Annotated in this window: 51 protein-coding genes (1 of these 51 cut by a window edge); 14 read left to right on the top strand and 37 right to left on the bottom strand. The window is 64.6% G+C overall.

Annotation, left to right across the window (positions count from 1 at the left end; all coding sequences use genetic code 11):
- From EVC45_RS28955 to oxlT, 3 genes are all read right to left on the bottom strand, one after another.
- Positions 1-1,062 carry the 5' portion of an aldehyde dehydrogenase family protein gene (locus tag EVC45_RS28955; protein WP_129961640.1) on the bottom strand. Its footprint begins 390 nt before the window's first position, so only the first 1,062 of its 1,452 coding nucleotides appear in the window; it begins with the start codon at positions 1,060-1,062; its stop codon lies off the left edge, out of view.
- A gap of 92 nt (positions 1,063-1,154) precedes the next feature.
- Entirely contained in the window at positions 1,155-2,138 is a 984-nt protein-coding gene (locus EVC45_RS28950; RefSeq protein WP_129961616.1) for a LysR family transcriptional regulator, read from the bottom strand.
- Positions 2,139-2,168: 30 nt separating this feature from the next.
- Positions 2,169-3,518 carry an oxalate/formate MFS antiporter gene (gene oxlT, locus EVC45_RS28945; RefSeq protein WP_129961615.1) on the bottom strand — a complete coding sequence of 450 codons (1,350 nt, stop codon included), beginning with the start codon at positions 3,516-3,518 and terminating at the stop codon, positions 2,169-2,171.
- Positions 3,519-3,895: 377 nt separating this feature from the next.
- On the opposite strand from oxlT, the gene EVC45_RS28940 reads away from it, so the two are divergent.
- Both EVC45_RS28940 and EVC45_RS28935 read left to right on the top strand, forming a co-directional pair.
- The gene (locus EVC45_RS28940; RefSeq protein WP_129961614.1) at positions 3,896-4,843 is read left to right on the top strand and encodes a LysR family transcriptional regulator; all 948 of its coding nucleotides are present in this window, start codon (positions 3,896-3,898) and stop codon (positions 4,841-4,843) included.
- A gap of 96 nt (positions 4,844-4,939) precedes the next feature.
- Positions 4,940-5,260, top strand: a complete 321-nt coding sequence (locus EVC45_RS28935) for a hypothetical protein (RefSeq protein WP_129961613.1) — start codon at positions 4,940-4,942, stop codon at positions 5,258-5,260.
- A gap of 90 nt (positions 5,261-5,350) precedes the next feature.
- Here EVC45_RS28935 and EVC45_RS28930 read toward each other — a convergent pair whose 3' ends face one another.
- From EVC45_RS28930 to EVC45_RS28905, 6 genes are all read right to left on the bottom strand, one after another.
- The gene (locus tag EVC45_RS28930) at positions 5,351-6,196 is read right to left on the bottom strand and encodes an NAD(P)(+) transhydrogenase (Re/Si-specific) subunit beta (protein WP_248295296.1); all 846 of its coding nucleotides are present in this window, start codon (positions 6,194-6,196) and stop codon (positions 5,351-5,353) included.
- 58 nt (positions 6,197-6,254) lie between these two features.
- Positions 6,255-7,070 (bottom strand): fumarylacetoacetate hydrolase family protein, encoded by an 816-nt coding sequence (locus EVC45_RS28925; RefSeq protein ID WP_129961612.1) that lies wholly within the window; start codon positions 7,068-7,070, stop codon positions 6,255-6,257.
- Between the two features lie 9 nt (positions 7,071-7,079).
- Complete coding sequence (frc, locus tag EVC45_RS28920) at positions 7,080-8,327, bottom strand: formyl-CoA transferase (protein WP_129961611.1); 1,248 nt, start codon at positions 8,325-8,327, stop codon at positions 7,080-7,082.
- Positions 8,328-8,351: 24 nt separating this feature from the next.
- On the bottom strand, positions 8,352-10,121 hold the full coding sequence (locus EVC45_RS28915) for a thiamine pyrophosphate-binding protein (protein WP_129961610.1): 1,770 nt from the start codon (positions 10,119-10,121) through the stop codon (positions 8,352-8,354).
- A gap of 462 nt (positions 10,122-10,583) precedes the next feature.
- Positions 10,584-11,303 (bottom strand): GntR family transcriptional regulator, encoded by a 720-nt coding sequence (locus tag EVC45_RS28910; RefSeq protein ID WP_129961609.1) that lies wholly within the window; start codon positions 11,301-11,303, stop codon positions 10,584-10,586.
- Positions 11,281-11,499, bottom strand: coding sequence for a hypothetical protein (locus tag EVC45_RS28905; protein WP_129961608.1), 219 nt, complete (start codon positions 11,497-11,499; stop codon positions 11,281-11,283). Before EVC45_RS28905 ends, EVC45_RS28910 begins: the two co-directional genes overlap by 23 nt.
- A gap of 374 nt (positions 11,500-11,873) precedes the next feature.
- On the opposite strand from EVC45_RS28905, the gene shiA reads away from it, so the two are divergent.
- The 3 genes from shiA (at position 11,874) to EVC45_RS28890 (ending at position 15,151) form a co-directional block, all read left to right on the top strand.
- Positions 11,874-13,193, top strand: coding sequence for a shikimate transporter (shiA, locus tag EVC45_RS28900; protein ID WP_129961607.1), 1,320 nt, complete (start codon positions 11,874-11,876; stop codon positions 13,191-13,193).
- A 415-nt stretch (positions 13,194-13,608) separates the two neighbouring features.
- A complete protein-coding gene (locus tag EVC45_RS28895) occupies positions 13,609-15,012 on the top strand; it encodes an OFA family MFS transporter (RefSeq protein WP_129961606.1) in 1,404 nt (467 codons plus the stop codon).
- A 10-nt stretch (positions 15,013-15,022) separates the two neighbouring features.
- A complete protein-coding gene (locus EVC45_RS28890; RefSeq protein ID WP_129961605.1) occupies positions 15,023-15,151 on the top strand; it encodes an oxalate:formate antiporter in 129 nt (42 codons plus the stop codon).
- Between the two features lie 74 nt (positions 15,152-15,225).
- On the opposite strand, the gene EVC45_RS28885 is transcribed toward EVC45_RS28890, so the two are convergent.
- The 3 genes from EVC45_RS28885 to EVC45_RS28875 all read right to left on the bottom strand — a co-directional run bounded on the left by EVC45_RS28885 (position 15,226) and on the right by EVC45_RS28875 (position 18,031).
- Entirely contained in the window at positions 15,226-16,260 is a 1,035-nt protein-coding gene (locus EVC45_RS28885; protein WP_129961604.1) for an SGNH/GDSL hydrolase family protein, read from the bottom strand.
- Positions 16,261-16,380: 120 nt separating this feature from the next.
- Positions 16,381-16,806 (bottom strand): DUF3830 family protein, encoded by a 426-nt coding sequence (locus tag EVC45_RS28880; RefSeq protein WP_129961603.1) that lies wholly within the window; start codon positions 16,804-16,806, stop codon positions 16,381-16,383.
- 313 nt (positions 16,807-17,119) lie between these two features.
- On the bottom strand, positions 17,120-18,031 hold the full coding sequence (locus EVC45_RS28875) for a helix-turn-helix domain-containing protein (RefSeq protein WP_129961602.1): 912 nt from the start codon (positions 18,029-18,031) through the stop codon (positions 17,120-17,122).
- Between the two features lie 182 nt (positions 18,032-18,213).
- Between EVC45_RS28875 and EVC45_RS28870 the strand changes: the two genes are divergently transcribed.
- Complete coding sequence (locus EVC45_RS28870; protein WP_129961601.1) at positions 18,214-19,215, top strand: LuxR family transcriptional regulator; 1,002 nt, start codon at positions 18,214-18,216, stop codon at positions 19,213-19,215.
- Between the two features lie 95 nt (positions 19,216-19,310).
- Here the strand turns inward: EVC45_RS28870 and EVC45_RS28865 are convergent, their stop codons facing one another.
- The 8 genes from EVC45_RS28865 to EVC45_RS28830 all read right to left on the bottom strand — a co-directional run bounded on the left by EVC45_RS28865 (position 19,311) and on the right by EVC45_RS28830 (position 27,590).
- Complete coding sequence (locus EVC45_RS28865) at positions 19,311-20,072, bottom strand: ABC transporter permease (protein ID WP_129961600.1); 762 nt, start codon at positions 20,070-20,072, stop codon at positions 19,311-19,313.
- Positions 20,069-20,995: an ABC transporter ATP-binding protein gene (locus EVC45_RS28860; protein ID WP_129961599.1), complete on the bottom strand. Its 927-nt coding sequence runs from the start codon at positions 20,993-20,995 to the stop codon at positions 20,069-20,071. The genes EVC45_RS28865 and EVC45_RS28860 overlap by 4 nt, the downstream gene beginning before the upstream one ends.
- Positions 20,996-21,227: 232 nt before the next feature.
- Entirely contained in the window at positions 21,228-23,159 is a 1,932-nt protein-coding gene (locus tag EVC45_RS28855; protein ID WP_129961598.1) for a response regulator, read from the bottom strand.
- 94 nt (positions 23,160-23,253) lie between these two features.
- The gene (locus EVC45_RS28850) at positions 23,254-24,717 is read right to left on the bottom strand and encodes a sensor histidine kinase (protein ID WP_248295295.1); all 1,464 of its coding nucleotides are present in this window, start codon (positions 24,715-24,717) and stop codon (positions 23,254-23,256) included.
- Entirely contained in the window at positions 24,714-25,808 is a 1,095-nt protein-coding gene (locus tag EVC45_RS28845) for an ATP-binding protein (protein ID WP_129961597.1), read from the bottom strand. Before EVC45_RS28845 ends, EVC45_RS28850 begins: the two co-directional genes overlap by 4 nt.
- Positions 25,793-26,233 (bottom strand): anti-sigma regulatory factor, encoded by a 441-nt coding sequence (locus EVC45_RS28840; protein ID WP_129961637.1) that lies wholly within the window; start codon positions 26,231-26,233, stop codon positions 25,793-25,795. The genes EVC45_RS28845 and EVC45_RS28840 overlap by 16 nt, the downstream gene beginning before the upstream one ends.
- 41 nt (positions 26,234-26,274) lie before the next feature.
- Positions 26,275-26,634, bottom strand: a complete 360-nt coding sequence (locus EVC45_RS28835) for an STAS domain-containing protein (RefSeq protein ID WP_129961596.1) — start codon at positions 26,632-26,634, stop codon at positions 26,275-26,277.
- 35 nt (positions 26,635-26,669) lie between these two features.
- Positions 26,670-27,590, bottom strand: a complete 921-nt coding sequence (locus EVC45_RS28830) for an STAS domain-containing protein (RefSeq protein WP_129961595.1) — start codon at positions 27,588-27,590, stop codon at positions 26,670-26,672.
- 462 nt (positions 27,591-28,052) lie between these two features.
- Between EVC45_RS28830 and EVC45_RS45790 the strand changes: the two genes are divergently transcribed.
- The gene (locus EVC45_RS45790; RefSeq protein ID WP_168991555.1) at positions 28,053-28,445 is read left to right on the top strand and encodes a hypothetical protein; all 393 of its coding nucleotides are present in this window, start codon (positions 28,053-28,055) and stop codon (positions 28,443-28,445) included.
- Between the two features lie 101 nt (positions 28,446-28,546).
- On the opposite strand, the gene EVC45_RS28820 is transcribed toward EVC45_RS45790, so the two are convergent.
- Both EVC45_RS28820 and EVC45_RS28815 read right to left on the bottom strand, forming a co-directional pair.
- A complete protein-coding gene (locus EVC45_RS28820) occupies positions 28,547-30,175 on the bottom strand; it encodes a tannase/feruloyl esterase family alpha/beta hydrolase (RefSeq protein ID WP_248295297.1) in 1,629 nt (542 codons plus the stop codon).
- A 101-nt stretch (positions 30,176-30,276) separates the two neighbouring features.
- Entirely contained in the window at positions 30,277-31,392 is a 1,116-nt protein-coding gene (locus EVC45_RS28815) for an OpgC domain-containing protein (RefSeq protein WP_129961593.1), read from the bottom strand.
- Positions 31,393-31,775: 383 nt separating this feature from the next.
- On the opposite strand from EVC45_RS28815, the gene EVC45_RS28810 reads away from it, so the two are divergent.
- The 3 genes from EVC45_RS28810 to EVC45_RS28800 all read left to right on the top strand — a co-directional run bounded on the left by EVC45_RS28810 (position 31,776) and on the right by EVC45_RS28800 (position 34,255).
- The gene (locus EVC45_RS28810) at positions 31,776-32,900 is read left to right on the top strand and encodes an acyltransferase (RefSeq protein WP_129961592.1); all 1,125 of its coding nucleotides are present in this window, start codon (positions 31,776-31,778) and stop codon (positions 32,898-32,900) included.
- Between the two features lie 183 nt (positions 32,901-33,083).
- Positions 33,084-33,905: a TSUP family transporter gene (locus EVC45_RS28805; protein ID WP_129961591.1), complete on the top strand. Its 822-nt coding sequence runs from the start codon at positions 33,084-33,086 to the stop codon at positions 33,903-33,905.
- Between the two features lie 89 nt (positions 33,906-33,994).
- Entirely contained in the window at positions 33,995-34,255 is a 261-nt protein-coding gene (locus tag EVC45_RS28800; RefSeq protein WP_129961590.1) for a hypothetical protein, read from the top strand.
- Positions 34,256-34,271: 16 nt separating this feature from the next.
- On the opposite strand, the gene EVC45_RS28795 is transcribed toward EVC45_RS28800, so the two are convergent.
- Together EVC45_RS28795 and EVC45_RS28790 are read right to left on the bottom strand one after the other, a co-directional pair.
- Positions 34,272-36,170: an ATP-dependent metallopeptidase FtsH/Yme1/Tma family protein gene (locus EVC45_RS28795; RefSeq protein ID WP_129961589.1), complete on the bottom strand. Its 1,899-nt coding sequence runs from the start codon at positions 36,168-36,170 to the stop codon at positions 34,272-34,274.
- 692 nt (positions 36,171-36,862) lie between these two features.
- A complete protein-coding gene (locus EVC45_RS28790; protein ID WP_129961588.1) occupies positions 36,863-37,144 on the bottom strand; it encodes a hypothetical protein in 282 nt (93 codons plus the stop codon).
- A gap of 217 nt (positions 37,145-37,361) precedes the next feature.
- Here EVC45_RS28790 and EVC45_RS28785 point away from each other — a divergent pair, with 217 nt between their 5' ends.
- On the top strand, positions 37,362-38,399 hold the full coding sequence (locus EVC45_RS28785; protein ID WP_129961587.1) for an AraC family transcriptional regulator: 1,038 nt from the start codon (positions 37,362-37,364) through the stop codon (positions 38,397-38,399).
- Positions 38,400-38,504: 105 nt separating this feature from the next.
- On the opposite strand, the gene EVC45_RS28780 is transcribed toward EVC45_RS28785, so the two are convergent.
- From EVC45_RS28780 to EVC45_RS28755, 6 genes are all read right to left on the bottom strand, one after another.
- Positions 38,505-39,359, bottom strand: a complete 855-nt coding sequence (locus EVC45_RS28780; RefSeq protein ID WP_129961586.1) for an IclR family transcriptional regulator — start codon at positions 39,357-39,359, stop codon at positions 38,505-38,507.
- 88 nt (positions 39,360-39,447) lie between these two features.
- Positions 39,448-40,845 carry an MFS transporter gene (locus EVC45_RS28775; protein WP_129961585.1) on the bottom strand — a complete coding sequence of 466 codons (1,398 nt, stop codon included), beginning with the start codon at positions 40,843-40,845 and terminating at the stop codon, positions 39,448-39,450.
- A gap of 116 nt (positions 40,846-40,961) precedes the next feature.
- On the bottom strand, positions 40,962-41,813 hold the full coding sequence (locus EVC45_RS28770; protein ID WP_129961584.1) for a sugar phosphate isomerase/epimerase: 852 nt from the start codon (positions 41,811-41,813) through the stop codon (positions 40,962-40,964).
- A gap of 27 nt (positions 41,814-41,840) precedes the next feature.
- Positions 41,841-42,452, bottom strand: a complete 612-nt coding sequence (locus EVC45_RS28765; protein WP_129961583.1) for an NIPSNAP family protein — start codon at positions 42,450-42,452, stop codon at positions 41,841-41,843.
- Complete coding sequence (locus EVC45_RS28760; protein WP_129961582.1) at positions 42,452-44,239, bottom strand: FAD-dependent oxidoreductase; 1,788 nt, start codon at positions 44,237-44,239, stop codon at positions 42,452-42,454. Before EVC45_RS28760 ends, EVC45_RS28765 begins: the two co-directional genes overlap by 1 nt.
- A 98-nt stretch (positions 44,240-44,337) precedes the next feature.
- Entirely contained in the window at positions 44,338-46,125 is a 1,788-nt protein-coding gene (locus EVC45_RS28755; RefSeq protein WP_129961581.1) for an FAD-dependent oxidoreductase, read from the bottom strand.
- A gap of 208 nt (positions 46,126-46,333) precedes the next feature.
- Between EVC45_RS28755 and EVC45_RS28750 the strand changes: the two genes are divergently transcribed.
- Positions 46,334-47,182: a shikimate dehydrogenase gene (locus EVC45_RS28750; protein ID WP_129961580.1), complete on the top strand. Its 849-nt coding sequence runs from the start codon at positions 46,334-46,336 to the stop codon at positions 47,180-47,182.
- A gap of 128 nt (positions 47,183-47,310) precedes the next feature.
- Positions 47,311-47,934 (top strand): ATP-binding cassette domain-containing protein, encoded by a 624-nt coding sequence (locus EVC45_RS28745; RefSeq protein WP_129961579.1) that lies wholly within the window; start codon positions 47,311-47,313, stop codon positions 47,932-47,934.
- An 84-nt stretch (positions 47,935-48,018) separates the two neighbouring features.
- Here the strand turns inward: EVC45_RS28745 and EVC45_RS28740 are convergent, their stop codons facing one another.
- Positions 48,019-49,026 carry an NAD(P)-dependent alcohol dehydrogenase gene (locus EVC45_RS28740; RefSeq protein WP_129961578.1) on the bottom strand — a complete coding sequence of 336 codons (1,008 nt, stop codon included), beginning with the start codon at positions 49,024-49,026 and terminating at the stop codon, positions 48,019-48,021.
- Between the two features lie 52 nt (positions 49,027-49,078).
- Complete coding sequence (locus tag EVC45_RS28735) at positions 49,079-49,393, bottom strand: antibiotic biosynthesis monooxygenase (protein WP_129961577.1); 315 nt, start codon at positions 49,391-49,393, stop codon at positions 49,079-49,081.
- Positions 49,394-49,583: 190 nt separating this feature from the next.
- Here EVC45_RS28735 and EVC45_RS28730 point away from each other — a divergent pair, with 190 nt between their 5' ends.
- On the top strand, positions 49,584-49,979 hold the full coding sequence (locus EVC45_RS28730) for a DUF305 domain-containing protein (RefSeq protein ID WP_129961576.1): 396 nt from the start codon (positions 49,584-49,586) through the stop codon (positions 49,977-49,979).
- Positions 49,980-49,992: 13 nt separating this feature from the next.
- Here EVC45_RS28730 and EVC45_RS28725 read toward each other — a convergent pair whose 3' ends face one another.
- The 5 genes from EVC45_RS28725 to EVC45_RS28705 all read right to left on the bottom strand — a co-directional run.
- Positions 49,993-51,234, bottom strand: a complete 1,242-nt coding sequence (locus EVC45_RS28725; RefSeq protein ID WP_129961575.1) for an MFS transporter — start codon at positions 51,232-51,234, stop codon at positions 49,993-49,995.
- Positions 51,235-51,371: 137 nt separating this feature from the next.
- Positions 51,372-51,980 carry a bifunctional 2-polyprenyl-6-hydroxyphenol methylase/3-demethylubiquinol 3-O-methyltransferase UbiG gene (locus EVC45_RS28720; RefSeq protein WP_129961574.1) on the bottom strand — a complete coding sequence of 203 codons (609 nt, stop codon included), beginning with the start codon at positions 51,978-51,980 and terminating at the stop codon, positions 51,372-51,374.
- Positions 51,981-51,990: 10 nt separating this feature from the next.
- The gene (gene prpF / locus EVC45_RS28715) at positions 51,991-53,175 is read right to left on the bottom strand and encodes a 2-methylaconitate cis-trans isomerase PrpF (protein ID WP_129961573.1); all 1,185 of its coding nucleotides are present in this window, start codon (positions 53,173-53,175) and stop codon (positions 51,991-51,993) included.
- 76 nt (positions 53,176-53,251) lie between these two features.
- On the bottom strand, positions 53,252-55,849 hold the full coding sequence (gene acnD, locus EVC45_RS28710) for a Fe/S-dependent 2-methylisocitrate dehydratase AcnD (RefSeq protein ID WP_129961572.1): 2,598 nt from the start codon (positions 55,847-55,849) through the stop codon (positions 53,252-53,254).
- 183 nt (positions 55,850-56,032) lie between these two features.
- The coding region (locus tag EVC45_RS28705) for a citrate/2-methylcitrate synthase (RefSeq protein WP_306770799.1) at positions 56,033-56,662 on the bottom strand (630 nt) is incomplete at its 5' end.

Below are 56,662 nucleotides of genomic sequence, written 5' to 3'. Positions count from 1 at the left end.
CACGAGCGATGCGCCTTCCGAGCGTCCTGTGTCGACATAACTCAGAACGGTCTTCATTTGCGCGGCCGAAATCAGCGGTCCCATCGACGTTTCGCGCAGCGACGGATCGCCGACCTTGATGGACTTCGCGCGCGTGGCCAGACGCTCGACCACTTCGTCGTACACGTCGCGATGCGCGAGGATCCGCGATCCGGCGGAACACACCTGGCCCGTATTGAAGAATATGCCGGACGCCGCGGCTCGCACCGCATTGTCGAGATTCGCGTCGGCAAAGATCACGTTGGCCGACTTGCCGCCGAGCTCCAGCGTCACGCGTTTGAAGTTGCCGGCAGCGCCCTGCAGAATGCCTCGTCCGACCGACGGCGAACCGGTGAACGTGACTTTGTCGATGCCGGGATGGGAGACCAGCGCGTCGCCCACCACACTGCCCTTTCCGGTGACGATATTGAGCACGCCAGGCGGCACGCCCGCTTCGAGCGCCAGCTCGCCGATTCGCAACGCCGTGAGCGGTGTGATCTCGGCAGGCTTGACGATCAGCGTGCACCCGCAGGCGAGCGCGGGCGCGATCTTCCACATGCCGATCATCAGCGGGAAATTCCACGGCACGATTGCGGCGACCACGCCGACCGGCTCGCGCAACGTATAAGTCAGTGCATCGGGACGTGTCGGCATCACCTGACCGTTGATCTTGTCGCACCAGCCTGCGTAGTATTCGACGGTATCGATCGCGGCGGGCACGTCCTGACGCATCACCGCGGCAATCGGCTTGCCGCCGTCGAGGCTTTCGAGCGCGGTGAGTTCTTCCATGTTCTCGCGCATCAGCGTTGCGAGCCGTTGAAGAATGCGGCCGCGTTCGGCGGCCCGAATCGAGTTCCACACTTTCAATGCGGCACGCGCGGCGCGCACCGCGGCATCGACGTCGGCGGCACTCCCTTGCGCGACCAGTGCAATCGGCTCCTCGGTCGCGGGGTTGATATCGACGGAATATTCGCCGGTGCCTGGCGGCACGCGCTTGCCGTCGATCAGCAGATCATGTTGCCTGAGGTCGGTCTGCATTTCCATCATGAAGCTCCTTGAGTAGGACGTTATGTGGCTGACTGGCGGCGCATCGATCGAATGCCGCGCATTGCGCGAACTGTTCGGTCACCCCCTATCTATTGCTCTGGCAACAGGCTTTGTCGCACGGACTGCCAGTCAAGGCTTTGCGTGGCCGCGGCGGCAGGCCCTGCGTCCGCGATACGCAAATGATCGGTCGTCGATGCGACGAACTGCGCCCACGCAGCAGCCGCATTGGGACGAAGCGAGCGATTCCTGCGGTGCACGAGTACGGTCGTCAATGTCGTTTCGGGCATCAGCGGACGACTCACCAACGAAGCGCCCGCCGAAGGCCAATGCGCATCGACAGGCAATACGCCGACACCAAGACCCAATTCGACCATGCGTGCTACCGCCCCGACGTGTCCCAGTTCCTGCAACGGCCGGCGTTTCAATTCGTTCGCGGTGAGCACCGGCTCGAGCGCGGCGCGCATGCCAGTATCGGCATTCAGCGTTATCAGCGGATACTCACGCAACGCGTGCCATCCGATGCTGTCGTGCCGCGCCAGCGGATGGGTGGACGGAAGTACCGCATGCAGCGGCGTGGTGAAAAGTACTTGAGCATGTAACAGAGGACTATCGACGGGTACGGTCACGCAGACCGCGCCGAAATCCGCCTCGCCCTGCTCGACACTGGCCAGCACGCTGCTTTGAGGCTGATCCTTGACCGACACGACCAGCTCGGGAAAGACCGACGCGCACTGCGCCAAAGCCCGCGGCACCCAGCCCGATGACAACACCGGATTACTCGCGAATAAGACGACTCCCGTGTGTCCGTCATAAGCGGCGCGCTCTTCGAGCAGTGTCAATTCGATTTCATCCAGCAGCCGGCCGATTCTTCTCTCGAGACTCGCACCCGCATTCGTCAGTTCGACCTGGCGTGTCGTGCGATCGAACAGTTTCAATTCGACCGCATCTTCCAGTTCACGAACACAACGGCTTATGGCCGACTGCGTCAGATCGAATTCGCGCGCCGCGCGCGTGAAACTGCGCTCGCGCGCGACCGCGACGAATACCTTGAGCTGCTGCAGCGAAACATTCATGACATCCGTTCCGGGCGCGCGATGCTCAGCTTATTCGCCGGACTGTTCGGGCCAGTGACTCATTCGCGACGCATTGCCGTTGCCATGACCCGCGACGGCCAGCGCGCCCTGAGGTTCATTGTGCGATTCGATCCAACGTGCGCGCATCGGCTCGAGAATGAACTTTGCGGAAATGCCGGCTGCAATCGTAATGACGGCGGACACGATGAAGACGAGGTTCCAGCCGCCCGTCGCCGCGAGTACGGATGCGATCGGCACCAGCAATGAAGCCGTCCCCTTCGCGGTGTACAACGTGCCTGCATTGGCGGCCGCGTACTTGCTGCCGAACGTATCCGCGCAAGTCGCCGGAAAGATCGAGAAGATCTCGCCCCAGAACAGGAAGATCAGCGCGGCAAAGACCATGAACGCATAAGGATTGCTGCCGAACTGCATCATGCCGAGCAACGCGAGCCCCTCGCCGATGAAGATCACGAACATCGTGTTTTCACGGCCGATCTTGTCGGAGATGAAGCCGCACAGCGGACGCGTCAAGCCGTTGAAGATATTGTCGATCGACAGCGTGAGGGTCAGCAGCGGCAGCGTCGCGCCGAAGACCGACATCGGAATGCGCGCTATACCCCAGTCTTTCGCGATCGGGCCGATCTGCGCGGTTGCCATCAAACCGCCTGCCGCGACCGCGACGAACGACAGATAGATCACCCAGAACACTGGCGTTCTGATCATCTGGCGCGAGGTGAAATCGACTTTCGACACCGCGAAGCGGCTCTTGCGTACTCCTTGCTGACGCAGGATCGGCCGCGTCAATAGCATCGCGAGCAGCAGAATGCTCACGCCTTGCACGATGCCGAAGAACAGGAACGTCTCTTCATAGCCGCGGCGCGTAATCATGTTGGCAATTGGAATCACCGTCAGCGCCGCGCCCGCGCCAAAGCCCGCGGCCGTCAAACCCGCGGCGAGACCGCGCCGGTCGGGAAACCATTTGAGCGCATTGCCCACACATGTTCCATACACACCGCCTGCGCCTATCCCGCCGATCACCGCGGCGAAATACAACATGCCGAGTGTCGTAGCGTACGAATTGAGAATCCACGACAAGCCCGCGCATACCGCACCGGCTGCCACCACAGGTCGTGGCCCGAATCGATCGACGAGCCAGCCCTCGAACGGCACGAGCCACGTCTCCGTGAGAATGAAGATCGAGAACGCGAGCTGGATCGACGCCTCGCTCCAGTGATGCCGCGCATGCATAGGGGCCACGAAAAGCGTCCACGCATATTGCAGATTCGCCACCAGCGCCATGCATACCATGCCGATGACGAGTTGCCACCATCGGTTACGCCAGGACATACGGGTAGTCGATTGCTGGGTGATATCGTCCATGAGCCTTGTCTCCACTATTTATTTAGTGCAGCCGGCTTACGCGCCGCGCTGGATGCGTCCCGCCTTATCGTTATGGCCCGAGAACTTCACTATTCGGGAAAAATCTCAATTGATACTTTTGATGTTTCCGCTGATCCCCCGAACCCGTCTTTTCTATAAAGTTCTTTCTTTATTTCGACCAGAGCCACACTTCGGGTCGGTAAGCATTACAGCTTATTCCTCTCTATTGCGTCCGCCACACCACATATCTATGCGTTAACCCGGAAATGGAGTAGCGGCTATTCGGCTTCTTATACGTTTCATGCTAGGGTCATTGCTGAATTACTCATAATTAAAGTTTGTTATTATGTGGATTCACGTTTCCTTATACATCGACCATGACGATGCGCAACGCAACTCTGCGGCAACTGAAGGTCTTTGAAACGGTGGCGCGCCACCTCAGTTTTTCGCGCGCCGCCGAGGAATTGCATCTGACTCAGCCGGCCGTCTCCACCCAGGTCCGGCAACTCGAGGAACATGCGGGGCTGCCTCTGTTCGAGCAGCTCGGCAAGAAGATCTATCTGACGCCGGCGGGCACCGAAATGCTCCACTACAGCCGCGCGATCATGCAGCAGTTCCATGAAGTCGACGAAGCGATGAGTCAGTTGAAGGGTGTCTCCGGTGGCAAGCTGAATGTCGCCGTGATCAGCGCCGGCGACTATTTCTTTCCGCGCCTTCTCGCCGAATTCACACGTCGCTATTCGGGTGTCGATCTGAATCTCGCGGTGCACAACCGCGAAGAACTGCTGCATCAACTGGCGACCAATCAGACCGACCTCGCGGTCATGGTGCGTCCGCCGCACGAAACCGATGCGACCAATGAACCGTTCGCGCCGCATCCGTACGTGATCGTCGCGGCGCCCACTCATCCGCTTGCACACAAGCGTAATATCCGCTTCAGTCAACTCGCGAACGAAGCGTTCATCGTGCGCGAACGCGGCTCGGATACGTGGAATTCGATGGAAGAGGGTTTTGCCGGCCGTCTGTCCAATCTGAAGATTGCAATGGAGATCAAGAGCACCGAAACGATCAAGCAGGCGGTCATTGCCGGAATGGGCATTGCGTTTCTGTCCGCCCATACGATCAGCCTCGAATTGCAACTCGGTCATCTGGTCGTGCTCGACGTCGAGAGCTTTCCGGTCATGCTCAACTGGTACGTCGTGCACCGCAAGAACAAGCGTCTGCCGCCGGTTGCCGTCGCCTTCAAACGCTTCCTGATGGAGGAAGGCGCCGATCTGATCGAAAAGATCACGCGCGTGAAGGAACTGAGCGTGCATAAGCCGTAGGCTATGGAAAGCCAATAAAACTTTAACTATTGCAAATCGATCGCGACTTCGATGCTGCAAGCGAGTTCTTTCACTTGCGAGCCGAGGAGGCCGATCATGAACCACGCTCCGGTTGAATCCCGTATCAGTACACGCAACGCTCGCACGGCGGCGGTGGAACACGAACACCATCCCGACGATGCGCATCTGAGCGCCTACAATGCCGCGTTCAGCGATCTGGGGCTGCGGTTTCGCTGGGACCGTGCGACGCTCGACATGCTCAAAGAGTTCAATGGCGAGTTGGCGCGAATCACCGCTTTTATCGAGCGTTATCACAGCCATTTGCATCGCGCGTACGATGCCGACTTTCTCGCGCAACTGATTCTGCATAGGAAGACGCAGTACTACAGCGAATTCGCCGCGGCGGTTGGCGAATAGAAGCATTGAAAAAGACTCGGGCGGCGGGATCATCGTCCCGCCGTCTTCGCTATTGGCGATCAGGTCTATTAGCGGCGCTTGCGTCATCGATTAGCGGCGCGTAGTGAAATGAAGCGGCCGCTGGGGCGTGCCTTTGCGTGAGCAGTCGCGGTAGCGGCCATTGCCACGCCTAGCGTCACGCCCATCGCGACGATCCGCATAAGCGCTCACGCGCATCATCGCCGGCGCGACATCGCGAAGCGCCCACCTCTGCTCTTCTCCGCCATGCCACTCGATGTTCGCGAGCAGGCCCGGCTTGCCGATCGCCACGCCATCGCAACGCGCGGCGAAGGAATGAATGCGTGGTGCGCAACTGTCGCGATTCGCCGCTCGAGCGAAATCGTCCGAGTACTCGCGACTCAGCATCAGATGCACGCCCATTGCCAACGCCAGCGCGCCCGTCGCGAGCAATGCCGCGAGTCCGAATGGCTGTGCCTGTTCAGTGACGAAGTTATAACCGAGCCATCCGCATAACAGCAGCGCAAACAGATTGACGACGCGATGACCCGGCCACGCGACCGCCTCGGATTGCAATGCGCCGCGCAGCTTGAAGAACGCAATCGCAGAGATCGCGAAGAGCAGCGTGCCGATCAACACGGCTGCAAATAGTTCGATGCGTTCAGTGTTCTCGCGCGCCGCTGCCGACAGGTAGCGCGCGAAGCCTATCGACGCGACCGTCAAACCAACGCCGCTGCCAAGCAATGCAAGCAGCCGGGGCCTGCGTGTCGGATCGGGTTCGCGCACACACGCGCGTCGATGCGCCGAACGCCAGCCGAGCCGTCGTCGCGAGAGCGCGGCCAATGCCACCGCCAGCACCGCAATCGACGCCGCGGTGACGGTCACGACGAGCAGCAACACCAGGTCCATCCACACGGCACTCCCACAGGCTTGCAGCATGCGTGATCCTCCGTGATGCGATGAAAAGGCACGAGCGGCGACGCCTGCCCTCGTCAACCTACGTTACGTTCGCGGCATCGCCCAATCGCTGTGGCTCGTCGCGCTGCGCCGCGCTCAAGCTATTGGTCAGCGTGCCGATTCCATCGATCGTGATCGACACCGTTGCGCCGTCCTTGATCGACCCCACGCCCAACGAGGTGCCGCATGAGATCACGTCGCCAGGTTCGAGCGTCAGATCCTGCGAAATCAGACTCACCTGCTCGGCCGGAGAAAAAACCATATCGGCGAGCGGATAGTTCTGGCGCTCGACGCCGTCGAGCGTCGTCGACAGACGCGCCGCCCGCCAGTCGAAACCGGAGACGATGGCCGGACCCAGACAACAGAAGGTATCGAAGCTCTTCGCGCGACACCACTGCGGAAAATGCGGATTCTCGTTGAGCAGATCGGCGGCGGTGACGTCGTTGACGAGCGTGTAGCCGAAGATCGCCGCCTCCGCCTGCTGCACATCCACATCGCGGCATCGCTGGCCGATCACGATGCCGAGTTCGCCTTCGTAGACGATCTTGCCCGCGTAATGACGCGGCCGGCGGATCGGCTCGCCCGCGCCGATCACCGACTCCGCGGGCTTCATCAGAAACAGCGGATGCGTGGGCACGGGTTTGTCGAGCTTCGCCGCGAGCGCGTGATAGTTATTCCACAGCGCGACGATCTTGCCCGGCGCGCATGGCGCCAACGGCGTCAATGCGCGCAGCGACAGGACCGCGCCGGTCGGCACCGGCTGCGCGAGACTTTCGTACTCGTGCAGATAGGTGCCTTCGACACGGCCGAACACGATGCCGCCGTCGCCCGACATGAACCGCATCCACGTTTGCATGCGTCGCTCCTAGATCGCGCCAGCCGTGCGCAGCGCGGTGATCTGCTCGGCCGAATAACCGAGCTCGGCCATCACTTCGTCGGTATGTTCGCCAAGCAGCGGCGAGCGTTGGACATCGGTCGGACTGTCGGACAGCTTGATCGGATTGCCCACCGTCAGATACTTGCCGCGCTGCGGATGATCGACTTCGACGATCGTGCCGGTTTTGCGCAGCGACGGCTCCTCGGAGATTTCCTTCATCGACAGGATCGGGCCGCACGGAATGTCGTATTTGTTCAGGATCTGCATCGCCTCGAACTTGGTCTTCGTCATCGTCCAGCGTTCGATCTCGGCGAAGATTTCCTTCAGTCGCGGCAGGCGTGCGGGCGGCGTCGCATAGTCGGGGTCCGTGGCCCACTCCTCCTTGCCGATCACGTTGCAGATCTTCGCCCACACGGGCGCCTGGGTGATGAAGTAGATATACGCGTTCGGGTCCGTCTCCCACCCCTTGCACTTCAGAATCCAGCCGGGCTGCCCGCCGCCCGACGCATTGCCCGAGCGCGGCACCGCTTCGCCGAACGTGCCGTTCGGGTATTGCGGATACTCTTTCATCACGCCGGTGCGGTCGAGCCGCTGCTGATCGCGCAGTTTGACGCGGCACAGATTGAGCACGCCGTCCTGCATCGCCGCGAGCACGCGCTGGCCGCGTCCGGTATGCGTGCGTTGATAGAGCGCGGTGACGATGCCGAGCGCGAGATGCAGCCCCGTGCCGCTATCGCCGATCTGTGCACCGGTCACCACCGGCGGCCCGTCGTCGAAGCCGGTGGTCGACGCCGCGCCGCCCGCGCATTGCGCGACGTTTTCATAGACTTTGCAGTCCTCGTAAGGACCGGGACCGAAGCCCTTCACCGATGCGACGATCATGCGCGGATTCAATTCCTGAATCCGCTCCCACGTGAAGCCCATCCGGTCGAGCGCGCCCGGTGCGAAGTTTTCGACCAGTACGTCGCATTTCTGGATCAACGCTTCGAGTACCTGCTTGCCTTCCGGATGCTTGGTGTCGATCGTGACCGAGCGCTTGTTGTGATTGAGCATCGTGAAGTACAGGCTATCCACGTCGGGAATATCGCGCAGCTGCTCGCGCGTGATGTCGCCCGCGCCTGCGCGTTCCACCTTGATCACGTCCGCGCCGAACCATGCGAGCAATTGCGTGCAGGTCGGTCCCGATTGCACATGCGTGAAATCGAGGATGCGCACACCGTCGAGTGCCTTGGCCATGTCGTATCTCCTGAACGATGAAGGTTATTTGTACATGGTCTGGTTCTTCGTGCCCGGTGCGTATTCGCGCGGGTCGACCCAGATGTTGACCACCGCCGAGCGGCCGGTGCGATGAATCGCTTCGCGCGCGCGTTGCAGCGCGCTTGCGATCTGCGCGGGATCACGCACTTCCTCGCCGTAGCCGCCGAGCATTTCGGCGAATTTGCTGAACGGCACGTCGCCGAGCAGATTGCCGACGTTGCCGCGCTCCTCGCCGTATTTGGCCAGCTGGCCGTAGCGGATCTGGTTCATCGCCGAGTTGTTGCCGATCACCGCGAGATACGGTGCGCCGAAGCGGTTCGCGGTTTCCATGTCGAACGCGGTCATGCCGAACGAGCCGTCGCCGTAATAGCAGAGCACTTCCTTGTGCGGATGCGCGAGCTTCGCCGCGAGCGCGAAGCCGGTGCCGACGCCTAGCGAGCCGAGCGCGCCGGGGTCCATCCACTGTCCGGGTCGGCGCGGGCGCACCGCTTGAGCGGAGATCGTCACGACGTCGCCGCCGTCGCCGATATAGACGGTGTCGTCGGACAGGAATTCGTTGAGTTCGTAGGCGACGCGATACGGATGAATCGGCGTGCTGTTCGAGCGGAACAGCGGCATCAGTTTCTCGGTCGCGGTGATTTCGGCGTCGCGCAACTGCGCCATCCATTTGCGGCGCGCCTGACGCTTGTCGTCCTTGATACGGCCGCTCGCGGCTTGCAGCACCGCGGCGAGTATCGCGCCCGGATCGCCGACGAGGCCCAGATCGATATCGCGATTCTTGCCGACGGTTCGGTAGTCCATATCGATCTGCACCAGCGTCAATTCCTTGCTGATGCGCCGGCCGTAACCCATGCGGAAATCGAACGGCGTGCCGACCACGATCAGCAGGTCGGCATTCGCGAACGCCTGCGAACGCGTGCGATCGAAATGATGCGGATCGCCCGGCGGCAGCAGCCCGCGGCTCGCGCCGTTGAAATAGCCGGGAATCTCGATGCCGCGCAGCAGCGCGATCGCTTCCTCGTGACCGCGCGCGGTCCACACCTGCTGGCCGTACAGGATCGCGGGGCGTTGCGCATCGACGAGCAGGTCAGCGAGTTTCTCGATGTCGCGCGGGTCTCCGATCGATTTCGTCGACGCGCGATAGCGGCCCGGCTGCGGCACGATCGCGCGCGTCGCGTCGACTTCTCGGTCGAGCACGTCGCGCGGAATTTCCAGGTAGGCGGGACCGGGCGCGCCGTTGAAGCATTCGCGCGCGGCCATCGAGATCATGTCGGCGACGCGCTCGGTGCTCGACACGCTCGCGGCGAACTTGGTGATCGGCGCCATGATGTCGACGTGCGGCAGGTCCTGCAGCGAACCCATCTTGTGCTGCGTCAGCGCGCCCTGCCCGCCGATGTGCAGGATCGGGCTTTCCGAGCGGAACGCGGTGGCGATGCCGGTCACCGCGTTCGTGCAGCCGGGGCCGGCGGTCGTGACCACGCAGCCGAGCTTGCCGGTCTGGCGCGCGTAGCCGTCGGCCGCATGCGCGGCGACCTGCTCGTGGCGCACGTCGATGATGCGGATGCCTTCGTCGACGCAGCCGTCGTAGATATCGATGATGTGGCCGCCGCACAGCGTGAAGATCGTGTCGACCCCCTCGTTTTTCAGCGCCTTCGCGACCAGATGGCCGCCCGACACCACGCCCGCGTCGCGGGTCTTCTGCTTGAGGGTGTCGTCGGCGGTCGTGGTGGCGGTGGCCGTGGCCGGACTCAGGGATGAAACAACTGCAGACATGGTCATCTCCTCATCAATCGGATGTGCAACGGTTATCGACGGACGCTTCCGCTTCGATATACGTCCGACTGCACCGCCGTCTCACGGCCCAGAAGATACCGTATGTGATATATCACATTCGTTCAAGGCCAATTTTGAGACATAAGCGGCGCGAAGTTCGTGCTGCTCGAGCTTGCCAGCCGCAGCGTTGCGCCGAATCTGCAAGGCTTTGCGGCAGTCGTTTCAAAGGGAAAACACTGAGTCGCATGGTGCGGCTGTCATTGTTGATATATCACATACCATATTTTTAAGACCGTCAAGCACGGTTTATCCCGCAGTGCGGCAGCGACCTCTTTTCCTGCCATTCGCCGCCGCGCGACCTGCATATCCGCTCTAAACGTGCGCACGCAAAAAGCCCGCAGTGCTTGCACACCGCGGGCTTTTCGAAATCAGCAGGTAGTCAGGCGTCTACGCCGCCATCAATCAATCGAGGAAATCGCAATTGGCTTCGACGAACGCCGCGAGATCGAGCGAATGCTGGCGCGTGAGCCGCTCGGCAAGTTCGGTATCGCGCTTCTCGAGCGCCTCGATGATGCGCAGATGATCGACGATCGAGCGCGCGGCCCGGTCGCTCTGCGAGATGGTCATGCGCCGGATCGCGCGCACATGGATGAAGATGTTCTTGATCGTGTCGAGAATGATCTGCGACTTCGACAACTCGACGATCGCCTGATGGAACGCGATGTTCGCGTCCGAATACTCGGCGATATGCTCGGCCGGCGTCGAGTCGCGGAAATTGTCGAACATATGGCGCAGGCGGCCGATTTCCTCGTCGGTCGCATGCAGCGTGGCGAGCCGCGCGGCCATGCTTTCGAGCGCGGCCCACATCTGGATCATCTCGACGATTTCGCGCTTGCTCTTGCGCACGATGTAGATGCCGCGCCGCGGCACCATGCGCAGGAAACCCTCCTGCTCGAGCAGCGTCATCGCCTCGCGCACGGGGGTGCGGCTCACGCCGAGCGATTCGCTGAGCACGCGCTCGTCGAGACGGATTTCTTCGCGATTCTGGTAGATATCCGCGTCGGCGATGGCCTGACGCAGCATCGCATACGCCTGATCGCGCAAGCTCGCGCTCGCGCCGATCGGCTGCAGCGACAGGGTCAACGGGGTGGCCACTGTTTCAGTTGGAAGTTCTGACGACATTCATCGCCTCTGCTTGAACACGCGCGCGATTCGGCGCCGCCGTTTTGCCGCGCTGCTCGCCTAGACCCACAAAGCGGCCATGTTGCGATGCAAGCGCCGCGACCGCTTCGGGAATCCAGTCGGTCAGCAGAACAGTGGCGGCACAGCCCAACCCTACGACGGCAACGGCGAACAGCGCGAGAGGCACGAATTCCACGTGTAACTCCGGACGATTGAGAAGATGGATTCCTCAATCATATGCTGCAACGCCGCATTTTTCAATATTCGGTATGTAGTATATCAACGCCTGTTGTTTTTAAGATTACTTTCACGTTAGCACGTCGCGGGCTGCGTGGGTTCGCCCACGTCATCGCTCGCGATGAGCGCCGACCGCGCTCGGTGTAAACACGCAAAACGCGCGCTATTCGCGCATCGGCGTGCGATGATCGCGCATTTTCACCGTCCCGCGGATTGTGAATTCGCGCCCGCGTCTTTAATCTTCCGGTCATCCTGCCGCGGATCGAACGCGCCGCAATGCCCAGCCGGCACGGCTCGATCGGTTCAAGCACCCGCCACATTGAAGGAGACTCGATGAGCACCACCCACCCGCAGGCCGCCGTGGCCACTCACCGCAATGCGCGCAGTCAGGCTCGCAAGGCCGCGCTCGGCAGCTTTATCGGCGCCGTGGTCGACTGGTACGACTTCCTGCTGTACGGCATCGTCGCCGCGCTCGTGTTCAACGCCGAGTTCTTCCCGAACGTCGGTCCGGCGATGGGCACGCTCGCCGCGTTCGCCACCTTCGGCGTCGGTTTCCTGTTCCGCCCGCTCGGCGGCTTCGTGTTCGGCCACTACGGCGACCGGCTCGGGCGCAAGCGCATGCTCGTGCTCACCGTGATGATGATGGGTCTGTCGACGGCCGCGATCGGTCTGCTGCCGGCGTTTTCGACGATCGGCTGGCTGGCGCCGGTACTGCTCGTCACGCTGCGCGCGATCCAGGGCTTTGCGGTCGGCGGCGAATGGGGCGGCGCGGCGTTGATGGCCGTCGAAAGCGCGCCCGCGAAAAAGAAGGCCTTTTACAGTAGTGGCGTGCAGGTCGGCTACGGCGTCGGGCTCGTGTTGTCGACGGGACTCGTCGCGCTGATCAGCCGCTCGATGGACAACGCCGCGTTCCTCAGCTGGGGCTGGCGTCTGCCGTTCCTGTTCAGCGTCGTGCTGGTGCTGATCGCGCTGTGGATCCGCTCGAGCATGGAAGAGTCGCAGGAGTTCGTCGAGAAAGTCGGCCAGCATGGCGAGCGCCGCGTGCGCCTGCCGATCGTCGAAGCGCTGCTGCGTCATCCGAAGGCCTTTCTGCTGATCATCGCGCTGCGGCTCGCCGAGCTGTTCACGATGTACATCGTGACCGCGTTCGCGCTGAGCTACTCGACCTCGAACCTGCACATGCCGCGCGAGTTCTTCCTGACGATCGGCTTCGTCGTCGGCGCGCTCAGTTGCGTGACGATTCCGTGCTTCGCGTGGCTCGCGGATCGCTTCGGCCGCCGTCGCATCTATATGATCGGCGCGCTGGTCGGCGTGTTCAGCGCGGTGCCGTTCTTCCTCGCGCTCGAAGCGCGTTCGACGGTCTGGATCGTCGTGTTCGCGGTGCTGCTCGCGAACATCGCGCACGACATGGTCGTCAGCGTGCAGCAGCCGATGTTCACCGATCTGTTCGGCACCGAGTACCGCTATAGCGGCGCGGGCGTCGGCTATCAGGTGGCGAGCGTGGTCGGCGGCGGCTTCACGCCGTTCATCGCGGTCGCGCTGGTCAGCTTCGCGGGCGGCTCGTGGCATCCGGTGGCCGCGTATCTGGCGCTCGGCTGTCTGATTTCGGTGCTCGTCGCGGCACGCATGAAGACCGGACGAAAGATCGATTGACACCGGCGTAATTCGCCGTCGATACACGACGGGCCGACGCGGCAAAACAGCCGCGCCGGCCCGTTTCTTTTTTGTGCCGCGCGTCGTGCGCGGCTCGTTTATTGCTGGCTTTGCATAGAGCTTCTATTCGAAAGTTCGGCGGCACCGGCCCAGTGCGTCCCACGATTTGCGCGATCGCGTGAATAGCATGCCCGTTTGACCAGGATCACACCTTATGTCCATGCGCTTCATATTGCGAAGCAATCGCCCACGTCCTATTGTCGAGCCAGGCCCGATTCCGGGTGCGAGGGACCAAATCATATGAAATAAAAATACATATAGCGACGACGTGTCCGCCCTGCGCAAGTTACACTCCGCCGCCTCAGGTAAATGCACGCCGCGCCGATAAACAGAACAACTGTAAGGAGACCGCCTTATGAGTAGCATCAGTGAGCCGGGCAGCCAACGAGGCTCCGCCCCATTCTTTTCCAAACAGGCCACCATCGCGCAGCCCGGTTTTTCGCGCTGGATGGTGCCTCCCGCGGCGCTCGCCGTGCATCTGTGCATCGGTCAGGCCTATGCGTTCTCGGTATTCAACGGACCGCTGACCAAAGTGATCGGCATCACGCAGTCCGCGCCCGATGACTGGTCGCTGACCGCGCTAGGCTGGATCTTTTCGCTGGCGATCGTGTTCCTCGGTTTGTCGGCGGCATTCGCGGGCAAATGGCTCGAACACGTCGGTCCGCGCCGCACCATGTTTACGGCAGCGTGCTGTTTCGGCGGCGGCTTCCTCGTGTCCGCGCTCGGCGTGTATCTGCATCAGATCGTGCTGCTGTATCTCGGTTACGGCGTGATCGGCGGGATCGGGCTGGGGCTCGGTTACGTATCGCCGGTGTCGACGCTGATCCGCTGGTTTCCGGACCGCCGCGGCATGGCGACCGGCATGGCGATCATGGGCTTCGGCGGCGGCGCGATGATCGCGGCGCCGCTGTCGGTCGCGCTGATGAAGCACTTTCAAAGCGCGACGAGCGTCGGCGTCGCGGAGACCTTCATCGTGCTCGGCATCGTCTACTTCATTTCGATGACGATCGGCGCGCTGGCGATCCGCGTGCCGCCGACGGACTGGAAGCCCGCCGGCTGGACCGCGCCCGAAGTCACGCAGCACCGCCTGATCTCGCGCAACCACGTGCATATCGATCAGGCGTTGAAGACCCCGCAGTTCTATCTGATCTGGCTCGTGCTGTTCCTGAACGTGACGGCTGGGATCGGCGTTCTCGGCCAGGCCTCGGTGATGATCCAGGAGAGCTTCAAGAACACCGTGACGGCGTCGGCCGCAGCCGGCTTTGTCGGCTTGCTGTCGCTGTTCAACATGGGTGGACGTTTCGTGTGGTCGTCGGCATCGGACTGGATCGGTCGCAAGAACACCTACGCGATCTTCTTCGTGCTCGGCGCGGTGCTCTACTACCTGGTGCCCACCTTTGCCGCGAACGGCCAGATCGCGCTGTTCGTGCTGACCTACTGCATCATCCTGTCGATGTACGGCGGCGGCTTCGCGACGGTGCCGGCCTATCTCGCCGACATGTTCGGCACGGCGTTCGTCGGCGGCATTCACGGACGTCTGTTGACGGCGTGGGCCGCGGCGGGTGTCGCGGGTCCGGTGCTCGTCAATTACATCCGCGCGTATGAAGTCGCGAACGGCGTCGCCAAGGCGGACGCGTACACGATGACCGTGCACATCATGGCCGTGCTGCTCGTGATCGGCTTTATCTGCAACCTGCTGGTCAAGCGTGTGGACGAGAAGCACCACATGACCGATGCACAAGTCGCCAAGGGCGCGTGAGGAGATCCATATGTCGACCGTTCAAACCGTACATCCGACCAACAAGGTGATGCTCGTGGTGTTCTGGCTGTACGTGATGATTCCGCTCGCCTGGGGCGTGATCAATACGTTGACGCAAGCGATGAAGCTGTTCAAGTAACGATGTGACGTGGCACGCACCCCGGCCTTGTTCAGAGGCGGGGTGCGGATGGCACGCAGCGCGTAGCTATCCCCTCAGTGCCCCAACCCGCTATGCGCGATCTGCTGCTCGACGAACTGCGCAAACAACGCATGCATATGGGTCGTCGGATGCAGATCATCGGCGAACATGTAGGTCCGATCCGCATTGGCGCTCACGTAGGTCGCCGGCGAACATAGCAGCGACGTGTCATCGGGCGTTTTCTTCGGATCGCAGGCCTGCGCCGTATTCGACACGGTAAAACCGTTCGCCTGAAAGTTTGCGATCACCTGATTCGTCCACGTATACGAATCGACCTCGATCACCTTCGACTGCAGCCCATTGGTTTGCAACGCGGTATTCAACGTAGCGTTGAACAGCTGCGACAACTGCGTGAGGTTCGCGCCGCCATCAGCCGAAGCGAGCCCCTTCGGCGCCAGCCCGATATTCGGCAGATTGACCACCACCACATGCGCGCCGCCGTTCTGCACGATTTGCCCGACGAGTTGGGCGAGCGTCGTGGCAGCCGCCTGCACGATCGGCGCCGCGGCGGGAAGATTGCCGGCGCGAAGCACATCGTTCGCGCCCGCCCACACGAGCACGAGCTGATTGGCATTGAAGCTGCCGTGAGCGCTCAGATAGCTCGATAGCTGCTGATTGACCGGCATTTCGATGTCGCCGATGACATCGCCCAGGTAGTCGTATTGATTGGCCGGCGTCGCCACCGTCGAGCCGCCTTCCGCATAACCGAAGCCACTCTGCCCACTCAGCTTATGCGTGATATCGATCGTGAACGCGGCGCTGAGCGTATCGCCGTAGTATTGCGCGACGTCCTGGGCCCACACCTGGCCGGGATTGGTGGTGAAACGCCCGCCGCCCACCGCGCCCGCGAGCGGCGCATAAGTCCCGACGTCCGACAGGCTGTCGCCGAACGACACCACCTGCAGCTTGACGCCGCCCGCCGGCTCGGCCGACGTGCTGCCGCCGCCACTCGACCCGCTGCTGCCGCCACCGCCCCCGCCGCAAGCGGAGAGCAACACGGTCGTGATGGCAAAAACTACAGCGCGGACCTTGTCATTAATGCCTCGCATTTGCTCCTCCTCGCCGGGCGGGCCAGACGGTGTCGAGTGCCTCAGGTGCGCGGTCGGTGTCTGATCGCACACGGCTCTTCGAACAAGCATCGCGTATGCCCGGGAAGCAAATGCCGCCGCTCAAAGCCGCTCGAACACCACCTCCTGCGCACCTTCCCACAGCACCTTGGTGCCGAGTTCGCGCAGTTTTTCCTTGCCTTCGACGATCGTCAGAAAATGATTGCCCGCGAGTTGCCCCATCTTGCTCGCGAAGCAGCACGAGCCGTACGCGAGGATGATCTCGGTCTCGCTATAGCCGCCCGGATAGAACAGGATGTCGCCGACCGACGGATGGCTGGTGTGATTCTCGAAGCCGACCGCGACGCCGTCGTTCTCGAGCTTGAACTCGCCGAGCGGCACCCAGCAGCCCTCGCCGCTCCAGCGCACGTGAATCAGCTTCTGCCGGTACGGCAGCAGCTTCAGGAACGCTGCCACGGTCTGCGGCGCATCGGGATGCGTCTCGGCGATGAAGGTGTGGCCGCAGGCGGTCATTTTGAGTCGGGTCATGGCGCGTTATCCGGTGTGTGAGGTTGAAAGGTGCTTCGATTCTGTCGTCCGATGCAAGGCTTCGACAGATACAGTTGCTGGCACGGCGGTCAGGCCAGTTAGACCAGTTATCATCGCGGGCAACCGATCGAGCCGCAAAGCCTTGCGCGGCATGCGATGCCAGTTTGCACCGCGCGCCGCCACGAAAGTTCGTAGTTTGCAAGCCGCGCAATGCAACGCACACTGCGCAGGTGCGTGATTCCGGCTGGAGAAACGCGGGCCGTCACGGCTCGGCATCGTGGCTGGCGCAGGCGGGCAGCAGCCGGCGCGCATCTCAACCGCGCAACCGGTAGGCGAGCGGCGTCGCGCCATAGCCACGTTTGAACTGCACCGAGAAATGACTGGCATTCTCGAAGCCAACTTCGAGCGCGATTTGCAGCACGGTTCGATCCGTGGCGCGCAGCAGCCTCGCCGCTTCCTCGAGCCGCAAGCGCGTGACGAACTGATGCGGCGTCTCCCCGGTTTCGCGGCGAAACACCCGAGCAAAATGAAAACTGCTTAGGCCGGCCTGCCCGGCCAGTTCGGCGATCGCCAGATCCTCGGCGAGATTGGCTCGGATGTAGTCGGTCACTCGCCGAATCCGGCGCGGCACCAGCCGTTCGGGCCGCGTCGGGCTGCCGCCCCGCGCGTCGTTGCCGCTCGAATAATGCTGCAGCAGGTGCGCGGCGAGCGCGTGCACCAGCGTATCGACATACAGACGCGAGTCGGCGGGATCGAGGGCGGCGCGATGCAGCGCGGCAAGCATCGCGGCAATCAGCGGATCGTTGAAGCGCATCGCGTCGCCGAGCGACAGTTCGCGCGACGCGTCGAGCCCCATCTGTTGCGCGACGTTGTCGATCAAACCGCGCTCGATGTGCACGTGCAACGTAGACAACGGCTCGTCGCTGATCGAATGCCAGCGCCACGAGATCGGCGCGGGCGGCACGAACCACAGGTCGTTCACGCGCATATCGGCGCTTTCCCAGGATCCGCCGAGGTTGCGTTCGAGATGCTCGGCGCCGCTCGCGAGCGTCATCAGCGTGAAGTCGCGCAAACCCGGCGCTTCGAGCAGGTCCTGCCGCACCGGCTCGAGATACGAGCGCAGCACCAGATGCCGCCACTCGCGATCCACGCTCGACACGAGTCGCTGGCCGGCCATGTAGCGGTCGTAGGCGAGCGTCGTCGTGAGCTTGGGAATTCGTGCCATCACATCCCTTCGAAGGAGGTGCCGTATGGAAGGAGAAGCGCCGCCGTACCCGTATTGCCGGTCCACTGTCAGCGCAAGATCAGAAAAATGATAGCAAGGAACCGGCTACCGACATTTCACGAAATCGCTAATCATTGAGGTTGTCGTCTTTCACGCGTTTAGAACGCCGGAGCTACCGTTTCATGGAACATGAATGCGATACGCTGCCGCAATGGCTGACCGGCTCGCCGCAAGGCGAAGCCGGGCACGCGTCGGCAGCACACCCGAGAGCGGCATCCGCCCAACCGGCTTACCCGGCCGGCGTGCGGCACGCCGCGAACTCAGCCCACGCGGCTGAAGCAGTGAAGATGTCTCCTCGCGCCGCGAACGGTGCGGGGCGCAGTGGTTTTCTGACTCTGTTCACCGAGGAGGAGATCGGCACGCCGTCGCCCGCGGCGCGCCGGGCCGCGCCGCTGATCAGTCCGCTCGGGCGGTTCGGCAGCGCGCAGGACCGGATGGAGTTCGTGCGTCAGCGCATCAGGCAGTTGGGCTTCGACTCGTTCAGCTATACCGCCACGCGCACCTCGTCGCATCACAAGACGATGTTCGTGTTGACGAGCTACGAGTCGCAGGCGTGGCTCACGCGCTATTTCCGCGAGCGCTATTTCGAGCTCGACCCCCGCGTCGCGCTCGCGTCGCCGACCGGCATGCCGTTTCTGTGGAATACCGCCGATCTGCGCGCCGACCTGCCGCGCGCGCAGTTGCGCAGCGAGCGGCTCGGCGCTTTGATCGACATGCTGGAGGCGACCGGGCGCAAAAGCGGCATTCTCACGCAGATGCCGCTGCCCGAGCCCGAGCTGAGCGCGAGCCTGTGCTTCAACTCGGAGATCGGCAACCCGCGCTGGATGACCGAATCGATCGTCGCGGAAACGCTGATGTTCGCGCACTCGATTCACGAGTTCATCTGGACGCACGCGAAAAGCGTGATCGGCATCGCGCCCGCGCAGCAGCAGCGCGTCGCGCTGAGCAAGTTGCAGCATGCGGTGCTGAAGGCGGTCGTGCAGGGGCAGCGCGACAAGGAGATCGCGTATTTCCTCGGGCTGTCGCCGCATAACGTCGACTATCATCTGCGGCGCTTGCGGCAGTTGTTCAACGTGCGCAATCGCGTGCAGTTGATCAATGTCGCGCAGGCGTATCTGTCGTAGTTGGCGCCGCCGCGTGACGATGAAGAGGGTGCGACGGCTTTTCGCCGCCGCGCCCTTTCCTCATCTCAGCCGATAGCGCGATCCGTATCGGCCCATCAACTTTTCAGCCGATAGCCGGTCCTGAAGATCCAGCCGACGATCACGAGGAACACCGCGAGAAACAGCAGTGTCATGCCGAGACTCAGGGCGACGTCGACGTCGCCCAGCTCGTAGAAGCTCCAGCGGAATCCGCTCACCAGATACACGATCGGATTGAACAGCGTGACGGCGTGCCAGAACGGCGGCAGCATGTTCACCGAGTAGAATGCGCCGCCGAGGAACGTGAGCGGCGTGACGATCAGCAGAGGCACCAGTTGCAGCTTCTCGAAGCTGTCGGCCCAGATGCCGATGATGAAGCCGAGCAGACTGAACGTGACGGCTGTCAGCACCAGAAACAGCACCATCCATAACGGATGCATGATCTGCAGCGGCACGAACAGCGCGGCGGTCGCCAGAATGATGAGCCCGAGCAGGATCGACTTGGTGGCCGCCGCGCCCACATAGCTGACGACGATCTCCAGATACGATACGGGCGCCGACAGCAGCTCGTAGATCGTGCCGGTGAAACGCGGAAAGTAAATTCCGAACGACGCGTTGGCGATGCTTTGCGACAGCAGCGACAGCATGATCAGCCCCGGCACGATGAACGCGCCATAGCTGATGCCCTCCACTTCCTTGATCCGCGAGCCGATCGCCGAGCCGAACACGACGAAGTACAGCGACGTGGAAATCACCGGCGCGATGATGCTTTGCATCAGCGTGCGCCACGTGCGCGCCATTTCGAACTTGTAGATCGCGCGCATTGCGTAGATGTTCATGGGTTCCCCCGCAGCAGGCTGACGAAAATGTCTTCGAGCGAACTCTGCGTGGTGTGCAGGTCCTTGAAGCGGATGCCGGCGTCGTCGAGCGATTTCAGCAGCGCGATGATGTCCGTGCGGCCGCCCTCGCCTTCATAGGTGTAGGTCAGCTCGTTGCCGCCGTTCGCGACCGCGAGCCCGTAGCCGGCGAGCGTCGCCGGCACCGCGTCGAGCGGGCTCTCCAGCTGCAGCGTCAACTGCTTCGTGCCGAGCTTGCGCATCAGCTCGGTCTTCTCTTCGACGAGCATGATTTCGCCCGCGTTGATCACGCCGATGCGGTCGGCCATCTCCTCGGCTTCGTCGATGTAGTGCGTGGTCAGGATGATCGTCACGCCGCTCGCCGCAAGCGAGCGCACGAGCTTCCACATGTCGCGCCGCAGCTCGACGTCGACGCCGGCGGTCGGTTCGTCGAGAAACAGCACGCGCGGCTCGTGCGACAGCGCCTTCGCGATCAGCACGCGCCGCTTCATGCCGCCCGACAGCGTGATGATCTTGTTGTTGCGCTTCTCCCAAAGCGACAGGTCGCGCAGCACTTTCTCGATGTAGGCGGGGTTCTTCGGCTTGCCGAACAGGCCGCGGCTGAACGATACGGTGGCCCAGACGGTTTCGAATGCGTCGGTGGTCAGCTCCTGCGGCACGAGGCCGATCAGCGAGCGGGCCGCGCGATAGTTGGCGCCGATCTCGTGGCCGTCGACCGTCACGCTGCCTTCGCTCGCGTTGACGATGCCGCAGACGATGCTGATCAGCGTGGTCTTGCCCGCGCCGTTCGGCCCGAGCAAAGCGAAGATTTCTCCACGGTTGATCGCCAGATTGATGTTCTTCAGTGCCTGAAAACCGCTGGCATAGGTTTTCGACAGATTCGTGACCGAAACGATTGGCTGCATGGACTCGATGATGGCCGACACCGCTGTTGAATGAGAGAAACCGGCGCGAACGGGTGCGCCGCATCCGCAATGTAATGGAAAGTGCGAAAGCGTGCAGCGCACGGGAACGTGCCGCGGCGATTTCGCTGCGGCGCACGATAGTTCGGCTTACTGATGGATTGGCACGGGATCGGGACGCCGATCGAGGCGCGGCGCGGCCGTCCGGGCGCGCCCAACCCGCGCGGACGGGCTGTTAAGCCGACGCGCCACGTTGCGCGCCCGGGAAGCGGCTCGCGATCACGTTCTGGATTTCCTCGACCGACGCCGGCTTCACCAGATGGTGATCGAAGCCGGCCTCGCGCGAGCGCTGCCGGTCGGTGGCCTGGCCATAGCCGGTCACCGCGATCAGCAGCGCGTCGCCGGTGGCCGGCAGGCGGCGCATCTCCTGCGCGAGCTGGAAGCCGTCCATGCCGGGCAGGCCGAGGTCGAGCAGCACGATCTGCGGCTCGAAGTGCGCGGCCAGCTCGAGCGCGGCGTTGGCTTCGTGCGCGACGCGCACGTCATAGCCGTCCGACTGCAGCACCAGCGACAACGCGAGCGCCGCGTCGACACTGTCGTCGACGAGCAGCACGCGCAGCGCCTCGCCGCCGTCATGCGGCACGGCTTTGGGCGCGGCCGTCGACGCTTGATCGGCGTCGGCAAGCCGCGTCAGCGGCAGCCGCACGACGAACTCGCTGCCGCGTCCCGGCCCCGCCGAGAACGCTTCGATCCCGCCGCCGTGCAGCTCGACCAGCGTGCGCGCGAGCGGCAGGCCGATGCCGAGGCCGCCTTCCGAGCGTTCGATCGAGATTTCCGATTGCACGAACAGATCGAAGATGTGCGGGATCGTGTCGGCGCCGATGCCCACGCCGTTGTCGCGCACGCTGATCAGCACGTCGTCGCCCGCTTCGCGGACTTCGATGCGGATGTCGCCGCGCTGCGGCGTGTACTTCGCCGCGTTCGACAGGATATTGCCGAGCACCTGCGCGATCCGCACGCCGTCGCCGACGACGAACAGCGGCTCGTCGGGCAGATCGGTGGCGAGCGTATGGCCCTTGCGATTCAGCGCGGGCCGCACGGTTTCGATCGCGGCCTCGAGCGCGCCGGCCAGCTCGACGATCTCCTGGCGCAGCGTGATCTTGCCCTGCGTGATGCGCGCCACGTCCAGCAGATCGTCGACGAGCCGGCTCAGATGCTTGACCTGGCGCCCGATCACCGTGCGCATAGCCTCGAAGCTTTGCTGCGAGGGCGCACGGCTCGGGTCGAGCAGTTCGATCGCGTTGCGGATCGGCGCGAGCGGATTGCGCAGCTCGTGCGCGAGCATCGCGAGGAACTCGTCTTTGTGGCGATCGGCGTCGCGCAACATCATCTCGTTGGCCTTGCGATCGGAAATATCGTTGACGATGCCGGCGAGCCGATAGATGTGCCCGCGCGCGTCGCGCACCGGAAAGGCGCGCTCGACGGCCCAGCGCATCTCGCCGTCGGGGCGCACGATCCGGTATTCGATCTCGTAGGCGACACCGGTCGCGAGCGCACGATACGCCGCCTCGACCGCGGCCTCGTGCTCCGCATGAATGTGGTTGGCCCAGTGGCGCGCGCTCGGCGTCGGCTCGTGCGCCGCATCGCCCCACAGACGCCGATACGCGGGGCTCACATACAGCAACTGCCCGCTCGACGGGTCGAGCATCCAGAACACGTCGTCGATGTTTTCGGCCATCTGCCGGAAGCGCTCCTCGCTCTCGCGCAACGCGCCCTCGGCGCGGCGCACACGCAGCAGCGCGCGTACCTGCGCGATCAGCTCGGCCGGTTCGATCGGCTCGGTCAGATAGCTGTCCGCGCCGCCTTCGAGGCCGCGTACGCGGTCGATGCTCTGCACCGCCGCCGCCGACGTATGGATCACGAGCACGCCCGAGGTCTCCGGCGCGGCCTTGATGCGGCGGCATACTTCGAAGCCGTTGAGATCGGGCAGATTGACGTCGAGCAGCACGAGGTCCGGCTGCGAAATGCGCGCGCGCTCGATCGCTTCTGTGCCGTTGCCGGCCTCGATCACGATGAAGCCGGCGCGCGACAGGATGCGCGTTTTCGCGTAGCGGGCGCCTTCGTTATCGTCGACGTTCAGAATCAGATTGGCGTTCGCGTCGCTCATGAAAAGGCGTATCCGTAGGAGACTGCCCGCGTTGCGGGACATTCATGATGCAGTGCGCGGACGCGGCGCGTCGCGCGCTTCGGTACATGCGCGCTCATCCCGCACCCTCTGCGGCCGCGCTGCCAAGGTCAGCGCAGCTGCCGTCGACGCCGCGCCCGGGTTCGTTCGTATCGCTCGCCTTTGCCGACTGGGCCGCCGAACGCTGCGCGGCGCGCGGCAAGCGGATCGGGATCGTCGCCGTGAACGTCGAGCCCTTGCCGGGCTCGCTCGTCAGTCCGACCGACCCGCCCAGCAACCTGCACAGCTTGTCGCATAGCGGCAACCCGAGCCCCGTGCCTTTCACCTGGTTCTGCAGATGATTCTCGACTTGCTCGAACTCCTCGAACACGCTCTGCTGATGCTCGGGCGCAATGCCGATGCCGGTGTCGCTGACCGCAAAGGTCAGCCGCCCGCTGGCTTCGTCGCAGACCGCGCTCACGCGCACCTCGCCACGCTCGGTGAACTTCAGCGCATTGGAGATGAAGTTGCGCAGAATCTGCGCGACCTTGCCTTCGTCGGTATAGACGGTCGGCAACTCGTCGCACGGCTCGAACAGCAGTTCGACATCGCTCGCCGGCAACAACGGACGCATCATGCCGCGCAGTGCCGAGAACAGATTGGCGACCTCGAATTCGGCCGGCTTCAGTTCGATCTTGCCGGCCTCGATCTTCGCGATGTCGAGCAGGTCGTCGACCGTTTCGGACAGCTCCTCCGCGGCCTTGCGGATGAAGCGCACCTGCTTGGCCTGCTCCTCGGTCAGTTCGCCGTCGACGCGATCGAGCAGCAGCTTCGACAACGCGCGGATCGAATACAGCGGCGAGCGGAATTCGTGGCTCGTATTCGACAGGAAGCGCGACTTCGCCTCGTCGGCGCGGCGCAGATGCACCGCGCGTTCGTCGAGTTCCGCGTACAGCGCGACCACGCCTCGATTGGTGTCCTCGAGTTCGCGTGTGAGCCGCACGAGTTCTTCGTTGCGCTCCTGCAGATCGGCGAGCGCGGCGGCGAGTTCGCGATTCTGCCGCTGCACTTCCTCGACCTGCGCTTCGGCACTCAGCGACGCGCTCACGGCGGGCGCCCGCGCGAGCGCGCGCAGCACGTCGGCGGATATGCGCGGCGTCTGTTCCGGCAGGTGCTTGGCGAGCGTGAGCACCGCGTCGCCGGCGCTATCGTCGAAGCGGCATGCGTCCATCAGACGCTGCGCGGCCAGCACGCCGAGCGCGGCCGGCGCTTCGAGGCTCGACGCCGGCGGCGCGGTAAACCGCGCGAGCGGCGTGGCGGGCGCGACGAAACGGATCAGCAGCGCCTGCGGTTGAGCCGCCCCGTCCACCAGAAACTCGACGCGCCCGGCACGCGTCGCCGCCAGTACCGTGCGCGCCACTTCGAGCACCGAGGTCGCGATGCGCGTGCGGTCCTGCATCGCGAAGCCGAACGTCTCGCCGAATTCGCGCGCGACGCGGCGCGCGGCGACGGTCGCGAGTTCGCCGTCGAGCGGCATCGTGTGCAGCGGAGCGGTCGTCATGCGCTCTCCTTGCGATGCGCGCGTGCGACGAACACCGTCAGATCGTCGCGCCCGCGCGCGAAATCGCGGTACAGCGCGGCCGCGATCAGCGCAGGATGACGCAGCGTCAGCCCCGGATAGCGGCTCAGATCCCAACGCGTCGCGAGTCCATCCGAATGCAGGATCAACAGCGCGTCGTGCGGCCAGTCGACCTGGAACGTCTGTGCCTTGTGCATCTGATGCCCGACAATGCCCGCGTGCGACACCAGATGACGATGACCGTGCGGCGTCCACACGCTCGCGGCGATGTTGCCGATTCCGCAAAACCGCGCGGCCGCGGGTGGCTCGTGGTTGATTGGTTCGCTGGGTGCTTGCGCCGGAATGCGCGCGACGCCGAGTGCGGCGCCGCGAGTCGCGCGCAACGCATCGTGCGAGGCCACCACGATCTGATCGAGACTCGACGGCCCGAGCTGCGCGAACGTTTCGACCGCGGCGCGCGCGGCCTCGTGCGCGAGCGTGCCGTGGCCGAGCCCATCGGCGACGATCGCGGTGAATTCGCCGTCCGCGTAGCCGCATGACCACGCGTCGCCGCTCAAGGTCTCGCCTTGCAGCGGCAGATTGATCGCGCCGTATTCGATCGGCGCGTCATGAGCGATCGCGCCCGTCACCCCATCGGCCCACATCACGATGCGCAGCAGCGTGCCGAGGTCCGGTGCGCTCCACACGTCGAGCTCGTCGGCGAGGCGCTGGATCGCGCCCATGCCGTTGCCGGGACTGCCAGCCGTGGTAAAGCCATCGACGAAGCACGCTTGCAGGTCGCGGATCCCGGGACCGTTGTCGATAGCCAGCACTTCGACTCCGCTGCGCGCACGCGAACCACGCGGCACCACCTCGTGCAATACCCGCGCGAGCAGTTCGCCGCGCTGCGCATGCTTGAGCTGGTTGGTCGCGCATTCGGTGACGATGATCGCGAGCTTGCCGATCATCGTCTCGCTGCAGCCCGCGCGCTGCGCGATGTCGCCGATCCCGCGACGCGCGAACGAGATCTGGCTGGGGTCGGCTATTTCGAAGCGTTGTTGCGTCGCGCCCGATTGATTCAGAACGGCTTCCATTTGGTAATTGAAATGTGCGTGCCCTCACCGGGCGCCGAGCGGATTTCAAACTCGTCACAAAGCCGCCTGGCGCCGCCAAGACCGAGGCCCAGCCCGTTGCCGCTGGTGAAACCGTCGGTCAGCGCCTGCTGGATGTCAGCAATTCCCGGACCATGGTCGATGAAGTCGAGCCGCAGACCGGTTCGGCCATTGCGTTGCACTGTGTAGAAGTAGACGTCGCCGCCGCGACCATACGTCAGCGTGTTGCGTGCGAGCTCGCTCGCCGCCGTGACGAACTTGGTCTGATCGATCAACGACAGCCCGAGCGCCACCGCCTTTTCGCGCACGTAGCGCCGCAGCCGCACGATCTGCTCGTCCGAGCGGATCGGCAGCGCCTCGTCGGGCGGCTGGCCGTCGATCAGGTTCGGGGAGCCGGGACTCGTCATGGCAGGAGGCGCGCTCACAAGCCGCTCATCACGAAACGCGCTCAAGACGCGTCCGTGCCGGCGAGCAGCGCCATGCCCTTCTCAACGTTGAGTGCGGTACGCACCCCGGGCAGCGCGAGGCCGAGTTCGACGAGCGTGATCGCCACCGACGGCTGCATGCCGACCACCACCGTCTCAGCGTCGAGCACACGCGCCATCGCGGCGGTCTCGCCGATCATCCGGCCGATGAACGAATCGACCACGTCGAGCGACGAGATATCGATCAGCACGCCCTTCGCGCGGTCCTTGACGATGCGGCTCGTCAAATCGTCCTGCAGCGTCATCGCGAGACCGTCGTGCATGTCGACCTGAATCGTCACCAGCAGATATTTGCCCATTCGCAAAATGGGAATGCGTTCCATCGCGGGAATCCGTTTGAGATGCGTGAGAGCCGGCGTCAATCGCCGGCGTATGGGTGGGCGCCCGGGCTCGCGTGCGTCGCGCCCTGCCGGTCCGCGCGCGCGACGACGCCCGACATCGACTTGCCGGTGCGTTGCAACGCGATCACGAACGCGTCGGCGAGCGTTGCCTTCGTGATCACGTTCGACAGATTCACGCCAAGGTGCACGATGGTCTGCGCAATCTGCGGACGGATTCCGCTGATCACGCAGTCAGCGCCCATCAGGCGCGCGGCGGCCACGGTCTTCAGCAGATGTTGCGCGACCAGCGTGTCGACGGTAGGCACGCCGGTGATGTCGATGATCGCAATCGACGCGCCGGTTTCGACGATCTTCTGCAGCAGGCTCTCCATCACGACCTGAGTGCGCGACGAATCGAGCGTGCCGATCAGCGGCAACGCGAGGATGCCTTCCCACAGCTGCACGACCGGCGTCGACAGTTCGAGCAGTTCCTGTTGCTGACGCGCGATCACCTGTTCGCGGCTCGTCTGAAACACTTCGGTCGTGAAGAGGCCGAGCGAGTCGAGCAGCGTGCTGATGGTCCACGTGAGTTCGGCGAGCTTGACGGGCTCGGCCGCCATATCTTCCCGCAAGCGCGAAAACAGGGGCTCTTTCAGCGAAAACACGAACATCGCGGTTTCGACAGGCGTGAACCCTAGCCGCGCGCGCTGCGCCGACACCTCGGACAGCAGGCTGCGCACTTCATCCCAGGAGGACGCGCGGAAATCGACGCGATCCGACGCGCTCAGCGCCGCGCTGATCTGTGAGACGAACTGCGTGAACTGGCTGCGCAGTTGTGCTTCGCTGACGCCGCCGCGCCGCGATGCAATGGCGAATTGCTGCGCGACCCACTCGCCCGCCAATTCGTTTTGCCGTTCAGTGAAGAGTTGAGCGAGACGCACTCCGCCAAGCGTTTCCATTCTGTATCCCTAGTCGTTTGACGAACCGCGCGCGCCGCACAGGTCCGCGTTTTTGCGTGTGTGAATCTTTGACTCAGCATTCAGGCGCATGGACTCTAGCATGCGTGTCGCGCGCGTGACAGTGCTGTGACCACGGTTTGCAAGCAACTTTTGTGAATGACGTAGTGTGGGCTTTCTAATCGGCCGCTTTTACTTCCGGCAATGGCGGCCGAGGTAACTATTGCTTTGGAAAATTGGCCATAAGTGGGATTTGAAGCTCGCGTCAACGCGACAACGTTTGCATCGCAAACACGCATGATTCGCCTGGCCGACGATCGGACGAAATTACTTCGGATGACTATCGTTAGCCTCGCCCTTTCGGCAATGCCGACGCAACTGTGCAAGGCACACCCCTTGCGCCGCTTCGATCATGCGAGCGAGCAGACGCTTGCGTGACATCAACCCTATTCGTGGAGGTAACTCATGAAACGCATGACCAGGACGATTTTCGCTTCGGCGCTCGTGATGGCTTTGTCGGGCGGCGTCTACGCGCAGGCGGGCGGCGGCGGTGCAGGCGGCAACGGCATCGGCGCCGGTGGCGGCACGACCGGCGGCGCGGGCGGTACGGCCTCTCCGGGCGTCGGCCCCAACTCGGTCCGCACGCCGGGCAACACCGGCTCCGGCTACGGTTCGCCAGGTGTGACCGGCACCGGCGGCGGCATGGGCACCGGCACCGGCGCAACGCCGAATAGCCCGGCGACCAATGGTTCGATGGGCGGCATGGGCAATAACATGAACAACGGCAACATGAACAACGGCATGCGCAGCGGAACCGGCAACGGCATGAACAACGGCACGATGCAGAACGGGCAGTAACGGCTGTCGAGCTTCGTCGGGCGACGCGGCATCGAGGTGCCGCGTCGCCACTTTTCTGGTGCGGCTCGCTCGTCATCGCAAGCGCTGCGACGCCTCACCCCTCAAGGCTGCGCACAGACAAAACTGCTCGCCAGATTTACATTGCCTTTGCCGATATAGCGCGGAAAGCCGGGATAGCGGCACAGCGGCCGCGAGCGTCCATTGGTCGCCGCGGCGATATCGGTGGCCGTCAGCGTTTCGGGTGCGACGCCGCGCGTGACCCAAGCGTCGAGCGCGCCGAGCAGATCGACTGCGGGAATGAACACGCCGTTGCCATGCTGAAACCCCGGCACCATGTAGAGCCGCGCGAAACGATCGACCTCGTCCTTGCCGAAACGCGCGACCAGCGCGTCGTGATACGCGATCGTCTGGTTCGGGCTGATCACTTCGTCGGCGAGGCCCTGTAGCGTGATCAGTTTGCCGCCGTGTGCGATATAGCGCGACAGGTCCGGGTTCATCGAGCCGATCGTGCCCGACAGCGCGATCAGTTGCGATCGATATTTGCCGGGCCGTTGCGGATCGAACGTCAACGAATCGAAGTCCGCATCGCGCGCGACGAAGTAGCGCAGATAGCCGTCGCCTTGCGCGAACAGATAGCCGTTCGCATAGAACGTCGGCACCGGCTGACGTCGCGCTTGATGCGCGAGCCCGAGCACGCCGGTCAGTTGGGTGCCCTGGAACACGTTGTAGCCGCGATAGCCGCTCACGTCCCACGCGAGCCGATACGGCAGCGACAGCCCATCGCGCATCACCAGCAAGGTGGCCAGTTGCGCGTCGCTCAGACACGCGTCGTGCGACGCATCGTGCGATGAAGGGCGCAACGCGCAGCGCAGCGAATCTATGATTTGCGCCTCATGCGCGCGACACGCCTGAACGTCGCTGACGATGCCGTCCGCCGTGCCGTCGAGCCGGTCGCAGACCTCGAGCGTGCGTTGGTAGACGCGTTCGAGCAGCGCGGGCGGCACGAAGCCGTCCGCCGTGCCGAACTCGGCCTGGCCGAGCTTCACGCCGATCAAGCGCACGCCGGAAAAATTCAGCGCGGGCGAATTGGCGATCACGCCGTCGTAGTCGTCGGGAAAGCGCTGCATCACCGTGTAGCCTTCGCGCCCGCCCGTCGAGCCGCCGGCAAAGTACATGCGCTGCGGCGGCCGGCCGTACGCGCGCGCGATCAACGCGAGCGCGACGTCGTGGGTTTTCTTCAGATGCGCGTAACCGAAATTCGTCACCGCTTCATCGACGAGACCAAACTCCGCGAGCGACGAATCGCCGACATGCCCCGAGTCGTCACCGAACGTCGCATAGCCTTGCGCGAGCGGCGCGCGATCCGGCGAGAACGGCATCACGCCGGTGCCGCTGACGACCACACCGTTGTACCCGCCGCCGCCGATCTGCAACGCGCGGCCATTCCAGCGACGCGGCAGATTCAGATCGAAGCGGATGTCGGGCGTGGTCGGATTCAGTGCCTTGATGCGGCCCGTGATGCGGCAATACTCGCCGCCTTGCTGATTGCCCGGCGCGGTCGCGCCGATCATCGCCGAGCTTTCGATCAGCGCGCCGGCCGTTGGCATCTCGATCAGTTCGGGCGACAGCACCGCGCCCGCGAACTCCGCGCAGTGCATCGCGAACGGTGTTTCTTTGGCCAGCGCGGCCGTGCGAAGCATCGCAAGCCACGCGAGCACGACGACGCTCATCACGGTTGCGAGTCCAACGAGCCTGCCCGTCGTGCGCATCGTCCGCGTCGTGCGCGTAGTACGCAGCGTGGTCGTGATGCGCCCGCGGCGCCCGCGGCGCGTCATCCGTAACCCGCGCCCTTGGCCTGCGCGCCGGACTGCTGCCTCTTCCAGCCGCTCCAGCCGCGCGCGATCATCAGCAGCGCGCCGATCGCCGCGAGGTCGCCGCCGAGCCCGACCAGCACAGCGCGAAAACCGTGAAAGGTGTGCGGCGTCGCCGTATCGACGATCAACGACACCAGCGTGCCGGTGACGAAGCACACGAGCCCGGTGCGCCCGACCGTCACGACGGCGGGCAGCCGCCGCGCAAGCCACGCGATGCTGCCCGTCCGCACGAACTGGGCGGCGAACCATGCGATGACGATGAAATTGATCACACGTTCCACGGAAAGATTCTGCTTGTGCGTGCCGGGCAAAGGCTGCGTGAGCACGAAAAGTTTGACGAACGCAAAGGCAAGCACCGCGACCACCGCGACGCGCGTGAACCACTGCGCGGCGTGGCTCGCATGAAAGCGTTCGCTGATCGGCCGCACGCGGCACAACATACCGAGCACGAACATCAACTGCCACGCAAACGGATTAAAAGCCCAGTCCGCGACATCGTCAATGCTGAATAACGCGGCAAGCGGCCGCGCAACGGCCCACACCGCGAGGCTCACGGCAAGCGCGCGCGAAGCCGAGCGGCGCGCGAGCGGCACCATCACGGGCACACTTAGCGCGAACAGCACGTACATCGGCAGCACGCTGGACAGATACGGTTGCCGGCGCAGCAGTGCGATATCGAAGGCCTGTCGCCACGGCTGCAACGCGAAAGGCGGCCAGCCGGTCATTTCTACCATCGGCCGGTTCAGATCGAGCAGCGCGAGAATCGCGCCGGACACGAGCGTCAGCATCGCCGTCAACAGATACGCGCGATAGATCTCCCAACAGCGATTGAAGAAGCGCAACTGCGCCGCATGCTCACCGCGATGCGCAAGCACCGCGGTATACGCGGCCGCCGATGCATAGCCGCCGAGAAACACGAACACCTCGGCCGAATCGCACAATGCGTACGCGTGCAGCATCAGGTGGGATAAGGTGCTGCCGGGAATGTGATCGAGCACGATGACGATCAGCACGACACCGCGAAAGAAATCGACTTCGACCGATCGTCCACGACCGCGGCCAGGAATTTCCATTCGTCTTCTCGAAGAATGCGCACCGACGGCGCGCAAGAACACAAACGGCCACGCATTAGCGGCCCCAACTTCGGCAAAACACCAAAGACTCCATCGTTCGCACACCTCGCCTATGCCGCGAACAAATGCGCCAACACGCCGCCTTTAATGTTCGCTTTCACAGCAATCTGAAATGAAGTCGTTGGCGACTGGTAATACTCGGAGCGCTTTTAGCGACCGAGCGGAAAGTTTTGCGGCTTTTCATGCACGAAACAGGGACACCTGTACTGATGGGCGCACGCGAGCCTCGAAAATAAATCGTCGAGTACGTGCTGCGATTTTTTTCGCATTTTTTCCCCGTACGATGTTTTCGTGCTTTTCCGCCACTTTGCGAATAGAGGTTTATGAAAAACAGAATTGCCGGATTCGATGGGTTGCGCGCGATCGCCGTGCTGATGGTGTTTCTGCAGCATCGACTATTCGGCGACATCGGCGAGATCGGGCATCTCGGCGTGTGGATCTTCTTTGCGCTGAGCGGCTTTCTGATCATCGGCATCCTGTCGACGCAGCGCGCGCGAATCGAAGCGGGCGACAGCCGTTTCGGCGCCGAACTCGGTCGCTTTCTGTTTCGTCGCACGGTGCGCATCTTTCCGATCTATTACCTGATGCTCGTCGTGATGTGCGTGCTGATGGCATTCGGCCTCGCGAACCCGGAGCTTGCGGGCGGCATGCCATTTCATTTCGCTTACCTATCGAACTTCTGGATCGGCTCGGTGCTGCGCTACTGGCCGGGCCGCTATTCGCACTTGTGGAGTCTCGCGATCGAGGAGCAGTTCTATGTCGTGGTTGCGCCGCTGTTACTGCTGCTCGCGACGCGGCGACATCGAGCGGCGTGTTGGGCGATCGTGGCCCTCGGCCTCGCTGCGCTGTTCGCGATGCGCGCCGCGCATTGGGACGAGATCACGATCTATACGCATCCGTTGAGCAATGTCTGGTTGCTCGCGTTGGGCGGCATCGCTGGCCTCGCGATCGCGGACGATCGCGGCCGCGTGCGCGCCTGGCTCGGTCATGGCCTGACGCTTTTCGTGCTGAGTCTGGTCGTGATCGGTTTGTGCGCGGCCGAGCCAAGGTGGAACATGCTCGACGATCCCTTGCTGTTTACCGCGATCAGCGCCGCGTACGGGATCGGGATTGCCGCGCTGGTGGCTTCGATTGCGTGTTGCCGCAATACCGCCGTGATGGGTCTGCTGCAGACGCGTTGGCTCGTCGGTCTCGGGCGTATCAGTTACGGCTTCTATCTGTATCACAACCTGATTCCCGACCTGACGCGTAACCGTCATGCCGAAGCATGGTTCGGCGGCGTCGTGCCGATGTGGGCACATATGACCGGAATCGTCGCGTCGTTTGCGATCTCGCGTGGCATTGCGTGGCTGTCGTGGAGGTTGATCGAGGCGCCGATTTTGCGGGTGAAGGCGCGCGGCGAACCGGTATTGAAAGCGACGAAGAACGTCGCCTCCGACGTCGCCTGAAAGATCGAATCAGCTCGCCGATCTATCCGGCTACGCGGATCACGCTATTATTCGGCCTCACCATCCGGCCGCTCCTCACCTGACACACTCCGCGGGACCGAACCGGCCAACCGATAGAAGAACACGATACGCGCGGCATCTTGTTGCCATGCCGCTCGCCTCACCGATTCGCCAACCTCGACCATGTCTCATTTCGCTTTCGCCACCGGCATCCTCGGGACCAGCCTGCAAACGCTCGATCTCTATGCGCTCGCCGGCATCGTGGCCGCGCTGCTGCTCGGCGGCATGGTCAAGGGTGTGGTCAGCATCGGCGTGCCGCTCGTCGCGATGCCGATTCTCAGCCACTTTCTACCGATCAAGGCGGCCGTCCTGCTGCTGTCGATGCCGATCATCCTGGGGAATATTCCGCAGGCGCTCGAAGGCGGCGAGTTGCTGCCGACGATGAAGCGCATCGCGGCGCCGCTCGTCGGCACCGTACTCGGCAACATCGTCGGCGTGTCGGTGCTGATCTCGCTGGCGCCGCATCGCGCACAGGCGGCGGCGGGCGTGCTGCTGATGATCGCGGCCTTGCTGCTGCTCGCCGCGCCACGGCTCACGCTGTCGCCGAACTGGGCGAAGCCCGCGGGTCTCGTGCTCGGCTTCGGCGCCGCGCTGATGGAAAGCATCGCGTCGGTGCCGGGCCCGTTGCTCGCGATGTATCTGATCGCGACCGGCGCAACCGGCAGGGCGTTCACGAAGCAGATCGCGATCATTCTGGTCGTATCGATCATCACGCTGGTCGCGGCGTTCAGCGGCGGCGCGCATGCGAGCTGGACCGATCTGGCGATCTCGGCCTGCGCGAGCGTGCCCGTGATCGCGGGCATCCTGCTCGTGCGGCCGCTGCGCGACCGTCTGCCGCCCGCGGTGTTTCGCGTCGTGGTGCTGCTATTCGTGCTGGCCGCAGCCGCGCAGATGATCTGGAAATCGGGCGTGGTTCAGGCGCTGTTCGGCGCGCCTTCGCTCTGACGCGAGCCGACGCTTCAAACGTCCGCCACGGGACCGTGGCACGTGCATTGCTGCTCGAAGGCTTACCTTCAGCAACTGGAGAGCACACTGTGTCGAATACCGCGAACTTCCCGAACGAGCCTGAGCGCCCGGCGGATGAGGATCCCGGCAGGCCGCCCGCCGAGGTCTCGAAGCCCATCGGCGATGCTATCCCCACGCCGGTCGAACCGGGCCTCGATCAGCCCCTGCCGAAAAAGGGTGAAACCCCCGCACCCGACCCGAAAAAACCCGGCCAGCACGGCGGCGACCCGTTGGGCGATACCGACCCGCCGCCGGGCGTACCCGATCCGGGACCGTCCGACTTCGCGTAGCGCTTCGAAACGTCCGTCAAGCCGCCTCGGGCTCATGCACGATCTTCAGCGTGCCCTTGTGCTCGGCGATGAGCCGATAAACGGCGTCTCCAGGCACGGTCTCGTGTTCGAGCAACTGCTCTGAAATGTCGCGCAGCACCGGCTCGTACGCGTGCAGCAGCCCGTAGCAAAGTTCGTTGAGCTCCTTGAGCAGCACGTTCGCATGCTCGATTGCGCTCTTCATTTGCAGGCCCGCGTACTGCGACGGCAACGCGGCGAGACTGAACAGATCGCCGTCGCTGTTGAAGCCGAACTTCGACACCATGTCGAGGCTGATACGCGAGGCCTCCTGCAAGTCCGACGCGGCACCGCTCGATGCTTCGGAGAACATCAGAATTTCCGCGTTGCGTCCGCCGAGCAGCACCTGGATTTCGTTGCGGATTTCCGTTTCGCGGTACAGGTGCTTGTCCTGCGCCTTGGTGATCAGCGCGACGCCGAGCGCGCCGCCACGCGGCAGGATCGTCACTTCTTCGAGCACGCCGGTGCCGAGCAGCGCGGCGACCAGGCCGTGGCCCGCCTCATGCACCGCGATGCGCTTGCGCTCGTCCTCGGTGAGCGCGCGCTCGGCGCCGCTCACGTCGCCGATGCGCGCAATCTTGATCGCTTCCATGAAGTGCTTCGCGGCGATTTCGTTGTCGCCCGCCTTGCGCGCGATCAGCCCCGCCTGATTCACGACCATCGCGACGGTGGCCGGCGACAGTCCGGTCGTCAAGCGCGCAAGCTGGTCGTAGTCGATATCCGCCGCTTTCGATTTGAGCCGCTGCGCGTAGAAGCGGAAAATCTTGGCACGGTCTTCGCGATCCGGCAGACGCACCTGCACCGTGCGGTCGAAACGGCCGGGGCGGCGCAATGCTTCGTCGAGATTGTCGGGATGGTTGGTCGCGGCGACGACGATCACGCCCTCGTTCGATTCGAAGCCGTCCATCTCCGCCAGCAGCTGGTTGATGATCCGGTTGCTTTCGGCTTCGACCGGACCACCGCCGGTGTCGGTGCGTTTAGCGAGGCCGTCCGCTTCGTCGATGAAGATGACCGTCGGCGCGTTCTTGCGCGCGAGTTCGAACAGGTGCCGCACCTTCTGGATGCCGACGCCGTAGTACTTCGCGCTGAAATAGCTGCCGGTGATCGAAATGAAGTTCGCGCCGCATTCGCCGGCCAGCGCCTGAGCGAGCCGCGTCTTGCCGACGCCGGGCGCGCCGACCATCAGGATGCCGCACGGCGCGCGCACGCCCAGCGACGAAAACTGCTTCGGATCGGACAGGTAACCGCGAATGTCGGCGAGCGCGGCCTTCGCCTCGTTCGCGCCGATCACGTCGTCGAAACGCAGCGTCGGCGTTTCGCTGAGCAGCCTCGCGCCGCCCTTCATCTCGCGCCGCATGAACCACGCCATGCCGCCGATCAGCGCGAGCGGCAGCAGCACGCTCAGCGCGTCGCGGAACTGCTCGAACAGTTGGGTCCAGCGCGCGCCGTCGCTGTGGATGTCGACGTCGGGCAGCCAGACGAGCTGATACGCGGCGGCGTCGGAGCGCTCGCCCAGCAGCAGCGCGTGCGAGAAGGTCGCGTTGTGGTCGGTGACGAAATACTTCGAGCCGTCACGCAGCGACACCAGAATCGCGTTGGGACTCACGCCGATCGCCGCGACGTTGGTGTCGTGAATGTCGCGCAGCATCGTCGACGCGTCTTTCTCCGCATGCGTCCACGCGGACGCATCGTGACGCATCTGGCTCGCGATGCCGCTCAGCGCCGGCGCCTGCGGCTCGGTGCGATGCTGGAAATACCAGCCGCCCCAACCGACCAGCACCGCGAGCAGCACCGCTACCGCCGCCACCACGATTTTGCGTGCGCGTCTTTTCCCAAGCGAATTATTTCCCGGCTTCATGAGTCATTTCCAAAATGCGGACTTGAACAAGCCCTTACTTAATCAAGCTGTCTGTCAAAATTACCTGTCGAAATCGGAATTCGGAGTCTGCGGGAAAATCGGCTGAGGCGAAGCGCCACACGGACGTGGCGTAAAGGACAATCCAGAAGGACGACGCTATGTGCGTCCCGGTGAGTCGCGTTGGCCGAAGGCTGTATGCCGGGGGGACGCGTCTGTCAAATTCGCGGAAAAGGCCTATTTGTACCGTCTATCCGGCCATCGACACGCCGGAAGGGGGACGCGGCGAACGCGCGGAAGGCGTCGCCGCATTGGCTCCGGCGCACAGTTTATCAGCGTAAAAAGCGGCGCGTGTTTTTAAATGTCTATATCTAACCGCACCCCAATTAAAATCAGTCAGATTTACTGCAAAGGCGGGGATTTCGACGCGGTTTAAATGATGTGAAAATAGCCCGCGATTAAGTCAGGGTTTTGAAATCAGGGGAATGGAAACGATCGCGGTCAGCGGCGAGGAAGGCGAACGCTACGCTCGCTCGACGAATATCGGGCGGATGAGCGACGGGCCTCTGCGGGCCCGTTCGCATCATCGCCACTTTCTCTCAGGTTCCTGCTTTTTTTGGCGCCGATACCGGACGGCGTCGGCGGTTCTCTCCTGCGCTGCACTACTGCTGGTCCTCGCGGACCACCCCGATAAATCAAGCGGCCGTGCGCCGCGCAACGCGAATACGCGCCGTCAAATCCAACATGCCCCGCAGCCTGGCGATGCGCGTGCGCTGACTCGCGATCAGCTCATGCGTCTCTTCGAGCGCGCGAATGCGCTGTTCCCAATAGACGTGGTCGAGCTCATCGGGCCGCGCGCCGTCCTTGCGCGCCACATAGCTGAGCACACTCTCGAGATGCCTCAACTGGCCATCGGCGAAACTGGCCGGAAGCCGCCCGCCGTTTTGCACGGCCGGTTGCCTGCTGGTAAGGCTCATCTTCGCTACCCCCGTGTGCTGCCTGTTGGCCTGATGATTCCGCCGCATCGACCGCTACAATCGATAGCGATCTGCAATTTAATCATGTGACGATAACGCAGCTTTCTGGCGCGGCTTGACCGTACGTCTCAAAATGAGGCGCGGGCGCGAGAAATCCTCCTGCTATCGCCCCGCCTTGCTCTGTCAACCCATCCATGCTTGCAATCGCCGTCATTTCATGAGCCAGCGCCCGTCACCGTCCCACCTGGCCGCGCGCGCCGCGGCCGAATCGCGCACGGTCGTGTCGACGAATCGTTTCAGCACGCACGCGCTCGCACCGGGCGAGCAGTTTCTCGCGTGGCGTCAGCGGGTCGGTCACGTGATCGACGCGCCACCGTCGCGCGAGCAGATCGCCAACGGTTTTCGCGGGGAAATCGACCTGTACGCGGTCGGCGGCATGGTGTTGACCGACTGTCGCACCGAGGCGATGCTGCTGGAGCGCTCGGTCGCGCGCATCTCGACCGACCAGCGGCGCGATTACGTATTCCATCTGTTTCTCGAAGGCGAGGTCGGGCACATCACGGGCATGCGCAAGAAGCGCAGCGAGCCGGGCTCGGTGGCGGGCATCGTCGCGCTCGATATGAACCAGCCGTTTCGCGTCGAGCGGCCCGACTGTCGGGTGCTGAGCCTGTTCGTGCCGGCGTCGCTCGTCGACGAGCAGTTGCGCGACGGCGTCGGGATTCATGGCCGCATCGTGCGTAACGAAGCACCGCTCGCCGGGCTCGCGCTGGGCCATCTCGCGGCGCTCGTGGACGAGGTCGCCGCGCTCGATGCCGCTGCCGCGATCGACGCGCTGCAGACCGGCAGGCAACTGCTGATCGCCGCGTTCCGCAAGCACGCGCGCCTGACCGGCGCCGACCGCGCGGCGTTGCAGGCAGCGTTGATGGCGCAGGTACGCCGCTATATCGACGCGAACCTGCATCAGGGCGACCTGACGCCGGACCGCATCGTGCAGGCGCTGCATCTGAAACGCGCGACGATCTATCGCTGGTTCGAGCACGAGGGAGGGCTCGCTGCGTATATCCGCCATCGACGGCTGCGCGAAGCGGCGGACGAGCTCGTGCGCTTCCCGCAGCTTCAGGTCACTGAAATCGCGTATGGACTGGGATTTGTCAGCGCGTCGGACTTTACGCGCGCGTTCCGGCGCGCGTTCGACATGAGTCCGCAAGACCTGCGGGCTCGCGCGCTGGAGTTGCGGCTGATGGAGATGGTGTAGGCGCGGCTGACGCAGTCGAAAGCGCAGCCGCTTGGGCGCGACGCAAGCGATTCAGACGGCTCGCGCCATTCAGGCGAACACTCCGGCAACCGCTCGAACAGCCGCTCAAGCCGCGCGCGGCCGCCCCTTGCGCTTTGGTTCGACCGCCCGCACGGCCGCCACCGGCGGCGCGACGCGCGGCGTGCGCTTGAAATACGGCGAGCTGAGCGCGGCCGCGCTCATGTCCGACACGGCTTCGAGCAGCGCCGGCGCAAGCTCCTTCAACCGTGCGTCCGGCAGGCGGCTGGTCGGACCCGCGAGGCTGACGGTGCCGACCACCAGCCCCGTCACCGGATGCCGGATCGCGGCCGCCATCGACGTCATGCCCGCCTCGTAGGTTTCGCTCGCGATGCCGTAGCCGCGCTTGCGCGCGCCGGCCAGGTCCTGCAGAAACTGCTGGATCGTCTTCGGCGCCTTCGGCCCGAGCGGCCCCGCCTTGCCGATGCCGCCCTGGCGCGACACGAGTTCGAGCGCTTCCTCGTCGCTCATGGTCGCGAGCCACGCCTGGCCGCTCGCGGTGCAGTGCAGCGGCGGGCTGCTGCCCATGTCCGGGTCGTAGCGCAGCCCGGAGCGCGCGCCCTGCGCCTTGCCGACGAAAGTAATGTGATCGTCCTCGATCACGCCCAGGCGCGCGAGTTCGCCCGACGCGTTCGCGAGCCGATCCAGCACCGGCTGCGAAATATCGAGCACGCCGGCGGTGGACAGCCACATCAGTCCGAGCGACACCAGCTTCAGCGCCAGCACGTATTCGCCGTGCTCATCCTGACGCACGTAGCCTTCGTCGCTCAGTTCCGCGAGCAGCCGATGCGTGCCGCTGCGCGGGATGTTCAGCGTATCGGCGATGGTGGCCAGCTGCATGCTGCCGCCCTGCTTCGCCAGCAATTCGATGATGGCCAGCGCCCGCTCGAGATTCCCCGCCATGATCCACTCTCATTCGATTCGAATCCCACATGAGAACATGATTCCACAGCGGAATTCAAGGGCACGGCGGGCGCCGGTTCCGGCGCGATCAATGGCCGATGCCCGCGCTCACGCGCAGCAGCGGCCCGCGATGCCGCGCGCCCTTGAGCAGCACCGCCGCGGCGCCGACCGCCGCGGGCAAGGCCAGCGACGTGAACACCTGGCTGAAGCCCCAGTTCGCGTGCAGCATGCCGGCGCCGAGCATCGCGCCCGCGATCCCGCCGAAGCGGCCGATGCCCAGCATCCAGCTGGTGCCGGTCGCACGCATCCGGGTCGGATACGAGCTTGCCGCCAGTGCGCAGAACCCGGTGTTGGAGCCGTTCATGCAGTAGCCCATGAAGAACGCGAGCACGGCCATCGCCGTGATGCCGTGGCCCGGCAGACCCATCGCCCACGCGAGCACGCCGCCCGCGAACACGGTTGCGCCGAGCGCGCGGTGCGCGTTGAAGCGGTCCATCAACCAGCCGATCGCAAGCGAGCCGATCGTGCCGCCCGCCTGGAACAGCGCGCCGACCAGCGCCGCCTCGCCGAGCGTGAAGCCCGCGCCGCGAATCAGCGTCGGCAGCCAGCTACCGAGCAGGTAGACAGTCAGCAGCCCCGCGAAGTAGCAGATCCACAGCATCACGGTGCCGAACGCGTAACCGCGCGACAGGATCAGCCGCACCGGGCTGCGCTCGCTGTTCGGCGCCTGCAGCGCGACGGCGGATGCGACGAAGCGCGTCGATTGATCGGCGACACCGCGCTCGATGCGGTTCAACACCGCGACGAGCCGCGCGCGCCGCGCGTCCTTCAGTGCGAGATAGCGCGCCGATTCGGGCAGCCAGCGAATCATCAACGGCACGTACAGCACCGGCAGCACGCCGCCGAGAATCAGCACCGAGTGCCAGCCGTGCGCGGCGATCAGCCATGCGCTGACGAAGCCGCCGCCGGCCGCGCCGAGCGTAAAGCCGCAGAACACGGTCGTCACCATCAACGCGCGGCAGCGCTGCGGCGCGTATTCGGCCATCAGCGTCGCGGCGTTCGGCATCGATGCGCCGAGCCCGAGGCCGGTCAGAAAGCGCAGCACGGTCAGCTCGCCGATGTTGGTCGCGAACGCGGAGCCGAAACTCCACACGCCGAAGAACAGCACCGCGCAGGTCATCACGGTCTTGCGGCCGAAGCGGTCCGCGAGCGGTCCCGCGCACAGTGCGCCGAATGCGAGGCCGAGCAGGCCACCGCTCATCACGGGGCCGAGCGCATCGCGCGGAATCGCCCACGCGCTCGACAACGCCGGCGCGATAAAGCCGACCATCACGGTATCGAGCCCATCGAGCGTGACGATGAACATGCACATCAGCAATACGAGAATCTGAAAGCGCCCGATGCGACGTTCGTCGAGCCACTGCTGTACGTCGAGTGCGCGCGACGCGGACGTGCGTTGCCGCGGCGCCTTGCTTGAAGGTTCCATGCTGCTGTCTCCAGATCTTTTATCGTGATCGATTGGGCAAGCCGGTCCCCTGCGCCTCATTACCGTGCGCTTTTCGTGAAGGACCAGCCGGGGGTGAACTGCGGTGTGCAGTTACATCATGACGTGATAGACGACGGCGTCGCCGTGTAAGTCCGCTCGAGCAGAGCGAGCGTCGCCTCGCGCAGCCTGCGTGCCCGTTCGAGCGCGGACGCGGTTTGCGCCCATTGCTGCATCGGCACTTCGAGGCTGATCGGCAGATCGTCGGGCAGCGCGCGCAGAATGCCGGCGAGATCGAGGCCGCCCTCGCCCGGAATCATGCGCTCGCAACGCGCCTGATACAGCAGCGTGTCCAGATCGGTCGGCCGTTCGGCCGGCGCATCGCAGAACTGCACGTAGCCGAAGTACTCGCGCGGCAATGCGCGCAACGTATCCGTCGAGGTCCCCGCGCGATCGAAGTGGATCGGATCGACGATCAGCCCGGTGTTGCGCCGGCCGGTCGCCTTGACGATGCGCGCACCCTGCGTGACGTCTTTCACGTCGGTCCAGGGCATCGGTTCGAGCGATGGGGCGAGGCCGCGCGGTTCGGCCAGCTCGCACAGTTGTGCGAGCCGCTCGGCGGTACGTGCTTCGTCGGGATCGTTGCCCGCGACCAGTACGTAGCGCGCGCCTAGCTCGGCGGCGGTGTCGAGCATCGGCAGCCAGGCGTTCACGTCGGTGTCGGGCATCAGGCGCAGAATCTCGACGTCGAGCACCTTGACGCCGATGTCGCGCACACGCGCGAGCGTCTCGCGCTTCAATGGGCCCGGGCTGATGATGTCGTGCCGCACTTCGTGATCGGTGGCGGGCACGAGCCGCAGGCCGACGTAGTCGTAGCCGGCTTGCGCGGCGCACTCGATCATCTGCGGCGGGCTCAGTTCGAGCACGGTCAACGCCGATAGCGACAGCGCGCGCGGGTTGTGCTGGATCATGTCGTTTCCTCGAGTTGGGTAGCGCGCTCAGCGCAGCGGCGAGAACGGCGCCGGCACACAGATCGTCGACTCCATCGTCGTCAGATGGGCGGGGCCACCCTTCGGCGGCCAGATGCCGTCCTTCACCGCTTCGGCGCGAATCCGCGAACGTTCGTCGACGCTCGCATACGGCCAGATGTTCAGGAAACGCGGCACGGTGCCGTCGAGCGCATACATTGCGCCGACGAGCGGCGAGCGCTCCGTGCGCTCGGGCACCGCCTTTTCCCAGGCGTCGATCGTGTGCTGCAGGCTCGCGAGCTTCGTGCCGTACACACGCATCTCGTAGATGCCGCCGTGAACCGCAGGCTCGATCGGCGGCAAAAACGGGAACAGCGCATAGCTGTCGATCTTCACGTCGGTGACGGATTCGCCGCAGCCGAACGGATTGCCTTCGAGCAGCATACGCTTGCGCTCCGCGATCAGTGACGCTTCGGAATCGAAGCCGCGCAGCACCAGCACCTGCCCCAGCGTGCCGATATCGGAGTACCAGCAGCCGAGCAGCTTCGAGCCGGGCGCGTCGCCGTGCGACTGAATGCTTTCGAACACCTGCGCGTTGGCGCCGATTTTCATGGTGAGCGTGACGAGGTCGTAGAGGTTCATCAGATGCGTCCTTGTGTCGGGATGGAGGAATTCGGAGTGGGTTCGGTGCGTGCGGCACGGGCCATGCCATCGACCTGCGCGGCGCCGGCCAGCGACAGCCCCGCCAGATACCCGAAGGTCATCGCGGGTCCGAGCGTGATGCCGCCGCTCGGATAGCAGCCGCCCATCATGCTCGCGCTGTCGTTGCCGACCGCGTAGAGACCCGGCACCGGCTGGCCCGCGTCGTCGAGCACACGCGCGGCGGCATCGGTGGCGAGGCCCGCGAAGGTGCCGAGGCTGCCGGGCAGCAGCTTCACGGCATAGAACGGGCCGTGTTCGAGCGGCGCGTTGCAGGGGTTCGGTTCGTGCCGTGCGTCGCCCTGCGCGCGGTTGTACGGCGTCGAACCCTTGTGGAACTGCGGATCGAAGCCGTCTTTCGCGTAACTGTTGTAGGCGGCGACAGTCGTTTGAAGACCTTGCGGATCGATACCGCATTGCGCAGCCAGTTCGGCGAGGCTATCCGCGCACTGCAGATAACCGGAGCGGCGATACGGCGCGGTCGGGAACGGAAACGGCTTCGAAAAGCCGAGCCCGTAACGGCGCTGGAAGCGGTGATCGCAGATCAGCCATGCGCAGACCTCCTCGCCCGCCGGCGTCGTGCCGATCAGCGCATTGATGAAGTCGTGATACGACGACGCCTCGTTGACGAAGCGCCGACCCGCGCGCGTGACCGCGATCACACCCGGCTTCGCGCGCTCGATCAGATGCGGAAACGCGAGCGCGGCCTCGCCGCTTTTGCGCGGCACCAGCGACACCGGCGCCCACGCCGCCGGCGTTTCCAGCGACGCGTCGAAATGCGCGCCGACCGCTTCGCCGAGGCGGATGCCGTCGCCGGTATTGGTCAGCGGCGCGGCGGACCAGTGCTCGCGACCCGACGGCGTATAGGCGAAGGTTTGCGCGCGCCGCGCGACGTCATGCGGATAACCGCCGCACGCGAGCACGACGCCGCGCGCCGCGTGCACCTCATGAGCGACACCGTCGATCTCGACGCGCGCGCCCGTGACGTGCCCGGTCGCGGCATCGCCTTCGCGCAGCAATGCCACCGCTTTCGCGTTGGTGCGCAAATCGACCGCGCGGTCCTGTGCCGATTTCAGCAGACGCGCGACCAATGCATTGCCGTTGACCAGATGCATCGAACGGCCATAGCGGAGCTTGTCTCTGGCGAACGCGGCGAGCCGGCGCAGCACATACACGGCCGAGCGCGGCGAACGCGTCGCGTTGAAGAAGTGCGCGAGATCCTGCCCGGACGCGATCGCCATGCCCTTCAGCGTCACCACGTCGAGCGCGGGACGCAGGCGCTCGATCAGCGGACCGAGCTCGCGGCCGTCGAACGGCATCGCGCAGACCGAGCGGCCGCCCGTCATCGCGCCCGGCGTCGTATGAAAGTCGGGAATGTGGTTGCCGTCGATGAAACGCACCGCCGTCTCGCGCTCGAAAAACTCGATCATCTCCGGACCGCGATCGAGCAGAGCGTCGACCTTTTCCGGATCGTAGTGCGCGCCGAGTTCGTTGCGCAGATAGGTGCGCGATGCTTCGGCTTCCTCGACGATGCCCGCGCGCGTCGCGAGCGGATTGCGCGGAATCCACATCCAGCCGCCCGACCATGCGCTGGTGCCGCCGAACACGTCGGCCTTCTCGGCCACCATCACGCGCAGGCCTTGGCTGGCTGCCGTCACCGCGGCGGACAGTCCCGCCGCGCCGGAACCCAGCACCAGTACATCGCATTCGAGGATCGGTTCGCGCTTCATCGCCATTCGCTTCGTCGGTTGAAAAATTCGCGTTGCTGCATTTATTGAATACTATTCCACTTCTTAACTTAGTTCAAACCAGGCTTGCCCCTGGTTCGTCAGACGATCTTTTCGTTGGCCGCCTGCGTGGTGTTACGCGCCACGACCGGCGCCGCATCGCCGCGCGCGGCTTTGGCGCGCACCACCGCGTCGCGCGCCGCCAGATACGCGAACGCGAGCCCCGGTCCGAGCGTGATGCCGGGCGCCGGATAGACCCCGCCCATCACCGATTGCATGTCGTTGCCGCACGCATACAGGCCGCCGATCGGCTGGTCGTCGCGATTCAGCACGCGGGCCTTGTCGTCGCTGACGAGGCCGGTCGCGGCGCCGATGTCGCCCGGGTACAGCCGCACCGCGTAAAACGGCGCGCGTCCGATCGGGCCCAGGCACGGATTCGGGCCCGGCCAGTTGGCGTCGCCGTTGGCGCGCTGATAGTCGGTCGTGCCGCGCTGGAACTCCGGATCGACGCCGGTTTTCGCGTAGTCGTTGATCCGCGCGACGCTGTCGGCGAGACCCGCCGCGTCGATGCCGAGCCTGGCCGCGAGTTCGTCGAGCGTCGCGGCTTGCGTCAGATAGCCGTCCGCGAGAAATGGCGCGAGGCCCTTGCCGCCCGGCCGTACCATGCCGAGCCCGTATTTGCGCAGGCCATCCGCGTCGGTGACCAGAAACGCGGGCACCGACGGCGTCGTGCGATGCGCGTGCTGCATCGCGATACCGAACAGGTGATATGAAGTGTTTTCGTTGAGGAAGCGCCGTCCCTGCTGATTGACGACGATCATGCCGGGCTTGCCGCGATCCATGATGAAGTGCGGGAACACCGCGGTCGTGCCGTCCGCGCGCTTGCGTATCGACACCGGCGCCCAGAATGCGTTGCTGAGCGCGCCCTCGCCGTAACGCGCACCCGCCGGGAGCGCAAGATCCTGCGCGCTGCCGGTATGGCCCGGCGCGCCCGGGCACCACGTAACGTCCGCACCCGGCAGCATCGCGCGGCGCCGTTGCGGATGCCGGTTGAAACCGCCGCTCGCGAGAATCACGCCACCTGTGACCGAGATTTGTCGACGCTGACCATTCTGGCTCAGCGTGATGCCTTCGATCGCGCCACTCGCGTTGGTGCGCAACGCTTCGAGCTTGGTGCTCACGAGCACCGTGACGTCGCGCTCGAGCAGCGAGTGCAGTAGCCGGCCGATCAATGCATTACCCATCACGAGACGCGTGCCGCGCGGCCAGCTGAGGCGGTCGCGCGCATGCCGCGCGAGCAATTTCACCGCATGACGCAAGGACTTGAACGACTTCGTCAAATTCAGCAGATGCCCGACGTCGTCGCGATCGACCATCATGCCGCCGAGCACCGTGAACTCAGGAATCGGCGGGCGGATCAGCGCGAAGTGACGGCCGAGCTGGCGGCCGTCGAAGGCGAGCGGTTCGAGCGCGCGGCCGCGCAGCGTCGAGCCTTCGAGCTCCGACAGATAGTCCGGATGAAACGGCCGCGCCCGATACTTGACGTGCGAATTGGCCTCGATCTGCGCGACCGCCCGCGGCCCCGCCTGCAGGAACGCGCGCCGCAACGCCTCGTTGCTGCGCTCGCCGACCGCGCGGCGCAAAAAGCCTTCGGCGTTGGCGCTACTGTCGTCGGGATTGATCGACGGGCCGTGCGGCGAGTTCGGGATCCACGTGGTGCCGGCCGAATAGGCGGTCGTGCCGCCCACGTATTCGGTGCTTTCGACCAGCAGCACGCGCGCGCCGTCGATCGCCGCGAACAGCGCCGCCGACATGCCCGCCCCGCCCGCGCCGATCACCACGACGTCGAACGTTTCGTCCTGCTGCAAACCGCTCAGTGTCTCCACCATCTGCTGCTCCTTGTGTGCTCGTGCGTTGCGTCCGGCTGCCAAGGCCATTCCGGATTTTTCGCAATATCTAGAATTTGCTTTGTGATTGGAATACTATTCCACAATTGAGAAAAAAGCAAAGCTTTCTGAACACACTCGACAACCGGCAACACCTCACGCCCCGCATCGGGCACGATGCACACGGGCGCCCATTTCAGGAGATTCGACTATGCAGCAGGCTGAAAACTCTTCGTTCGCGGCGTCGCTCGACGCCGGTCTGAGCGGCGCGACGCGCGTGTATTTCATCGTCGGCGATCCGATTGCGCAGGTGCGCTCGCCGTCGGGCGTGACCGCCGCGCTGCGCGCGGCCGGCCGCGATGCGCTGGTGGTGCCCGCGCACGTCGCGCCCGCCGATCTGCCCGCGTTTTTCGCGGGCATCGCGCCAATGCGCAACGTCGACGGCGTGATCATTACCGTGCCGCACAAATTCAGCGCCGCGAGCTATTGCGCGACGCTTGCCGAAGAAGCCGCGTTCCTCGGCGCGGTCAACACGCTGCGCCGCAATACCGACGGCGGCTGGCACGGCGGTATGTTCGACGGCACCGGCTTCGTCGCGGCGCTCGTCGCCGCGGGCTGTGAGCTACAGGGCAAACGCGCGCTGCTGGTCGGCGCGGGCGGCGCCGGGTCGGCGATCGGCCATGCGCTGATGCAGCGCGGCGTCGGCTCGCTCGACGTGCGCGACAACGACGTCGAACGCACCGGCTCGCTGACCGCACGGCTCAACGCGCTCGGCTGCGGCACGGCGCGCGGCGCGGCGGCCGAACCGGACCTGACCCAGTACGACGTGGTCGTCAACGCATCGCCGCTCGGCATGCGCGCGGGCGATCCGTTGCCGATCGACGTCGCACGCTTGCCGGCCACGACCTTCGTCGGCGACGTCGTCACCAAACCGCCGCTTACGCCGCTGATCGAAGCCGCACGCGCGCGCGGCTGCCCGACCGTGACGGGCACGCAGATGTTCGAACGGGTGTGCGACCGGATGGTGGAGTTTTTGCTGGAGACGGCGGGGTCGGCGTAACGGCTCGAAACAAGCAGGCGCCCGCTGCTACACTGGCGCGAAATTGCCGTGCTGAAGACCCCGCACGGCATACATGAGATGCGGCGCGACCCTGTGCCGCGTTCACATCGCCCTTTGCGCGCCCACCCATGCTTCGATTCGACAACCTCAGCAAGCGCTATAGCGACCGCGTCCTGTTCGAAGGACTGCACTTCGACGCGACGTCAGGCTGCGTCGCGTTAAACGATGAATCCGGCAGCGGCAAATCGACGTTGCTCGCCATCCTCGCCGGCGCGCTCGAAGCCGATACCGGCGACGTATGGCTCGGCGGCCATGCGCTGCGCGCCGCGCCGCAGGCCGCTCGAGCGGTGCTCACGTACGTGCCGGAAGACAGCATGAATTGGCCCGATCAAACCGGCCGCGACTATCTGTGCGAAGTCGCCTCGGCGCGGCACACCGCGCTCACCGACGACGTGCTCGCGCTCGCCGAACGCTTCGGCCTCGCGCCGCATCTGGACAAACGCTTCGAGCAGATGTCGTATGGCAGCCGCAAAAAGGTGTTTCTGACGGCGGCGGCGCTCGGCGAAACCCGCGTGCTGATCGCCGACGAACCCGCCGGCGGACTCGACGCGTCGGCGCGCGCGGTGCTCGCCGAGCTGTTCAGAACGCTCGGCACGACGCGCACGGTGTTTTTCACGAGTTACGACGAAGGGTTCACGCAGGCCTGCGAGGCGACGAGCGTCAGTTTCGCGGACCTCGCGAGGCGCCCTTGAGTTGAGTCAGAAGCACGGCGCGGGCCATGCAAAACGCGTCGCAAGTCGCTGCTCGCGCAGCGATCGCACGCGCATCGTCGCTGTTCAGATCGCCACGCAAATCTTGCCGAAGTGCGCGCCCGATGCCTCGTGCCGGAACGCGTCGGCGAGCTTGTCCAGCTCGAACGTGCTGTCGATCACCGGCTTGATGCCGGTCGTCTCCAGCGCGCGCACCATGTCGATCTGATCCTGCCGGCTGCCGACGATCAGCCCTTGCAGACGCTGTTGCCGCGCCATCAGATGCCCGGTCGGCACCGGACCCGCGCGGCCGGTCAGCACACCGATCAGCGCGATATGCCCGCCGATGCGGCATGCGATGATCGACTGCGGCAGCGTGCCGGGACCACCCACCTCGATCACGTGATCGACGCCGCGCCCGTTGGTCAGGTGACGCACCTCTTTGCCCCACTCGGGATTGTCGCGATAGTTGATCGTATGGTCGGCGCCGAGTTCGCGCAGCTTTTCGAGCTTCGCATTCGACGACGACGTCGCGATCACCGACGCTCCCATCGCCTTCGCCATCTGCAACGCGAAGATCGACACACCGCCGGTGCCTAGCACGAGCACGCTGCTGCCCGCCTTCAACTGACCATCGACGACCAGCGCGCGCCAGGCGGTCAGCCCCGCCGTGGTCAGCGTCGCCGCCTCCGCGTGGCTGTAGCCGGCCGGCGTGTGCGTGAAGTAGTGGCTTGGCCGCACGACGACTTCGCGCGCGTAACCGTCGACGCCGTCGCCGGGGGTAGTCGAAAAATCGCCGATCGCGGGAGAGCCGTTCTCCCAGTGCGGGAAGAAGCACGACACGACGTGATCGCCGGGCTTGAATTCGCGCACGCCCGCGCCGACCGCTTCGACGACGCCCGCGCCATCGGCCATCGGAATGCGGCCCGGTTCGGCCGGCAGATTGCCGCAGACGACGCCGTAGTCGTGGTAGTTCAGCGAACTCGCGCGAATGCGCACGCGAATCTGCCCGTCTCCTGGCTGACCGGGATCGGGAAGATCGACGACCTGCAGGCTATCGACACTGGCGGGCGAACCGATTCTGACGGCTTTCATGTTTTCGTTCCTTGATGAGAGGCGCGCAACCGCGCGCCGCGCGAGCACTGTGCTATTTGACGGTCTGGATGACTTCGAAGCCTTCGAATTCCGGGTGGCCGAGATACAGCACACGGTTTTCGTTACCGGCACTGCGATGCGCGGCGCGAAACGCGTCGGACTTCGTCCATGCCTCGAACGATGCATGGTCACGCCAGATCGTATGGCTCGAATAGAGCACGTGATCGTCTTTGCGCGGCCCCTTCAGCAAATGGAATTCGACGAAGCCCGGCACCTCTTTCAGATGGGTGTCGCGCGTGGTCCATAGATGTTCGAACGCGTCCTCGGAGCCGGGCGCCACTTTGAAGCGGTTCATCGCGATGTACATGCTGTCAGCCTCGTTGAGTGAGTGATGCTGCCAATGATGCTGGCCTGGTGGTCCAGTCGCGTTTCATTATAGGCGTGCATTTCCATACGCTCGCTTGACCTTCCCACGGTAGGAAGCTCCACGATGTCCGACGTGACCGCTAGAATCGCGCGGATCGCATCGCCACTCTCTTCAACAACGGAAACCCAAAATGACAAACCTTCGCGCGTTGCGCGCTCTCTGTGTGTTCGGCGGTTTTGCATTCGCGGCGGCGGCTTTGCCCGCTCACGCGCAACATCAGGGCATGCCCGGCATGAACATGCCGGCTTCGCCGCAGACGGATGCGGGCGCATCGACGCAGGCCTTCAAGGCCGCCGACGAGCGCATGATGCATGACATGAGCGCCCCCGAATACACCGGCGACGCCGACCGCGATTTCGTCGCGCACATGATCCCGCATCACCAGGGCGCGATCGAAATGGCACAGGTGGAGTTGAAATACGGCAAGGACCCGGAGATCAAACGGCTCGCGCGCAACATCATCAAGGCGCAGCACGACGAGATTGCGTTCATGCGGCGCTGGCAGGAAAAGCACGGCGGCAAGTAACCCGCCGCCGGCATCACCAGCGTGGCTGCTTGCGCAAAAGAGGTGTCATCGCGATCAGACCGATGATCGGGCCAGGCAACAGCAGCCACGCGACGCGCACGTCGAGCGTGTGAAACACGCTCGTCGACCACAGGATCGAGCAGGCGGACAGGAAAAAGCCGAAGCTGTTCTGCAGCGTCAGCGCGCCGCCGATCTTGTCGGCGGGACAGGCCTTCACGGACAGCGCCGAAAACTGCGGCGAATCGGCGATCACGCTGATGCCCCACACGAGTAGCAGCGCAAGTTGGGCGGCCGTGCCGAACCCAGTGGTCAGCGGATAAATCGCGCACAACGTGCCCGATATCGTCAACGCGAGAGCGGCGGTACGCGCGCTGCCGACCGACTGGCTGAGCCTGCCGCCGAACAGGCAGCCGAGCGCACCGATCGCGATGATCAGGAACGACCACAACGCGACGGTGCCCGGCGCCGCCGGCGCGCCGCTCGCGAACGCTCGCTGAACAAGCAGCGGTGTCAGCGTCCAGAATGCGTACAACTCCCACATGTGACCGAAATAGCCGAGCGCGGCCGAGCGAAACTCGCTGATGCGCACGACCTGCCCGACACCCGCCGACAAACCGAAGCGACGATTGCCCGCGCGCCGCGCGTGCGGTCCCTCGCCGAGCACGAACACCAGCAGCGCGCCGATCACCGCGAGCCCCGACGAAGTAAGCACCACGGTTTGCCACGGCACGCCCGACAGCAACGCGCGAATCGCGTGCACCGAGGCCGTGCCGAGCGTCAGCATCGCGACGAGCAACGCGAGCGTCTGTGCGGCGCGGCGCGGGTCCCATGTAACGAGCAGCTTCATGCCGAGCGGATAGATGCCGGCGAGCGCGACGCCCACGCCGAAGCGAAACACGAGCGCCGACGCGAGCCCGCTGCTGCACAGCGCGAACAGCGCATTCAAGGTCGCGCCGAGCACGCCGCAGACGGCGAACACCTTGCTCGCCGACACGCGATCCGCGAGTCCGGTGGTCGCCGACAGCAAGGTCCCGACGATAAAACCGGCCTGCACCGCATTCGTCAGCCAGCCGATACCGGACGCGCTCAGTTGCCACGCGCTCTGCAGATCGCGCATCGCGCCGTTCGCGCTGAACCACAACGATGTTCCGAGCAATTGCGCAATCGCGATCACGAGCACCGCGCGTTTCGCACGCGCGGCGTCGCGCGCCGCGTCGGCGGAATTCGTCGCGTCGGCGTCCAGCCTGTTCTGCATCGTGCCTCCTCTGCGTCGGTTCTGAGTCGGCCGCTGGGAGTGGTTGTTGGGAGCGGCCCGTTTCGTGCGGCCATTGTAGACGACGCATCGGTTCGCGTCGGCTATTGCCGCGCATGCGGCGCGCCTTGATTGGGGAGTTACCGGAACACGAGCCGCGTCCACGTGACGCCGCTATCGCGGTTGGCCTGCTGAACCGATGACGTGCGCAATTCGCTCACGAGTCGCAGACCTTGCTCGCTCGCCAGCCGGATGGTTTCCTCAGGGGTGACGTCGAACATGCGGCGACCGGCGGGAACAGGTCCGTGCCGCAGCGACATGATCAACATGCCGCCGTCGCGCAGCAACGACGCCACGCGCGGCATCGCGCGTTCGCGCTGCCGCGCATCGAGATGCATCCAGACGGCAGTGAGCATGACCACGTCGAAAGCGCTGCGCCTGGCTATCAGCAGAGCGAGATCGGGCAGGCTGTCGTCGAGCCATTCGATGCGCGCCGACGGATACATCTCGCGCGCCGCGTGGCGCAATGCGTCGACCGGTTCGACCGCGAGCACCGTATGCCCCAACGCCGCGAGCGCGGCTGCATCGGTGCCGATGCCCGCGCCGATATCGACGATGCGCGACGGCGCCTGCGGTATCCAGTCGAGAATCGGCCGATGCCGGTCGGCGAACGACAGCGTGCGCCATCGTTCGATCAGCGCCTCGGCGTGCTCCGCATAGCCTTCCGTGCCGCTGACGTTGGCCGACATCGGCAGTGCCTCAGCCCTGCTGCGGCACCCGGACCCACCCCTCCATCAACACGCGCGCGCTGCGGCTCATGATCGCCTTCGTGACGACCCACTCGCCGTCCTTCAGACTCGCCTGCGCGCCGACGCGCAACGTGCCCGACGGATGCCCGAAGCGCACCGATTCGCGCTCGCCGCCGCCCGCCGCCCGATTGACGAGCGTGCCCGCGATCGCCGCCGCGGTGCCGATCGCGACCGCCGCGGTGCCCATCATCGCGTGATGCAGCTTGCCCATCGACATCGCGCGCACCAGCAGATCGACGTCGCCCGCGCGCACCGGCTTGCCGCTCGACGCCACGTAATCGGCCGGCTTCGCGACGAACGCGACCTTCGGTGTGTGCTGCCGCGTCGCGATCTCGTCGAGATTCTTGATCAGCCCCATGCGCAGCGCACCGTGCGCGCGAATCGTCTCGAACATCGCGAGCGCCTTCGCGTCGCTATTGATCGCGTCCTGCAACTCGGTGCCCTTGTAGCCGATCGCTTCGGCATCGACGAAGATCGTCGGAATGCCCGCGTTGATCATCGTCGCCTTCAACGTGCCGACGCCGGGCACTTCCAGGTCGTCGACGAGGTTGCCGGTCGGGAACATCGCGCCGCCCGCGCCTTCTTCGTCGGCGGCCGGGTCCATGAATTCGAGCGGCACTTCGGCGGCCGGAAAGGTCACGCCGTCGAGCTCGAAGTCGCCGGTCTCCTGCACCGCGCCATCGGTGATCGGCACGTGCGCGATGATCGTCTTGCCGATGTTGGCCTGCCAGATCCGCACGATCGCGACGCCGTCACGCGGCACGCGGCTCGCGTCGACGAGGCCCGCGCTGATCGCGAACGGTCCGACCGCGGCCGACAGGTTGCCGCAATTGCCGCTCCAGTCGACGAACGCCTTGTCGATCGACACCTGACCGAACAGATAGTCGACGTCGTGATCAGGCCGGCTGCTGCGCGAAATGATCACGGTCTTGCTGGTGCTCGACGTCGCGCCGCCCATGCCGTCGATCTGCTTGCCGTACGGGTCGGGGCTGCCGATCACGCGCATCAGCAGCGCGTCGCGCGCGGCGCCCGGTCGTTGCGCGGCCTCGGGCAGATCCTGCAGACGGAAAAACACGCCCTTGCTGGTGCCGCCGCGCATATAGGTGGCCGGAATCCTGATCTGGGGTAAGTGCATGAAAGTGTCCTGAGATGACATGTTCTTTTGATGAAGGGCGATGCGGCGTATCAAGCCGCATCGCCCTGTTCCGCCATCAAGCCGCCGCTCTGGTCGACTCGAGAAAGTCCTGCGCGAAACGCTGCAGCACGCCGCCGGCTTCGTAGATCGACACTTCTTCGGCCGTATCGAGCCGGCACGTCACCGGTACGTCGACGCGCTCGCCGTTGCGGCGATGAATCACCAGCGTCAGATCGGCGCGCGGCTTGCGCTCGCCGATCACGTCGAAGGTCTCGGTGCCGTCGATGCCGAGCGTCAGGCGATTCACGCCCGGCTTGAATTCGAGCGGCAACACACCCATGCCGACGAGGTTCGTGCGGTGAATCCGCTCGAAGCCTTCCGCGACGATCGCTTCGGTGCCCGCCAGCCGCACGCCCTTCGCGGCCCAGTCGCGCGACGAACCCTGGCCATAGTCGGCGCCCGCGATCACGATCAGCGGCTGCTTGCGCTCCATATACGTTTCGATCGCTTCCCACATGCGCGTGACCTTGCCCTCGGGCTCGATGCGCGCGAGCGAACCGGCCTTCACCTGGCCGTCCACGATCACCATCTCGTTCTTCAGCGTCGGGTTCGCGAAGGTCGCGCGCTGCGCGGTCAGGTGATCGCCGCGGTGAGTCGCGTACGAGTTGAAGTCCTCTTCGGGCAGGCCCATCTTCGTCAGGTATTCGCCGGCCGCGCTGTCCGGCAGAATCGCGTTCGACGGCGACAGGTGGTCCGTCGTGATGTTGTCGCCGAGCACGGCCAGCGCGCGCATGCCCTGCAGCGTGCGCTCGCCGGCAAGCGCGCCTTCCCAGTACGGCGGACGGCGGATATAGGTGCTCTGCTCGCGCCAGTCGTACAGCGGGTCGGCCTTCGGGCCGGTGTCGGCGGAGATGGCGAACATCGGTTCATACACCTTGCGGAACTGCTCCGGCTTCACGCTCGCGGCGACGATCGCATCGATCTCCGCGTCGGAGGGCCACAGGTCTTTCAGCGTGACCGCATGACCGTCGGCATCGACGCCGAGCACGTCCTTCTCGATGTCGAAGCGGATCGTCCCTGCGATCGCATATGCGACGACGAGCGGCGGCGACGCGAGAAACGCCTGCTTCGCGTACGGATGGATGCGACCGTCGAAGTTGCGGTTGCCCGACAGCACGGCGGTCGCATACAGATCGCGCTCGATCACTTCCTTCTGGATCACCGGGTCCAACGCGCCGGACATGCCGTTGCACGACGTGCACGCGTACGCGACCACGCCGAAGCCGAGCTGTTCGAGTTCAGGCAGCAGCCCCGCCTCTTCCAGATACAGCGTGACCGCCTTCGAGCCCGGCGCGAGCGAACTCTTGACCCACGGCTTGCGCACGAGTCCGCGCCGGTTCGCATTGCGCGCAACGAGGCCGGCCGCGATCATGTTGCGCGGATTGTTGGTGTTGGTGCAGCTCGTGATCGCGGCGATGATCACCGCGCCGTCCGGCATCAGACCGGGCTCGTTCTCGACCTTGCCGCTAACGCCGCGCGCGGCCAGTTCCGACACCGGCAAGCGCCGATGCGGATTCGACGGCCCCGCGAGCGTGCGCACCACGGTCGACAGATCGAACTTCAGCACGCGCTCGTACTCGGCGTGCGTCAGCGTATCGGCCCACAAGCCGGTGTGCTTCGCGTACGTTTCGACGAGGTTGACGAGTTCGTCGTCGCGGCCGGTCAGCTTCAGATAGCGGATCGTCTGCTCGTCGATATAGAACATCGCGGCGGTCGCGCCGAACTCGGGCGCCATGTTCGCGATCGTCGCGCGATCGCCCAACGTCAGGTTCGCGGCGCCTTCGCCATAGAATTCGAGGTACGCGCCGACCACCTTCTGCTTGCGCAGGAATTCGGTCAACGACAGCACCACGTCGGTCGCGATAATGCCCTCGCCCGGCTTGCCGCTCAGCTCCACGCCGACGATATCCGGCAGCCGCATATACGACGCGCGGCCGAGCATCACGCTTTCCGCTTCGAGACCGCCGACGCCGATCGCGATCACGCCGAGCGCATCGACCATCGGCGTATGCGAGTCGGTGCCGACCAGCGTGTCGGGAAACGCGACGCCGTCCTTCACCTGCACGACCGGGCTCATGCGTTCGAGGTTGATCTGATGCAGGATGCCGTTGCCCGGCGGAATCACGTCGACGTTGCGAAACGCGCGCTTGGTCCAGTTGATGAAATCGAAGCGGTCTTCGTTGCGGCGATCTTCGATCGCGCGATTCTTCGCGAACGCGTCCGGATCGAAACCGCCGCACTCGACGGCCAGCGAATGATCGACGACGAGCTGCGTCGGCACCACCGGATTCACGAGCGCGGGATCACCGCCCTGCGCGGCGATCGCATCGCGCAGACCCGCCAGATCGACGAGCGCGGTCTGACCGAGAATGTCGTGACACACGACGCGCGCCGGGAACCACGGAAAATCGAGCTCGCGTTTGCGCTCGATGATCTGTTTCAGCGAAGCGCTCAGCGTCACCGGATCGCAGCGGCGCACCAGGTTTTCGGCGAGCACGCGCGACGTGTACGGCAGCTTGTCGTAGGCGCCGGGCTGGATCGCGTCGACCGCGGCACGCGTATCGAAGAAGTCGAGATCGGTGCCCGGAAGGCGTTTGCGGTTGGCAGTATTCATGACGTAGGGACAGGACGGTTATCGGCCGCCGGACGGGAGACCGGCGGCGTCCGACGGCGCTTCGCTCGCGCGGCCGGACGGACAGTGCAAGTAGTTTAGCTCGCTGCTGACGGGTTGCTGAATTGCGATCGTTCGATGCTTGCAGCGGAGCGGCCGCGCGATACGAGCCGCTCCGGATTCACCTCAAACGCGCTTCGCCAGCGGTACGAACGGCAGATCGTCCGGACCGGTGTAATTCGCGCTCGGGCGGATGATCTTGTTGTCGACGCGCTGCTCGATGATGTGCGCGCTCCAGCCCGCCGTGCGCGAGATCACGAACAGCGGCGTGAACATCGCGGTCGGCACGCCCATCATGTGATACGACACCGCGCTGAACCAGTCCAAGTTCGGGAACATCTTCTTCGCGTCCGCCATCACCGATTCGAGCCGCTCGGCGATCGAGAACAGCTTCATGTTGCCGGCGTCTTTCGACAGGTTCTTCGCGACTTCCTTGATGACCTTGTTGCGCGGGTCGGAGATCGTGTACACCGGGTGACCGAAGCCGATCACCACTTCCTTGTTCTCGACGCGGCGGCGGATGTCGGCTTCCGCTTCGTCGGGCGTCTGGTAGCGCGACTGGATTTCGAACGCGACTTCGTTGGCGCCGCCGTGCTTCGGGCCGCGCAACGCGCCGATCGCGCCGGTGATCGCCGAATAAATGTCCGAACCCGTGCCCGCGATCACGCGGCCCGTGAAAGTCGACGCGTTGAACTCGTGCTCCGCGTACAGGTTCAGCGACACGTGCATCGCGTCGACCCACGCCTTCGACGGCTC

Source organism: Paraburkholderia sp. UYCP14C, assembly GCF_004197395.1.
In the GTDB taxonomy this organism is placed as follows: Bacteria; Pseudomonadota; Gammaproteobacteria; order Burkholderiales; family Burkholderiaceae; genus Paraburkholderia.
The sequence above is the reverse complement of the archived record's forward strand: the minus strand, read 5'-3'. Positions and strand labels throughout refer to the sequence as shown.

What these genes read in the sequence shown, in the direction of transcription:
- EVC45_RS28855 (WP_129961598.1), bottom strand. Translation starts at nt 23,159, where the DNA reads ATGAGCGACGCGAACGCCAATCTGATTCTGAACGTCGACGATAACGAA.
- EVC45_RS45790 (WP_168991555.1), top strand. Translation starts at nt 28,053, where the DNA reads ATGAAACGCATGACCAGGACGATTTTCGCTTCGGCGCTCGTGATGGCT.
- EVC45_RS28910 (WP_129961609.1), bottom strand. Translation starts at nt 11,303, where the DNA reads ATGTCGTCAGAACTTCCAACTGAAACAGTGGCCACCCCGTTGACCCTG.
- EVC45_RS28795 (WP_129961589.1), bottom strand. Translation starts at nt 36,170, where the DNA reads ATGAAGCCGGGAAATAATTCGCTTGGGAAAAGACGCGCACGCAAAATC.
- EVC45_RS28875 (WP_129961602.1), bottom strand. Translation starts at nt 18,031, where the DNA reads ATGGCACGAATTCCCAAGCTCACGACGACGCTCGCCTACGACCGCTAC.
- EVC45_RS28880 (WP_129961603.1), bottom strand. Translation starts at nt 16,806, where the DNA reads ATGACCCGACTCAAAATGACCGCCTGCGGCCACACCTTCATCGCCGAG.
- EVC45_RS28740 (WP_129961578.1), bottom strand. Translation starts at nt 49,026, where the DNA reads ATGAAAGCCGTCAGAATCGGTTCGCCCGCCAGTGTCGATAGCCTGCAG.
- EVC45_RS28950 (WP_129961616.1), bottom strand. Translation starts at nt 2,138, where the DNA reads ATGAATGTTTCGCTGCAGCAGCTCAAGGTATTCGTCGCGGTCGCGCGC.
- EVC45_RS28890 (WP_129961605.1), top strand. Translation starts at nt 15,023, where the DNA reads ATGTCGACCGTTCAAACCGTACATCCGACCAACAAGGTGATGCTCGTG.
- acnD (WP_129961572.1), bottom strand. Translation starts at nt 55,849, where the DNA reads ATGAATACTGCCAACCGCAAACGCCTTCCGGGCACCGATCTCGACTTC.
- EVC45_RS28760 (WP_129961582.1), bottom strand. Translation starts at nt 44,239, where the DNA reads ATGAAGCGCGAACCGATCCTCGAATGCGATGTACTGGTGCTGGGTTCC.
- EVC45_RS28930 (WP_248295296.1), bottom strand. Translation starts at nt 6,196, where the DNA reads ATGCTGCAAGCCTGTGGGAGTGCCGTGTGGATGGACCTGGTGTTGCTG.
- EVC45_RS28790 (WP_129961588.1), bottom strand. Translation starts at nt 37,144, where the DNA reads ATGAGCCTTACCAGCAGGCAACCGGCCGTGCAAAACGGCGGGCGGCTT.
- EVC45_RS28885 (WP_129961604.1), bottom strand. Translation starts at nt 16,260, where the DNA reads ATGCGAGGCATTAATGACAAGGTCCGCGCTGTAGTTTTTGCCATCACG.
- EVC45_RS28830 (WP_129961595.1), bottom strand. Translation starts at nt 27,590, where the DNA reads ATGGAAACGCTTGGCGGAGTGCGTCTCGCTCAACTCTTCACTGAACGG.
- EVC45_RS28925 (WP_129961612.1), bottom strand. Translation starts at nt 7,070, where the DNA reads ATGCAAACGTGGATGCGGTTCATGTCGGGCGACGGCGGCATCGTGTTC.
- EVC45_RS28940 (WP_129961614.1), top strand. Translation starts at nt 3,896, where the DNA reads ATGACGATGCGCAACGCAACTCTGCGGCAACTGAAGGTCTTTGAAACG.
- EVC45_RS28785 (WP_129961587.1), top strand. Translation starts at nt 37,362, where the DNA reads ATGAGCCAGCGCCCGTCACCGTCCCACCTGGCCGCGCGCGCCGCGGCC.
- EVC45_RS28735 (WP_129961577.1), bottom strand. Translation starts at nt 49,393, where the DNA reads ATGTACATCGCGATGAACCGCTTCAAAGTGGCGCCCGGCTCCGAGGAC.
- EVC45_RS28820 (WP_248295297.1), bottom strand. Translation starts at nt 30,175, where the DNA reads ATGAGCGTCGTCGTGCTCGCGTGGCTTGCGATGCTTCGCACGGCCGCG.
- EVC45_RS28845 (WP_129961597.1), bottom strand. Translation starts at nt 25,808, where the DNA reads ATGGAAGCCGTTCTGAATCAATCGGGCGCGACGCAACAACGCTTCGAA.
- prpF (WP_129961573.1), bottom strand. Translation starts at nt 53,175, where the DNA reads ATGCACTTACCCCAGATCAGGATTCCGGCCACCTATATGCGCGGCGGC.
- oxlT (WP_129961615.1), bottom strand. Translation starts at nt 3,518, where the DNA reads ATGGACGATATCACCCAGCAATCGACTACCCGTATGTCCTGGCGTAAC.
- EVC45_RS28935 (WP_129961613.1), top strand. Translation starts at nt 4,940, where the DNA reads ATGAACCACGCTCCGGTTGAATCCCGTATCAGTACACGCAACGCTCGC.
- EVC45_RS28895 (WP_129961606.1), top strand. Translation starts at nt 13,609, where the DNA reads ATGAGTAGCATCAGTGAGCCGGGCAGCCAACGAGGCTCCGCCCCATTC.
- EVC45_RS28780 (WP_129961586.1), bottom strand. Translation starts at nt 39,359, where the DNA reads ATGGCGGGGAATCTCGAGCGGGCGCTGGCCATCATCGAATTGCTGGCG.
- EVC45_RS28860 (WP_129961599.1), bottom strand. Translation starts at nt 20,995, where the DNA reads ATGCAGCCAATCGTTTCGGTCACGAATCTGTCGAAAACCTATGCCAGC.
- shiA (WP_129961607.1), top strand. Translation starts at nt 11,874, where the DNA reads ATGAGCACCACCCACCCGCAGGCCGCCGTGGCCACTCACCGCAATGCG.
- EVC45_RS28815 (WP_129961593.1), bottom strand. Translation starts at nt 31,392, where the DNA reads ATGGAAATTCCTGGCCGCGGTCGTGGACGATCGGTCGAAGTCGATTTC.
- EVC45_RS28770 (WP_129961584.1), bottom strand. Translation starts at nt 41,813, where the DNA reads ATGATCCAGCACAACCCGCGCGCGCTGTCGCTATCGGCGTTGACCGTG.
- EVC45_RS28835 (WP_129961596.1), bottom strand. Translation starts at nt 26,634, where the DNA reads ATGGAACGCATTCCCATTTTGCGAATGGGCAAATATCTGCTGGTGACG.
- EVC45_RS28720 (WP_129961574.1), bottom strand. Translation starts at nt 51,980, where the DNA reads ATGTCGGCCAACGTCAGCGGCACGGAAGGCTATGCGGAGCACGCCGAG.
- EVC45_RS28870 (WP_129961601.1), top strand. Translation starts at nt 18,214, where the DNA reads ATGGAACATGAATGCGATACGCTGCCGCAATGGCTGACCGGCTCGCCG.
- EVC45_RS28755 (WP_129961581.1), bottom strand. Translation starts at nt 46,125, where the DNA reads ATGGTGGAGACACTGAGCGGTTTGCAGCAGGACGAAACGTTCGACGTC.
- frc (WP_129961611.1), bottom strand. Translation starts at nt 8,327, where the DNA reads ATGGCCAAGGCACTCGACGGTGTGCGCATCCTCGATTTCACGCATGTG.
- EVC45_RS28765 (WP_129961583.1), bottom strand. Translation starts at nt 42,452, where the DNA reads ATGAACCTCTACGACCTCGTCACGCTCACCATGAAAATCGGCGCCAAC.
- EVC45_RS28915 (WP_129961610.1), bottom strand. Translation starts at nt 10,121, where the DNA reads ATGTCTGCAGTTGTTTCATCCCTGAGTCCGGCCACGGCCACCGCCACC.
- EVC45_RS28840 (WP_129961637.1), bottom strand. Translation starts at nt 26,233, where the DNA reads ATGACGAGTCCCGGCTCCCCGAACCTGATCGACGGCCAGCCGCCCGAC.
- EVC45_RS28725 (WP_129961575.1), bottom strand. Translation starts at nt 51,234, where the DNA reads ATGCAGAACAGGCTGGACGCCGACGCGACGAATTCCGCCGACGCGGCG.
- EVC45_RS28750 (WP_129961580.1), top strand. Translation starts at nt 46,334, where the DNA reads ATGCAGCAGGCTGAAAACTCTTCGTTCGCGGCGTCGCTCGACGCCGGT.
- EVC45_RS28745 (WP_129961579.1), top strand. Translation starts at nt 47,311, where the DNA reads ATGCTTCGATTCGACAACCTCAGCAAGCGCTATAGCGACCGCGTCCTG.
- EVC45_RS28865 (WP_129961600.1), bottom strand. Translation starts at nt 20,072, where the DNA reads ATGAACATCTACGCAATGCGCGCGATCTACAAGTTCGAAATGGCGCGC.
- EVC45_RS28730 (WP_129961576.1), top strand. Translation starts at nt 49,584, where the DNA reads ATGACAAACCTTCGCGCGTTGCGCGCTCTCTGTGTGTTCGGCGGTTTT.
- EVC45_RS28850 (WP_248295295.1), bottom strand. Translation starts at nt 24,717, where the DNA reads ATGACGACCGCTCCGCTGCACACGATGCCGCTCGACGGCGAACTCGCG.
- EVC45_RS28805 (WP_129961591.1), top strand. Translation starts at nt 33,084, where the DNA reads ATGTCTCATTTCGCTTTCGCCACCGGCATCCTCGGGACCAGCCTGCAA.
- EVC45_RS28810 (WP_129961592.1), top strand. Translation starts at nt 31,776, where the DNA reads ATGAAAAACAGAATTGCCGGATTCGATGGGTTGCGCGCGATCGCCGTG.
- EVC45_RS28775 (WP_129961585.1), bottom strand. Translation starts at nt 40,845, where the DNA reads ATGGAACCTTCAAGCAAGGCGCCGCGGCAACGCACGTCCGCGTCGCGC.